Annotated in this window: 53 protein-coding genes (2 of these 53 cut by a window edge); 30 read left to right on the top strand and 23 right to left on the bottom strand. The window is 64.5% G+C overall.

Annotation, left to right across the window (positions count from 1 at the left end):
• Together RHIBR816_RS0106565 and RHIBR816_RS33750 are read left to right on the top strand one after the other, a co-directional pair.
• Positions 1 to 258, top strand: the end of a protein-coding gene (locus tag RHIBR816_RS0106565) for an SDR family oxidoreductase (RefSeq protein WP_018235741.1). 480 nt of this gene lie to the left of the window's left edge; only the last 258 of its 738 coding nucleotides appear in the window; its start codon lies off the left edge, out of view; the stop codon is at positions 256 to 258.
• 45 nt (positions 259 to 303) lie between these two features.
• Positions 304 to 714 (top strand): winged helix-turn-helix domain-containing protein, encoded by a 411-nt coding sequence (locus RHIBR816_RS33750; protein WP_052522721.1) that lies wholly within the window; start codon positions 304 to 306, stop codon positions 712 to 714.
• On the opposite strand, the gene modC is transcribed toward RHIBR816_RS33750, so the two are convergent.
• The 3 genes from modC to modA all read right to left on the bottom strand — a co-directional run bounded on the left by modC (position 711) and on the right by modA (position 3,378).
• Positions 711 to 1,778 (bottom strand): molybdenum ABC transporter ATP-binding protein, encoded by a 1,068-nt coding sequence (modC, locus tag RHIBR816_RS0106555; protein ID WP_018235739.1) that lies wholly within the window; start codon positions 1,776 to 1,778, stop codon positions 711 to 713. The genes RHIBR816_RS33750 and modC overlap by 4 nt on opposite strands.
• Positions 1,775 to 2,476 (bottom strand): molybdate ABC transporter permease subunit, encoded by a 702-nt coding sequence (modB, locus tag RHIBR816_RS0106550; protein WP_018235738.1) that lies wholly within the window; start codon positions 2,474 to 2,476, stop codon positions 1,775 to 1,777. Before modB ends, modC begins: the two co-directional genes overlap by 4 nt.
• Before the next feature lie 98 nt (positions 2,477 to 2,574).
• Positions 2,575 to 3,378: a molybdate ABC transporter substrate-binding protein gene (gene modA / locus RHIBR816_RS0106545; protein WP_018235737.1), complete on the bottom strand. Its 804-nt coding sequence runs from the start codon at positions 3,376 to 3,378 to the stop codon at positions 2,575 to 2,577.
• Between the two features lie 198 nt (positions 3,379 to 3,576).
• On the opposite strand from modA, the gene ung reads away from it, so the two are divergent.
• From ung to RHIBR816_RS0106515, 6 genes are all read left to right on the top strand, one after another.
• On the top strand, positions 3,577 to 4,302 hold the full coding sequence (gene ung / locus RHIBR816_RS0106540) for a uracil-DNA glycosylase (RefSeq protein ID WP_018235736.1): 726 nt from the start codon (positions 3,577 to 3,579) through the stop codon (positions 4,300 to 4,302).
• A 90-nt stretch (positions 4,303 to 4,392) separates the two neighbouring features.
• The gene (gene cobF / locus RHIBR816_RS0106535) at positions 4,393 to 5,163 is read left to right on the top strand and encodes a precorrin-6A synthase (deacetylating) (RefSeq protein WP_018235735.1); all 771 of its coding nucleotides are present in this window, start codon (positions 4,393 to 4,395) and stop codon (positions 5,161 to 5,163) included.
• Between the two features lie 130 nt (positions 5,164 to 5,293).
• Positions 5,294 to 6,658, top strand: coding sequence for a precorrin-3B synthase (cobG, locus tag RHIBR816_RS0106530; RefSeq protein WP_026186709.1), 1,365 nt, complete (start codon positions 5,294 to 5,296; stop codon positions 6,656 to 6,658).
• A gap of 2 nt (positions 6,659 to 6,660) precedes the next feature.
• Complete coding sequence (locus RHIBR816_RS0106525; RefSeq protein ID WP_018235733.1) at positions 6,661 to 7,293, top strand: precorrin-8X methylmutase; 633 nt, start codon at positions 6,661 to 6,663, stop codon at positions 7,291 to 7,293.
• Complete coding sequence (locus RHIBR816_RS0106520; RefSeq protein WP_018235732.1) at positions 7,290 to 8,057, top strand: precorrin-2 C(20)-methyltransferase; 768 nt, start codon at positions 7,290 to 7,292, stop codon at positions 8,055 to 8,057. Before RHIBR816_RS0106525 ends, RHIBR816_RS0106520 begins: the two co-directional genes overlap by 4 nt.
• Complete coding sequence (locus RHIBR816_RS0106515) at positions 8,054 to 8,818, top strand: precorrin-3B C(17)-methyltransferase (RefSeq protein ID WP_018235731.1); 765 nt, start codon at positions 8,054 to 8,056, stop codon at positions 8,816 to 8,818. The genes RHIBR816_RS0106520 and RHIBR816_RS0106515 overlap by 4 nt, the downstream gene beginning before the upstream one ends.
• On the opposite strand, the gene RHIBR816_RS0106510 is transcribed toward RHIBR816_RS0106515, so the two are convergent.
• Positions 8,782 to 9,582 carry a cobalt-precorrin-6A reductase gene (locus RHIBR816_RS0106510; RefSeq protein WP_026186708.1) on the bottom strand — a complete coding sequence of 267 codons (801 nt, stop codon included), beginning with the start codon at positions 9,580 to 9,582 and terminating at the stop codon, positions 8,782 to 8,784. The genes RHIBR816_RS0106515 and RHIBR816_RS0106510 overlap by 37 nt on opposite strands.
• Here RHIBR816_RS0106510 and RHIBR816_RS0106505 point away from each other — a divergent pair.
• Together RHIBR816_RS0106505 and cobM are read left to right on the top strand one after the other, a co-directional pair.
• A complete protein-coding gene (locus RHIBR816_RS0106505; protein WP_026186707.1) occupies positions 9,560 to 10,792 on the top strand; it encodes a bifunctional cobalt-precorrin-7 (C(5))-methyltransferase/cobalt-precorrin-6B (C(15))-methyltransferase in 1,233 nt (410 codons plus the stop codon). The two genes, RHIBR816_RS0106510 and RHIBR816_RS0106505, sit on opposite strands and share 23 nt — an antisense overlap.
• A gap of 19 nt (positions 10,793 to 10,811) precedes the next feature.
• Positions 10,812 to 11,570: a precorrin-4 C(11)-methyltransferase gene (cobM, locus tag RHIBR816_RS0106500; protein ID WP_018235728.1), complete on the top strand. Its 759-nt coding sequence runs from the start codon at positions 10,812 to 10,814 to the stop codon at positions 11,568 to 11,570.
• Positions 11,571 to 11,577: 7 nt separating this feature from the next.
• On the opposite strand, the gene mnhG is transcribed toward cobM, so the two are convergent.
• The 11 genes from mnhG to RHIBR816_RS0106445 form a co-directional block, all read right to left on the bottom strand.
• Positions 11,578 to 11,949 (bottom strand): monovalent cation/H(+) antiporter subunit G, encoded by a 372-nt coding sequence (gene mnhG, locus RHIBR816_RS0106495; protein ID WP_018235727.1) that lies wholly within the window; start codon positions 11,947 to 11,949, stop codon positions 11,578 to 11,580.
• Positions 11,946 to 12,227, bottom strand: coding sequence for a K+/H+ antiporter subunit F (locus RHIBR816_RS0106490; protein WP_018235726.1), 282 nt, complete (start codon positions 12,225 to 12,227; stop codon positions 11,946 to 11,948). Before RHIBR816_RS0106490 ends, mnhG begins: the two co-directional genes overlap by 4 nt.
• Positions 12,224 to 12,709, bottom strand: a complete 486-nt coding sequence (locus RHIBR816_RS0106485; RefSeq protein WP_018235725.1) for a Na+/H+ antiporter subunit E — start codon at positions 12,707 to 12,709, stop codon at positions 12,224 to 12,226. The genes RHIBR816_RS0106490 and RHIBR816_RS0106485 overlap by 4 nt, the downstream gene beginning before the upstream one ends.
• A 2-nt stretch (positions 12,710 to 12,711) precedes the next feature.
• Positions 12,712 to 14,358 carry a monovalent cation/H+ antiporter subunit D gene (locus tag RHIBR816_RS0106480; RefSeq protein WP_026186706.1) on the bottom strand — a complete coding sequence of 549 codons (1,647 nt, stop codon included), beginning with the start codon at positions 14,356 to 14,358 and terminating at the stop codon, positions 12,712 to 12,714.
• Positions 14,324 to 14,674 (bottom strand): Na+/H+ antiporter subunit C, encoded by a 351-nt coding sequence (locus tag RHIBR816_RS0106475; RefSeq protein WP_018235723.1) that lies wholly within the window; start codon positions 14,672 to 14,674, stop codon positions 14,324 to 14,326. Before RHIBR816_RS0106475 ends, RHIBR816_RS0106480 begins: the two co-directional genes overlap by 35 nt.
• Positions 14,674 to 17,586, bottom strand: a complete 2,913-nt coding sequence (locus tag RHIBR816_RS0106470) for a monovalent cation/H+ antiporter subunit A (protein WP_018235722.1) — start codon at positions 17,584 to 17,586, stop codon at positions 14,674 to 14,676. The genes RHIBR816_RS0106475 and RHIBR816_RS0106470 overlap by 1 nt, the downstream gene beginning before the upstream one ends.
• A gap of 260 nt (positions 17,587 to 17,846) precedes the next feature.
• Positions 17,847 to 20,513, bottom strand: coding sequence for an EAL domain-containing protein (locus RHIBR816_RS0106465; RefSeq protein ID WP_052522720.1), 2,667 nt, complete (start codon positions 20,511 to 20,513; stop codon positions 17,847 to 17,849).
• Between the two features lie 114 nt (positions 20,514 to 20,627).
• The gene (locus RHIBR816_RS0106460; protein WP_018235720.1) at positions 20,628 to 22,241 is read right to left on the bottom strand and encodes a cisplatin damage response ATP-dependent DNA ligase; all 1,614 of its coding nucleotides are present in this window, start codon (positions 22,239 to 22,241) and stop codon (positions 20,628 to 20,630) included.
• A gap of 3 nt (positions 22,242 to 22,244) precedes the next feature.
• The gene (locus RHIBR816_RS0106455) at positions 22,245 to 23,255 is read right to left on the bottom strand and encodes a ligase-associated DNA damage response exonuclease (RefSeq protein WP_026186704.1); all 1,011 of its coding nucleotides are present in this window, start codon (positions 23,253 to 23,255) and stop codon (positions 22,245 to 22,247) included.
• Between the two features lie 78 nt (positions 23,256 to 23,333).
• Complete coding sequence (locus RHIBR816_RS0106450) at positions 23,334 to 24,287, bottom strand: nucleoside hydrolase (RefSeq protein WP_018235718.1); 954 nt, start codon at positions 24,285 to 24,287, stop codon at positions 23,334 to 23,336.
• 79 nt (positions 24,288 to 24,366) lie between these two features.
• Positions 24,367 to 25,626, bottom strand: a complete 1,260-nt coding sequence (locus RHIBR816_RS0106445) for an FAD-binding oxidoreductase (RefSeq protein ID WP_018235717.1) — start codon at positions 25,624 to 25,626, stop codon at positions 24,367 to 24,369.
• Positions 25,627 to 25,791: 165 nt separating this feature from the next.
• Between RHIBR816_RS0106445 and RHIBR816_RS0106440 the strand changes: the two genes are divergently transcribed.
• Positions 25,792 to 26,454 carry a hypothetical protein gene (locus tag RHIBR816_RS0106440; protein WP_026186703.1) on the top strand — a complete coding sequence of 221 codons (663 nt, stop codon included), beginning with the start codon at positions 25,792 to 25,794 and terminating at the stop codon, positions 26,452 to 26,454.
• 83 nt (positions 26,455 to 26,537) lie between these two features.
• Here the strand turns inward: RHIBR816_RS0106440 and lysS are convergent, their stop codons facing one another.
• From lysS to RHIBR816_RS0106420, 4 genes are all read right to left on the bottom strand, one after another.
• Complete coding sequence (gene lysS, locus RHIBR816_RS0106435; RefSeq protein WP_018235715.1) at positions 26,538 to 28,034, bottom strand: lysine--tRNA ligase; 1,497 nt, start codon at positions 28,032 to 28,034, stop codon at positions 26,538 to 26,540.
• Between the two features lie 10 nt (positions 28,035 to 28,044).
• Entirely contained in the window at positions 28,045 to 29,502 is a 1,458-nt protein-coding gene (gltX, locus tag RHIBR816_RS0106430; RefSeq protein ID WP_018235714.1) for a glutamate--tRNA ligase, read from the bottom strand.
• 440 nt (positions 29,503 to 29,942) lie between these two features.
• Positions 29,943 to 30,698 carry a TerC family protein gene (locus tag RHIBR816_RS0106425; RefSeq protein WP_018235713.1) on the bottom strand — a complete coding sequence of 252 codons (756 nt, stop codon included), beginning with the start codon at positions 30,696 to 30,698 and terminating at the stop codon, positions 29,943 to 29,945.
• Between the two features lie 224 nt (positions 30,699 to 30,922).
• Positions 30,923 to 31,762 (bottom strand): AraC family transcriptional regulator, encoded by an 840-nt coding sequence (locus RHIBR816_RS0106420; protein ID WP_018235712.1) that lies wholly within the window; start codon positions 31,760 to 31,762, stop codon positions 30,923 to 30,925.
• A 168-nt stretch (positions 31,763 to 31,930) separates the two neighbouring features.
• On the opposite strand from RHIBR816_RS0106420, the gene RHIBR816_RS0106415 reads away from it, so the two are divergent.
• Positions 31,931 to 32,308: a VOC family protein gene (locus RHIBR816_RS0106415; protein WP_018235711.1), complete on the top strand. Its 378-nt coding sequence runs from the start codon at positions 31,931 to 31,933 to the stop codon at positions 32,306 to 32,308.
• A gap of 15 nt (positions 32,309 to 32,323) precedes the next feature.
• Here the strand turns inward: RHIBR816_RS0106415 and RHIBR816_RS0106410 are convergent, their stop codons facing one another.
• Positions 32,324 to 33,013 carry a TetR/AcrR family transcriptional regulator gene (locus RHIBR816_RS0106410; RefSeq protein WP_018235710.1) on the bottom strand — a complete coding sequence of 230 codons (690 nt, stop codon included), beginning with the start codon at positions 33,011 to 33,013 and terminating at the stop codon, positions 32,324 to 32,326.
• 246 nt (positions 33,014 to 33,259) lie between these two features.
• Between RHIBR816_RS0106410 and RHIBR816_RS0106405 the strand changes: the two genes are divergently transcribed.
• From RHIBR816_RS0106405 to RHIBR816_RS0106330, 15 genes are all read left to right on the top strand, one after another.
• Positions 33,260 to 34,474 (top strand): HlyD family secretion protein, encoded by a 1,215-nt coding sequence (locus RHIBR816_RS0106405; protein WP_018235709.1) that lies wholly within the window; start codon positions 33,260 to 33,262, stop codon positions 34,472 to 34,474.
• A 21-nt stretch (positions 34,475 to 34,495) separates the two neighbouring features.
• A complete protein-coding gene (locus tag RHIBR816_RS0106395) occupies positions 34,496 to 36,085 on the top strand; it encodes a DHA2 family efflux MFS transporter permease subunit (RefSeq protein WP_026186702.1) in 1,590 nt (529 codons plus the stop codon).
• Positions 36,086 to 36,252: 167 nt separating this feature from the next.
• A complete protein-coding gene (locus RHIBR816_RS0106390; protein WP_018235706.1) occupies positions 36,253 to 37,368 on the top strand; it encodes a metallophosphoesterase in 1,116 nt (371 codons plus the stop codon).
• 96 nt (positions 37,369 to 37,464) lie between these two features.
• Complete coding sequence (locus RHIBR816_RS0106385) at positions 37,465 to 38,502, top strand: LacI family DNA-binding transcriptional regulator (RefSeq protein WP_018235705.1); 1,038 nt, start codon at positions 37,465 to 37,467, stop codon at positions 38,500 to 38,502.
• Between the two features lie 10 nt (positions 38,503 to 38,512).
• Positions 38,513 to 39,967 carry a xylulokinase gene (gene xylB, locus RHIBR816_RS0106380; RefSeq protein ID WP_018235704.1) on the top strand — a complete coding sequence of 485 codons (1,455 nt, stop codon included), beginning with the start codon at positions 38,513 to 38,515 and terminating at the stop codon, positions 39,965 to 39,967.
• A 112-nt stretch (positions 39,968 to 40,079) separates the two neighbouring features.
• A complete protein-coding gene (gene xylA, locus RHIBR816_RS0106375) occupies positions 40,080 to 41,390 on the top strand; it encodes a xylose isomerase (RefSeq protein ID WP_018235703.1) in 1,311 nt (436 codons plus the stop codon).
• A 241-nt stretch (positions 41,391 to 41,631) separates the two neighbouring features.
• Positions 41,632 to 42,684 (top strand): sugar phosphate isomerase/epimerase, encoded by a 1,053-nt coding sequence (locus RHIBR816_RS0106370; protein ID WP_018235702.1) that lies wholly within the window; start codon positions 41,632 to 41,634, stop codon positions 42,682 to 42,684.
• Positions 42,685 to 42,898: 214 nt separating this feature from the next.
• Entirely contained in the window at positions 42,899 to 44,083 is a 1,185-nt protein-coding gene (locus tag RHIBR816_RS0106365; protein WP_018235701.1) for a Gfo/Idh/MocA family protein, read from the top strand.
• A gap of 235 nt (positions 44,084 to 44,318) precedes the next feature.
• A complete protein-coding gene (locus tag RHIBR816_RS0106360) occupies positions 44,319 to 45,692 on the top strand; it encodes a GH1 family beta-glucosidase (protein ID WP_018235700.1) in 1,374 nt (457 codons plus the stop codon).
• Between the two features lie 338 nt (positions 45,693 to 46,030).
• A complete protein-coding gene (locus RHIBR816_RS0106355; protein ID WP_018235699.1) occupies positions 46,031 to 47,110 on the top strand; it encodes a methionine ABC transporter ATP-binding protein in 1,080 nt (359 codons plus the stop codon).
• Positions 47,100 to 47,765, top strand: coding sequence for a methionine ABC transporter permease (locus RHIBR816_RS0106350; RefSeq protein WP_018235698.1), 666 nt, complete (start codon positions 47,100 to 47,102; stop codon positions 47,763 to 47,765). The genes RHIBR816_RS0106355 and RHIBR816_RS0106350 overlap by 11 nt, the downstream gene beginning before the upstream one ends.
• A gap of 39 nt (positions 47,766 to 47,804) precedes the next feature.
• Positions 47,805 to 48,581: a MetQ/NlpA family ABC transporter substrate-binding protein gene (locus RHIBR816_RS0106345; RefSeq protein WP_018235697.1), complete on the top strand. Its 777-nt coding sequence runs from the start codon at positions 47,805 to 47,807 to the stop codon at positions 48,579 to 48,581.
• Positions 48,582 to 48,682: 101 nt separating this feature from the next.
• Positions 48,683 to 49,081, top strand: a complete 399-nt coding sequence (locus RHIBR816_RS0106340) for a GFA family protein (RefSeq protein ID WP_018235696.1) — start codon at positions 48,683 to 48,685, stop codon at positions 49,079 to 49,081.
• Between the two features lie 50 nt (positions 49,082 to 49,131).
• Positions 49,132 to 50,376 carry an aconitase X catalytic domain-containing protein gene (locus tag RHIBR816_RS0106335; RefSeq protein ID WP_018235695.1) on the top strand — a complete coding sequence of 415 codons (1,245 nt, stop codon included), beginning with the start codon at positions 49,132 to 49,134 and terminating at the stop codon, positions 50,374 to 50,376.
• Positions 50,373 to 50,795: an aconitase X swivel domain-containing protein gene (locus RHIBR816_RS0106330; protein WP_018235694.1), complete on the top strand. Its 423-nt coding sequence runs from the start codon at positions 50,373 to 50,375 to the stop codon at positions 50,793 to 50,795. Before RHIBR816_RS0106335 ends, RHIBR816_RS0106330 begins: the two co-directional genes overlap by 4 nt.
• Positions 50,796 to 50,907: 112 nt before the next feature.
• Here RHIBR816_RS0106330 and RHIBR816_RS0106325 read toward each other — a convergent pair whose 3' ends face one another.
• The 3 genes from RHIBR816_RS0106325 to RHIBR816_RS0106315 form a co-directional block, all read right to left on the bottom strand.
• Complete coding sequence (locus RHIBR816_RS0106325; protein ID WP_018235693.1) at positions 50,908 to 51,852, bottom strand: rhodanese-related sulfurtransferase; 945 nt, start codon at positions 51,850 to 51,852, stop codon at positions 50,908 to 50,910.
• 74 nt (positions 51,853 to 51,926) lie between these two features.
• Entirely contained in the window at positions 51,927 to 52,835 is a 909-nt protein-coding gene (locus tag RHIBR816_RS0106320) for a CHAD domain-containing protein (RefSeq protein ID WP_018235692.1), read from the bottom strand.
• Positions 52,832 to 53,305 carry a CYTH domain-containing protein gene (locus tag RHIBR816_RS0106315; RefSeq protein ID WP_018235691.1) on the bottom strand — a complete coding sequence of 158 codons (474 nt, stop codon included), beginning with the start codon at positions 53,303 to 53,305 and terminating at the stop codon, positions 52,832 to 52,834. The genes RHIBR816_RS0106320 and RHIBR816_RS0106315 overlap by 4 nt, the downstream gene beginning before the upstream one ends.
• 205 nt (positions 53,306 to 53,510) lie before the next feature.
• Between RHIBR816_RS0106315 and RHIBR816_RS0106310 the strand changes: the two genes are divergently transcribed.
• From RHIBR816_RS0106310 to RHIBR816_RS0106300, 3 genes are all read left to right on the top strand, one after another.
• Complete coding sequence (locus RHIBR816_RS0106310) at positions 53,511 to 54,149, top strand: 2-dehydro-3-deoxy-phosphogluconate aldolase (protein ID WP_018235690.1); 639 nt, start codon at positions 53,511 to 53,513, stop codon at positions 54,147 to 54,149.
• 157 nt (positions 54,150 to 54,306) lie between these two features.
• On the top strand, positions 54,307 to 55,005 hold the full coding sequence (locus RHIBR816_RS0106305) for a tellurite resistance TerB family protein (RefSeq protein ID WP_018235689.1): 699 nt from the start codon (positions 54,307 to 54,309) through the stop codon (positions 55,003 to 55,005).
• 116 nt (positions 55,006 to 55,121) lie between these two features.
• Positions 55,122 to 55,424: the 5' end (the start) of a GNAT family N-acetyltransferase gene (locus tag RHIBR816_RS0106300; protein WP_018235688.1), read on the top strand. It continues 396 nt past the right edge of the window; only the first 303 of its 699 coding nucleotides appear in the window; its start codon is at positions 55,122 to 55,124; its stop codon lies off the right edge, out of view.

The raw sequence follows: 55,424 nt of genomic DNA, 5'->3' as shown, positions 1-55,424 counted from the left end.
GTGGCGATCGATTACATCGGCAAGGGCGTTCGCTGCAACGCGATTGCGCCGGGCACCGTGCAATCGCCGTCGCTCGAGGAGCGGATGCGGGCGCAGGGCAACTACGAGGAGGCACGCGCCGCCTTCATCGCCCGCCAGCCGATGGGCAGGCTCGGCACGCCCGAGGAAATCGCCGCGCTCGCCGTCTACCTCGCCAGCGACGTTTCGGCCTATACGACCGGCCATGTGCATGTCGTCGATGGCGGCATGAGCCTCTGAACGCGGGCCTTTTCGTCGCCTGCGGCAATGACTATGCTGCGGCGCATGCCTAAAGCCGACACCGAGCTTCGCCCCGTCCTGCGCATCGATTTCCCGCCCGAGGATCGCCTCGGGCGCGGCAAGATCATGCTTCTCGAACTGATCCGCGAAACCGGATCGATTTCCGCCGCCGGCCGCGCCATGGACATGTCCTACCGGCGCGCCTGGCTACTGGTCGATGCGCTCAATCGGATGTTCAAGGAGCCGGCGGTCGAGTCGCAGCGCGGCGGCAAACAGGGCGGAGGTGCGGCGCTCACCGCCTTCGGCGAGGCGCTGATCGAGCGCTTTCGGGCGATGGAAGCAAGGACCAGGAAGGCGATCGCGGAAGACCTCGATTGGCTCGAGGCGGCGCGGGCCGGCGAAGCATCGCACCGGACGGAAAGCTCATCCCAGAAACGACCTGCGCAATCGTCCTAATAGTCCAGCGCCACGGTCTTGATGATCGCGTGGACAGGCTTGCCGGGCTCAAGGCCGAGCGCCTCACGGGAGAGGCTGGTGATGCGAGCGATGATGATATTGCCGCCGCAATCGACGCGCACGTCGACGCTGCCCTCCCGGGCCGGCGAAAGATCGACGATCCTTCCTTGGAGGACGTTGAGGGCGCTGATCCCTTCCGGCTTCGTCGTGGCGAGCATCACGTCGCGCCCGGCGATATAGAGGCGGAGCCGACGGCCCGGCGCCGTGACGAGATGCGGTATGCGGATCAGGCATTCGCCGGCGCGCACTATCGTCAGGTTATGCGCGGCATCATGGCTGTCGACCGTGCTTTCGATCAAGGCGCCCGTCTCCCGCCGCTCAAGCGCGCCCGTCGGTCGGCTGAGAATGGCGGCGGCCGTGCCGGATGCCTTGACCCGGCCGTTCTCCACGACGACGACGCGTTCCGCCAGCCGTGCCACCTCCGCGACGGAATGGCTGACATAGACGATCGGTATCCGCGTCTCGTCGCGAAGCCGTTCCAGATAGGGCAGGATCTCCGCCTTTCGCGCCTCGTCGAGGGCGGCGAGCGGCTCGTCCATCAACAGGAGCCGCGGTGCGGCCAGCAGCGCCCGGCCGACGGCCACGCGCTGGCGCTCGCCGCCAGAGAGCGTCGAGGGGCGCCGGTCGAGCAGGTCGCCGATGCCAAGCATATCGATGATCTTGGCGAACTCGGAGCCGGATTTGCCGACGCCGGCGAACCAGCGCCCATAGGCGAGATTCCTGCGGACGCTCAGATGCGGAAACAGCCGAGCCTCCTGGAAGACGCAGCCGAAGCGCCGGCGGTGGATCGGCGTGAAGAGCCGCTTCTCGCTGTCGGCTATGACGTCGCCGTCGAGCACGATGCGGCCCTGGTCGGGTCTCAGAAGCCCGGCGATGATGTTGATCAGCGATGTCTTGCCGGAGCCGGAACGACCGAAGAGCGCCGTCACGCCGCCCTCCGACCGGAATGCGGCGTCGATTAAGAAGGAGCCGATGCGGTGACGCGCTTCGACCTCGAGGCTCATGCGGCGACCGTCCGTCGCGCCGCGGCGGCGGCAAGAACTTCGGACAGCATCAGCGCCGTCATCGAGATGACGATCGAGATGACGGCGAGGCGCATGGCGCCGGCGTCGCCGCCCGGAACCTGGGTGAAGCTGTAGATTGCGGCGGACAGCGTCTGGGTTTCGCCCGGAATGTTGGAGACGAAGGTAATCGTCGCGCCGAACTCGCCCATCGCCTTGGCGAAGGAAAGGATCATGCCGGCGACTATGCCGGGAAGGATCAGCGGCAGGGTCACGGTCAGGAACACCCAGATCGGATTGGCGCCGAGCGTTGAGGCGGCGTCTTCGAGCTTGCGGTCGACCGCTTCGATCGACAGCCGGATGCTGCGCACCATCAGCGGAAAGCCCATGACGGCGCAGGCGAGCGCCGCACCGGTCCAGCGGAAGGAAAAGACGAGGCCGAAATTCTCGGCGAGGAAGGCGCCGATCGGTCCGCGCCGCCCGAACAGCAGGAGCAGCACGAAGCCGGTGACGACCGGCGGCAGGATCAGGGGCATGTGGACCAGGCCGTTCAGGACGGACTTGCCCCAGAAACGCCCGCGCGCCAATGCCATGGCGACGAGGAGTGCGATCGGCAGGCTCGCAAGCATCGCGACCGTCGCCACCCGCAGGCTCAACCGGACGGCCGTCCATTCCGCGTCAGTGAGTGCCAGCCAGTCCAAGTTCGTGCTCCAGTCCTCCGTGACGTGCCGCGTCGCCCACGGATGACGTGAACGACGCGAACATGTTCTGCCCGCTCGACGGCAGGTGGCGCAAGGCCCTATTCGAGGACGATGAAGCCTTGTGCCTGGAAAAGTGCCGCAGCCTTGGGCGACTTGACGAATTCAAGATAGGCGGCCGCATCGGCATTCTTGCTCTGTGCGGTGATCGCGATCGGGTAGATGATCGCCGGATGGCTGTCCTCCGGGAAGGTGCCGACCACCTTCACGCCCGGGTCTGCGGCAGCGTCGGTCTGGTAGACGATGCCGTAGGGTGCTTCGCCGCGTGAAACGAGAAGCAGGGCGGCGCGCACACTTTCGGCACCCGCTACCTTTGCCTCGACCGTCGGCCATATGCCGAGCTTTTCGAGTGCTGCCTTGCCGTATTTGCCGGCGGGGACGGAATCGACGGCACCCATCGCCAGCCGGCCGTCGCCCAGGAGAGCGGCAATGTCCAGGCCCGGCTTGATCTCGACTGGACCGGCGTCCGGCTTGGCGGATACGAGGACGATGCGGTTGCCGAGCAGGTTGGAGCGGGTGTCGTCCTTGATCAGCTTCTTCTCGGCAAGGTAGTCCATCCAGGCGAGGTCTGCGGAGATGAAGATGTCGGCGGGGGCGCCCTGTTCGATCTGCTTGGCGAGCGCCGAGCTTGCCGCATAGGAGGCGGTGGTCTCCTTGCCGGTTTCCCCTTTCCATTTGGCATTCACCGCGTCGAGCGCGTTCTTCAGGCTCGCCGCAGCGAATACCGTTACCTTCTCTTCTGCCTGGGCGGGGGCGAATGCCGCGCCCGCCAAAGTCATCCCGAGCGCCAGCATCAAACCGGTCAGCCCGAAGCCCTTGATCCACTCTCTCCGTCCCTTGAGCATGCCTGTCTCCATCTCTTACGTGATATTTATGAGGATATAACGGTTCTCCGTCTTCGTTAGCGCTATATCCGAAGAAATACAATGTTCCGCGACAGGGGTAATCAAAGCGGTGAACGGAAGGGGCAAATGCCACGCGAGCGCTTGCGATGGACGCCCATCGGGCTAAATTCCGGAGCGGAACCACGCGAGGCAAGATCCATGGATGCTACGATCAGGCTGGAAGAGAGCTGGAAGGCCGTGCTGACGCCGGAATTCCGGCATGGCTACATGGCCGATCTCAAGCGCTTTCTCATGGATGAAAAGCAGCACGGCCGGCAGATCTTTCCGAAAGGCGGCGAATATTTCCGGGCGCTCGACCTGACGCCGCTCGACAAGGTCCGGGTCGTCATCCTCGGGCAGGATCCCTATCACGGCGACGGCCAGGCGCACGGGCTCTGCTTCAGCGTGCGGCCAGGCGTGCGCACCCCGCCGTCGCTCGTCAACATCTACAAGGAGCTTCGCGACGACCTCGGCATTCCACCGGCCCGCCACGGCTTCCTCGAAAGCTGGGCGCGCCAGGGGGTGCTGCTCTTGAACAGCGTCCTGACGGTCGAGCGGGGCCGGGCGGCCTCGCACCAGGGCAAGGGTTGGGAACGCTTTACCGACGCGGTCATCCGCGCCGTCAACGAGCAGGAACAGCCGGTCGTCTTCATGCTCTGGGGCTCCTACGCACAGAAGAAAGCGGCCTTCGTCGATCGCTCCCGGAACCTGGTGCTGACAGCGCCGCATCCGTCGCCGCTCTCGGCCCATTCCGGATTCCTGGGCTGCAGGCATTTCTCGAAAGCCAATGCCTTCCTCAAGTCGAAGGGGCTCGATCCGATCGATTGGCGGCTGCCGGAGGATCCTCCCCTCGCCGTCGACCGGCAGACTGCGGCGCTCTGTTGACGCCGTCGGCGCCTCTCCTGTCGTGCATGGGCCTTGCGCCGTCGGTCCCGATCCGCCAAAGACTGGCGAGGCACAGACGGGAGAGACGGCATGCGGCATATCCTGATCATCGGTATCGGGGCGGGCAATCCCGAACACATCACGGTTCAGGCGATCAATGCGCTGAACCGCGCCGACGTGCTCTTCATCCCGACCAAGGGGGCGAGGAAGACGGAGCTTGCCGAGGTGCGCCGCGATATCTGCGCCCGCTACGTGACGCGCAGCGACAGCCGCACCGTCGAGTTTGCCGTGCCGGTCCGCCGGACCGCGGAGCGCAGCTACGTTCAAAGCGTTGACGACTGGCATGCCGGCATCGCCGCGACTTACGAGGCTCTGCTCAATGGCGAGCTCTCCGATGGGCAGACCGGCGCCTTCCTCGTCTGGGGCGATCCGATGCTCTATGACAGCACGATCCGCATCGTCGAAAGGGTTCGCGCACAGGGCCGCGTGGCCTTCGACTTCGAGGTAGTGCCCGGGATCACCAGCCTGCAGGCGCTTTGCGCCAGCCACCGCATTCCGCTCAACCTGGTCGGCAAGCCCGTGGAGATCACCACCGGCCGCCGGCTTGCCGAGAGCTTTCCGCACAAAAGCGAGACGGCCGCCGTCATGCTCGACGGCGAACAGGCGTTTCAGAAGATCGACGATCCGGATGCGGAAATCTACTGGGGCGCCTATCTCGGTACGGCGGACGAGATCGTCATTTCCGGGCGTCTCGCCGACGTAAAGGAAGAAATCCTGAAGGCAAGGGCCGATGCGCGCGAGCGCATGGGCTGGATCATGGACATTTACCTGCTGCGCAAGGGCGCGGATTTCGACGAGTAGCCGCCAGGGAGCGGTTCGAAGGGTACGGCTCGCCGGGCTTTGATCTCTCTCAAGGGCGGTGGCTGTGATATAGGCTCTATCATCGACGCACCGTGTGAGGCTGCGATGGTGCCAGGGACAATGGAACGGGATGACGAGCTGCGCTGCGCCTAAATCACCGATGGAGCTCGGCACATCGATGCGTCGCGGTGCCTGTCCGTCGCTTGCGGCGCCGATGCAGACCGGAGATGGTCTGCTCGTGCGCCTGCGTCCGGCGACCGACGGCCTGACGCCCGCCGAGCTAACGGTACTGGCTGAGGCGGCCGCAGCCTTTGGCAGCGGCATTATCGAGGTAACCGCGCGGGGCAACCTGCAGATCCGCGGGCTGACCGCTCCAAGCGTTCCGGCCCTTGCCGCCGCGATCGGAGAGGCGGGAATTGCCGTTGCCGAGGGGGTCGCGATCGAGACGCCGCCGCTTGCCGGATTCGATCCGAACGAAATCGCCGATCCCCGGCCATTGGCCGCGACCCTGCGCGCCGCCATTGCCGAACGGCGTCCGGCGCTTGCGCTCGCACCGAAATTGTCGATCGTTATCGATGGGAATGGCGGCTTCCACCTGCGGGACGTCGCGGCCGATCTCCGCCTTGAGGCGCGGAACAGCGAGGATGGCCTTCGCTGGCTGCTTTCCCTCGGCGGCGCGGGACGTCCGGAGCGGCCGGTAGCGCTGCTGGAGGCGGAGCGGGTCGTCCCTGCGGTGATGGAAATTCTGGCGGAGCTCGATCACCTCGGCCCAGCCGCACGCGGTCGCGATCTGGATGCGGATGGCATCCGGCAGCGTCTATCCGCCGGCCTCGACCCCTTGCCGGCGACCGGCGGCGCCTTGCCGTTCCTGCCGGCGGGCATCCACGATTTCGGCAACGGCCGCACGGTGCTCGGTGTCGCTCTTGCTTTTGCGCAGACCGATAGCGCCAGCCTGATCGCCTTTCTGAGCCGCGTCGAGGAGCTCGGCGCGACGGAAATACGCCTGGCGCCGCGCCATGGCCTCCTCGTCCTCGGATTGTCGCGCGAAGCGGCGGCTGTCGGGCAGCGCCTCGCGTTTTCCCGCGGTTTCCTGGTCGCCGCCGATGATCCGCGCAATCACATTGCCACCTGCGCCGGCCTTGCCTGCGCCTCGGCGCTGATGGACACCAAGGTGGTGGCCGGGCTATTGCTCGAGGTCGGTGCCGACCTTCTCGACGGCTCGCTCGCAGTCCATCTCTCGGGCTGCGCCAAGGGATGCGCCAGGCCCAGGGCATCTCCGCTCACCCTTGTCGGTGCGCCATCAGGATATGCGCTCGTCGTAAATGGCACTGCTTCCGTCGCGCCAAGCGCCTACACGGATGAAAACGGAATAAGAAGTGCGCTGGCCGGGCTCAATGCGCTGGTTAGAAGAAACAAAGACGCTGGCGAATCGGCGCGCTCCTGTCTTACACGGCTCGGGACCGCGCGCATCGCCGCAGCGTTTGAACAGGGATAGAAATGCCTGACTACGATTATATCCGCGATGGCAATGCCATCTACGAGCGTTCCTTCGCGATCATCCGGGCGGAAGCCGATCTTTCCGGTTTCTCGGAAGCGGAGGCCGACCTTGCGGTGCGCATGGTGCATGCCTGCGGTTCCGTCGAGGCGGCGCGCCAGTTCGTGTTCTCTCCCGATTTCGTCTCGGCCGCGCGCTCGGCACTGAAGAACGGGGCTCCGATCTTCTGTGATGCGGAAATGGTCGCCCACGGCGTGACCCGGGCGCGGCTGCCGGCCGGCAACGAGGTGATCTGCACGCTTCGCGATCCGCGCACGGCGGAGATTGCCACTGAGATCGGCAATACGCGCTCGGCGGCGGCGCTGAAACTCTGGGGCGAGCGGATGGCCGGCTCGGTCGTCGCGATCGGCAATGCGCCGACGGCACTGTTCTATCTCCTGGAAATGCTGCGCGACGGCGCGCCGAAGCCGGCGGCGATCCTCGGCATGCCGGTCGGCTTCGTCGGCGCGGCGGAATCGAAGGACGCGCTTGCCGAGAATTCCTACGGCGTTCCCTTCGCGATCGTGCGCGGCCGTCTCGGCGGCAGCGCCATGACGGCGGCGGCGCTGAACTCGCTCGCGAGGCCGGGGCTGTGAGCGGGGCGGGTCGACTGATTGGCGTCGGGACCGGTCCCGGCGATCCTGAACTTCTGACCGTCAAGGCGGTGCGGGCGCTCAGCGAGGCGGATGTCGTCGCCTATTTCGCCAAGGCCGGGCGCAACGGCAACGGCCGCGCCGTCGTCGAGGGACTTTTGAAGCCCGATCTGGTGGAGCTGCCGCTCTACTATCCGGTGACGACCGAAATCGACAAGGACGACGAGGCCTACAAGCGGCAGATCACCGATTTCTACAATGCCTCCGCAGAAGCTGTTGCCGCACATCTGAACGCCGGTCGGACCGTCGCCGTGTTGAGCGAGGGCGACCCGCTTTTCTACGGCTCCTACATGCACCTGCATGTGCGGCTTTCGGGCCGTTTTCCGGTCGAGGTCATTCCCGGGATCACGGCGATGTCCGGCTGCTGGTCGGCGGCGGGACTGCCGCTGGTGCAGGGGGACGAGGTTCTCTCGGTTCTTCCCGGCACCATGGGCGAGGACGAGCTTCAGCGCCGCCTCGCCGATACCGAGGCGGCCGTAATCATGAAAGTCGGCCGCAATCTGCCGAAGATCCGCCGTGCCCTTGCGGCCGCGGGCAAGCTCGAAGCCGCAGTCTATGTCGAGCGGGGCACGATGAAGAATGCCGCGATGGTACCACTCGGTGAGAAGCCGGACGACGATGCGCCCTATTTCTCGCTGGTCCTCGTTCCCGGTTGGAAGGATCGGCCCGGCTGGAAGGATCGGCCCGGCGCGGAGGGCAGGTCATGACCGGAAAGCTTTTCATCGTCGGCACCGGCCCCGGCAATCCGGCGCAGATGACGCCGGAAGCGCAGGATGCGATCGCCGTTGCGACCGAATTCTTCGGCTATGGTCCCTATCTCGATCGCCTGCATCTCAGAGCCGACCAGCGCCGGATCGCCTCCGACAATCGCGAGGAGTTGGACCGGGCGAGAGCCGCGCTCACACGCGCGAGCGCCGGTGTCGATGTCTGCGTCGTCTCCGGCGGCGACCCGGGCATATTCGCGATGGCGGCCGCCGTCTGCGAGGCGGTCGACAAGGGACCTGAGGAGTGGCGGCAGGTCGACCTTACGATCACGCCCGGCGTCACGGCCATGCTCGCCGTGGCGGCACGCATCGGTGCGCCGCTCGGACACGATTTCTGCGCCATGTCGCTGTCGGACAACCTGAAACCCTGGGACGTGATCACCAGGCGGCTGCGGCTCGCGGCGGAAGCGGGGCTGGTTATCGCCCTCTACAATCCGATCAGCAAGGCGCGCCCCTGGCAGCTCGGCAAGGCCTTCGATGTTCTGCGCGAGGTGCTGCCGGCCCGCGTTCCGGTGATCTTCGGCCGTGCGGCCGGTCGACCGGACGAGCACATCGCCGTCATGCCGCTCGGCGAAGCCGATGCCGACCGCGCCGACATGGCGACCTGCGTGATCATCGGTTCGCCGGAGACGCGCATCGTTGCCCGCGACGGCAAGCCGGATCTCATCTACACGCCGCGGTCCTTTACCGGGGACAGCCATTGATGGATGCGTTCGAGCGCCGCATCGCACGTGCTGACCGACGCCACATCGGCCGGCTTGTGGCGCTCGACCATCACCACCTCGAGCCCGAGCATCCGGGCTGCGACGATTTTGCCGTAGGTGGCGGTGCCGCCGCTGTTCTTGGCGACGACAACATCGATCGCCTGTTGACGGAGCAGTTCGAGCTCGTCGGCTTCGGCGAACGGGCCGTGCGCGAGGACCGCGGTGGCATTGGGAAGATTGAGCGGCGGCGTCACGGGATCGACGCTGCGGACGATATAACTGTGTTGCGGAGCCTTCTCGAAGTGGAAGGCCTCCTGCCGGCCGATCGCCAGGAAGACGCGTCGGGGCGCGGCGCCAAGGGCGGAGACCGCCTCGGCGACGCTTGCGACGCGCGTCCAGTTATCTCCCGGTTGGACCTCCCAGGCGGCTCGGCGCAGCGCGAAGAGCGGCGTTCCTGTTGCCGCAGCCGCAATGGCGGCATTGTGGGAAATCCGCGCGGCAAAGGGATGGGTCGCATCAACGAGCAGGGAAATCTTCTCGAGCTCCAGGAAAACGGCAAGCCCTTCGGCGCCGCCGAAGCCGCCGATGCGCGTCGGCAATGGCTGCGGCCGCGGATCGGCGGTGCGGCCGGCCAGCGAGATCGCCGCGTCGTAGCGGCGATCGGCCGCGAGGCTTTCGGCAAGCTGCCGCGCCTCGGTCGTTCCGCCGAGGATCAGGATGCGAGGTTTGCCCATGGCTGACATGTCGAATAGCGGCTCGGCCACTGTCTTTCCCTGGTTGACCGTCATCGGTATCGGGGAGGATGGTGTAGCCGGTCTCGGCGCCGAGGCCAAGCGCCTCATTGCGGCAGCCCCGATCGTCTTTGGCGGCGTCCGACACATCGAGCTTGCGGCGTCCCTGATCCAGGGCGTGAGCGAGACCTGGCAGAGCCCATTCGAGAAATCGGTCGAGGCGATCATCGCGCGGCGCGGCAGCCCCGTCGTGGTGCTCGCCTCCGGCGATCCGTTCCTCTACGGCGTCGGCGCCACGCTGGCCCGGCGTATCGATGCCGGCGAGATTCGGACGATCCCTGCGCCCTCTGCCTTCAGCCTGGCCGCCTCACGGCTTGGATGGGCGCTGCAGGAGGCGGCAACCGTTTCGCTGCATGGCCGCCCGCTCGATCTCATTCGCCCGCACCTGCAGCCGGGCGCCCGTGTCCTTGCGCTGACGTCGGACGGGAACGGCCCCAAGGCGCTTGCCGAACTGCTCAGCGAAAGCGGCTTCGGTCAATCCCGGCTTACGGTTCTCGAAGCGCTTGGCGGGGAACGTGAGCGCCGTTCCCGGCACATCGCCGCGAGCTTCGCGCTGGAAACGGTCGACGCCTTGAACGTCTGCGCGGTCGAGGTCGTCGCGGATGCAACCGCACGCGTCCTGCCGCTTGCCGGCGGCCTTGACGATACGCTCTTCGAGCATGACGGCCAGATCACCAAGCGCGAGGTCCGGGCGCTGACGCTCTCGGCGCTGGCGCCGCGCAAGGGCGAGCTTCTCTGGGACATCGGCGCCGGCTCCGGCTCGATCGCCATCGAATGGATGCTGACGGATCCGGCGATGCGGGCGATCGCCATCGAAGCTTCGCCCGAGCGAGCTGCGCGGATCGGTCGGAATGCCGGTCGCTTCGGTGTGCCGGGCCTGACGGTCGTCGAAGGCCAGGCGCCTGAGGCGCTGCGCGGGCTTGTCCGGCCGGATGTGATCTTCGTCGGTGGCGGCGGCAGTGAAGCCGGCGTCATGGACGCTGCGATCGCGTCGCTTGCCTCAGGCGGCCGGCTGGTCGCCAATGCCGTGACGACGGAAATGGAGGCGGTGCTGCTGGCCCATCACGCCCGGCTCGGCGGCTCGTTGATCCGCATCGATATCGCCCGCGCCTCGCCGGTTGGCACGATGACGGGCTGGCGTCCGGCGATGCCGGTGACGCAATGGTCCTGGATCAAGAGCTGAGCAGAACAAGAGGTAGACTATGACGGTTCATTTCATCGGCGCAGGTCCGGGCGCGGCAGATCTCATCACGGTCAGGGGCAGGGACCTGATCGGCCGCTGCCCCGTCTGCCTCTATGCCGGCTCGATCGTCTCGCCGGAGCTCCTCCAATATTGCCCGCCCGGCGCCCGCATCGTCGATACGGCGCCGATGTCGCTCGACGAGATCGAGGCGGAATACGTGCGCGCGGCTGAAGCCGTGGAGGATGTGGCGCGGCTGCATTCCGGCGACCTTTCGGTCTGGAGCGCGGTTGCCGAGCAGATCCGGCGGCTGGAGAAGCACGGCATCGCCTATACCATGACGCCGGGCGTGCCGGCCTTCGCCGCGGCCGCGGCGACGCTTGGCCGCGAATTGACCATTCCGACGGTGGCGCAAAGCCTTGTGCTGACCCGCGTTTCCGGCCGCGCATCACCGATGCCGAACAGCGAGACGCTGGCGGCCTTCGGCGCCACCGGTTCGACGCTGGCGATCCACCTCGCGATCCATGCGCTCGACCATGTCGTCGAGGAACTGACGCCGCTCTATGGCGCTGATTGCCCGGTGGCAATCGTCGTCAAGGCGTCCTGGCCGGATGAGCGCGTCCTGCGCGGCAGGCTCGGCGACATTGCCGCCAAGGTCGCGGCCGATCCGATCGAGCGCACGGCGCTGATCTTTGTCGGACCGGGGCTGGAAGCGTCGGACTTCCGGGAGAGCTCACTCTACGACCCGGCCTACCAGCGCCGCTTCCGCGGACGCGAGTAGAGCCAGGTCATTCCGTATCCGGTTCCGCGACGGGCTTCGGCCTGCGCGGGACGTCCGCTCGATTCTCGACGCGGTCGCGGTAAAGAGCGGCCTGGCCGAGCAGCATCAGCGTCACCGGCGTCGTCACGATGACGAAGAAGATGATCAGTAGTTCGTGGAAGATCCATCGGCTCTGCAGCACCGCGAAGCAGAGCATCGAGGCGAGGCAGATGAGGATCGTGCCGCCGCTTGTCGCGATCGTCGGGGCGTGCAGGCGGTCGTAGAAGCTCGGAAGGCGCAGCAGGCCGAGCGAGCCGATGAGCGTCATCGCTGCTCCGAGAAGCAGCAATCCACAAACGGCGATCGCCGCCCAGGACGGCAGGTCGGTCAGATGGCTCATTCGATCACCTCGCCGCGCATGAGGAATTTCGCAAAGGCGATCGAGGAGGCGAAGCCGATCAGGGCGATGATCAGCGCCGTTTCGAAATAGATCGTGTTGGCCGTGCGGATGCCGAAGGCAAGCAGCATCAGCATTGCGTTGATGTAGAGGGTGTCGAGCCCGAGGATACGGTCCTGGGCGCGCGGTCCCTTGATCATCCGGTAGAGTGCGAAGGCCATCGCCAAAGCGAGCATGACCTGGGCGAGCAAGATCGACCAGACGATTGCAAGCGCGATCATTCAAGTATCTCCTTCAGTCCTGCTGCATAGCGCTTGACCGTTCGCCGCCACAGATCCTCGTTGTCGATATCGAGCACATGTATGAGCAGGCTCTTTCGGCGCCGGTCGTATTCGAGCCAGGCGGTGCCAGGCGTCGCCGTCAGGATGCAGGCGAGCAGCGCCAGCGCGTTCTCGTTTTCCAGATCGACGTCGACGCTCATGAAACCGGTATTCGCCGGCCTGCCCCGGGCCCGCAGGATGATCCCGGCAACGGCGACATTCGAGCGAATAATGTCGGCAGCGACCGTGAGCGCCAGGCCTCCCATGAGGCCTAAACGGTGCAGCCGCGATCGGGTCGGCTGCAGCTTCACCATGACCCAGCCGAGCAACGCGCTCAGGAAAACGCCGACGATGATCGAGCCCGGCGCCACCGACTGGTTGAGCAACAACCACATGAGGAAGAGGGCGATCGAGAACAGCGGATAAGGGAGCCAGGCACGCATCGCTACTGTCCTCCCGCCCTGGGCGCGGAAAGGACCCGCTCGCTGTGCGCGAGCGGGGCGAGCAGATCGTTGGCGGTCGCCTGCATGTAGCGCATCGCGGGCCCGGCCTGGAAGCTCAGGAAGACGCAGGCGGCGAGCAGAACGGCGACCGGCGTGATCTCGATGACGACGACGCGCGGTATCGTCCCTTCGATCGAGGCCCAGAAGGTCCGGATGCCGACCCGGTTCAAGGCGATCATGGCGGCGAGGCCCGAAAGGATGAGCAGTGCCACATAGGTCCAGTCGGCGGCGGAAATGGCGATCGCCTGGTTCGCCTCGGGCACGTCGAAGAGCCCGCGCAGCAGTGCGAATTTGGCGATGAAGCCCGAAAGGGGCGGCAGGCCCGACAGGAGAATGGCGCAGAGGCAGAAGCAGAGCCCGAGAATGGCCATCGTGCCCGGAATGGCAACGCCCACTTCCTCCTCTTCCTCATCCTCGTCGAAGTCGCCATAGGCTTCCATCGTCACCGCCAGAACGTCGGCGCCGGCGTCGCGGCCGCGTTCGACCAGCTCGATGAGCAGGAAGAAGGCGGCGATCGTCAACGTTGAGCTGACCAGATAGAGAAGCGCGCCCGCGAGCATTTCCGGTCTCCCGAGACCGATCGCCGCAAGCAGCGTCCCGGAAGAGACGAGCACCGAATAGCCAGCGAGTCGGCCCATGGCCTGCGAAGCCAGCACGCCGATGGTGCCGAAGGCGATCGTCAGCATGCCGCCGGTCAGAAGCCAGTCCTGGCCGAACCCCGCCGATGCGCCCGCCGCGGTCCCGAAGACGAGCATGTGCAGGCGGAGGATGACGTAAATGCCCACCTTCGTCAGAATGGCGAAGACGGCGGCGACCGGGGGCGTGGCCGCCGCATAGGCCGCCGGCAGCCAGAAGCTCAGCGGCCACATGCCGGCCTTGACGAGAAAGGCGACGCCGAGCACCGCGGCGCCGGTTTCGACGAGTTGCCGGGTTCCCGGTGCAAGCGTCGCGAGCTTGGCCGCGAGATCTGCCATATTGAGCGTGCCGGTGGCGCCGTAGATCAGGCTGACGCCGATCAGGAACAGCGACGAGGCGGCGAGATTGATGGCGACGTAGTGCAGCCCGGCCTTGACGCGCAACGGGCCCGAGCCGTGCAGCAGCAGTCCGTAGGACGCAGCAAGCATCATCTCGAAGAACACGAAGAGGTTGAACAGGTCGCCCGTCAGGAAGGCGCCGTTGAGACCGGCGACGAGCAACTGGAACAGCGAGTGGAAATGATGTCCGGCCGTGTGCCAGCGGGCCATCGAATAGACCTGGGCGGCGAGAGCCAGGCCGCTCGCAAGGCAGAGCATCAGCGCCGACAGCCGGTCGAGGACGAGGACGATGCCGAACGGCGCGGGCCAGTTGCCGAGCTGGTAGACGCCGCCTCCCGGCAGGCTGCCTTCGCCTGCCGCCGCAAGTCGCATCAGGATCATCGCGACGATGAAGACGACGAGCGTCGATGCGAAGCCGATGGCTCCCTTCAGCGTGCGGTCGCGTTCGTCGATCGGAATCAGCACCGCCGCGACGGCAAGCGGCAGCAGGATCGGCAGGATCAGAAGATGGTGCAGCCAATCAGTCACCGCGCGGCGGCTCCCTTCCGTCGACATGGTCGGTGCCGGTGAAGCCGCGCGAAGCAAGCAGCACGACGAGGAACAGCGCGGTCATGGCGAAACCGATGACGATTGCCGTCAGGACGAGGGCCTGCGGAACCGGGTCGGTGTAGCGCAGGAGATCCCCCACGCCGCCCGGCTCGAGCACCGGCGGGGCGTTCACCCTGAGCCTCCCCATGCTGAAGATGAAGAGATTGACCGCATAGGACAGCAGCGAAAGCCCGATGATCACCTGATAGGTTCGCGGCCTCAGGAGAAGGTAGATGCCCGACGCTGCCAGCGCGCCGATGCCGGCGGAGAGAATGAGCTCCATTACTGTGCCGCCTCCCTTTCGGGTCGCGCGGCCCGCGCATGGGCGCGCGCTGCGCGGCGAACCGACTGGTGTGCCAGCGCGATCAGCATCAGCACCGTGGCGCCGAGCACCAGCGAGAAGACGCCGAGGTCGAAGAGGATGGCGCTCGCGAGCGGCACCTTGCCGATCACCGGCAGGCTGGCATATTCAGATCGCGATGTCAGGAAAGGATAGCCGAAGAGCCAGGATCCGACCCCCGTGGCCAGGGCCACCAGGAGACCGAGGCTCATCCAGCGAAGCGGGTGGATGCGCAGCCGCTCCTCCACCCAGCGGGTGCCGCCCGACATATATTGCAGGATGAAGCCGATCGACATGGCGATACCTGCGGCAAAGCCGCCGCCCGGCAGGTCGTGGCCGCGCAGAAAAAGATAGGCGGCGAGCATGCCGGTGACGGGGAACATCCAGCGCATGATCACCGAAGGGATGTGAAGATATTCGGCGACGCTTTCGCCCTCCGCCCTCTCGGGATGATCGTCGTCATAGGCGTTTTGCACCCTTTGCTGCTCGGGTGATTCGAGGCTGTCCGGATGTGGACGGAAGCGCAGCAGGAGCGCAAAGACCGTGAGCGCGACGATACAGAGAACGGCGATTTCGCCGAGCGTGTCGAAGCCGCGGAAATCGACCAGGATGACGTTGACGACATTGGTGCCGCCGCCCTCGTGGTAGGCCTGTCCGAGGAAGTAGCTGGCGATCGTATCGGGCGTCAGCGGCCGGGTCATCACCGTGTAGGCGACCAGCGCCACGCCGCCGCCCGCCATGGCAGCGAGCAGGAAGTCGCGCAGGCGCCTGAAACGAACTTTTAGCGGAATATCCGCCGTCTCCGGCTCCTCGATGCGCTTCGGCAGCCAGCGCAGGCCAAGCAGGATGAGCACCGTGGTGACGATCTCGACGAGGAGCTGGGTGACGGCAAGGTCGGGAGCCGACAGCCAGACGAAGGTGATGCAGGTGACGAGCCCGGCGCCGCCGAGGAGCACCAGCGCCGCCAGGCGGTGGAACTTCGCCAGGAAGGCCGAGCCGACGGCGCAGGCAATGCCGATGGCCCACAGCAGCGCGAAGGCGGGATCGATGCCGCGAATAACGAGCTGCGGCAGCCGAAAGCCACCGACTGCAAGCGGCAGGGCTCCCGCGGCGAGAGCCAGGAAAACCAGGAGCCGCATCTGCGGCTGCAGATGGCGGGTGCCGAGGCGCTGCTCCAGCGAGCGGGCCCATTTCCACGAGAGCGTCACCAGGACGCGCTCAAAGATGCGTTGTCCCTGGAGCAGACGGAAGATCGGCGGACCCTCTATGCCCGTCTTGAGATAGGAGCGCATCAGGAAATAGAGGCCGACGCCGCCCGACAGTGCCACGAAGCTCATGATCAGCGGAATGTTCCAGCCGTGCCAGACGGCGAGGCTGTAGCTCGGTGTTTCCTCACGCAGGATTGAGACGACGGCTGTGTGCAGGAACGGCCCGATCGTCTGGGCGGGGATGATCCCGACGACCAGGCAGGCGAGCACCAGGAAGTCGACGGGAGCCCGCATCCAGCGCGGCGGCTCGTGCGGTTTCTTCGGCAGGTCGGACGGCAGCGGCCCGAAGAAGACGCTGTGAATGAAACGCAGCGAGTAGGTGACCGCAAACATGCTGGCAATCGTTGCGACATAGGGGGTCGCCGCGTCGAGTGCATTGACGAGATGCGTCTCGATCGCCTCGGCAAAGAACATTTCCTTCGACAGGAAGCCGTTGAGCAGCGGCACGCCGGCCATCGCAGCGCTCGCGACCATGGCGAGCGTCGCGGTGATCGGCATGTAGTGGAAAAGCCCGCTCAGCCGGCGCATGTCGCGGGTGCCCGTTTCATGGTCGATGATGCCGGCGGCCATGAACAGCGAGGCCTTGAAGGTCGCGTGGTTGACGATGTGGAAGACCGCGGCGACGGCGGCCAGCGGGCTGCCGAGGCTCAGGAGAACGGTGATCAGGCCGAGATGGCTGATCGTCGAATAGGCAAGCAGCCCCTTCAGGTCCTGCTGGAAGATCGCGAAATAGGCACCGAGCAACAGCGTCGTCAGGCCGGCCAGACCGACGATCCAGAACCAGGCATCGGTGCCGGCCATCACCGGCCAAAGCCGCGCCAGCAGGAAGACCCCGGCCTTCACCATCGTCGCCGAATGCAGGTAGGCGGAAACCGGCGTCGGTGCGGCCATGGCATGCGGCAGCCAGAAGTGAAAGGGGAACTGCGCGCTCTTTGTCAGGGCGCCCAGCAGGACGAGAATCAGGATTGCGTTGTAGAGCGGATCATTGCGGATCGCGTCGCCCGATGCGAGCACGGCGTCGAGATCGTAGCTGCCGACGACGCGCCCGATGAGCAGCATGCCGACGAGCATCGCAAGGCCGCCCATGCCGGTCATCGTCAGTGCGATGCGCGCGCCCTCGCGGGCATGGGCGTTGTGATGCCAGTAGCCGATCAAAAGGAACGAAACGATGCTCGTCAGTTCCCAGAAGACCGCGAGCAAGATAAGGTTGCCGGAAAGCACCACGCCGAGCATCGATCCCATGAAGGCGAGAAACAGCGCGAAGAAGCGCGGCACCGGGTCTTCCTCGGCCATGTAATAGCGGGCGTAGAGGACGACCAGAAATCCGATCGCCGTGATCAGCGCCGAAAACAGCCAGGCAAACCCGTCCATGCGCAGTGTGAAGTTCAACCCGAGTTCCGGGATCCAGTCGAGCTCGAAGCGGAGGACGCCACCGGTGGCGACAAAGGGGTAGAGGCCGGCGGTCACCAGGAAGCAGATGAGGGCGATCGCGCCTGCGAACCAGGCCGTGGCGCCGCGTTGATCGGACGGAAAGAAGATTGCGATGACGCTTCCCCCGAATGGGGCGAGAATGAAGACGGACAGCAATTTTTCCGCGTATTCGATCGTTCGGCCCCCTCGGTCTGGGTGTCTCGGAGATTGGAACTGATGGTTCCGGAGGGACCGCCGCCGAAGCAACCGTCGCCGACAATGCCCGCATCATCCGCGAAGCGGCAGAGGCATATGTTTTTATGACTTTTTTCCGTTGGGCTGCCAAGCCTTTCGGGAGAGAAAAACGCGCCGATCTGCCGGGCTGCGCTGTGTCAGGCAGTCTGGTCGCCGCAGGCCCCAGTGGCGGTCCGGCAATCTCAGGCGGCGCGCCACTTCCGCTCGAAGACGAAGGTCGCGAGGTCATTGGCGCTCATCGGCCGGGCGAAGGCATAGCCCTGTAGTCCATGGCAGCCGAGCTGCTTGAGGATGGCGGCGTGTTCGTGGGTTTCCACGCCCTCGGCGATCACTTCGATGCCGAGCGAGGTGCCGATGTCGATGATCGATTCGACGAGCCGGCGTTGCTGGGGCGACTCGAGAATCGGCAGGATCAGCTGCCGGTCGACCTTCAGGCGCCGCGGCGTCAGCTTCAGCAGGCTGAGGATCGAGGCGTAGCCGGTGCCGAAATCGTCGATTTCGATGTCGATGCCCAGTTCCTTGATGCGCCTGATGTTCGACAGCAGCGTCGTGTCGTTCTCGTCGAAGGAGATCGATTCGAGTAATTCGAAGGAAAGCCGCCCTTCGGGTATCCGCATCTGCTCCAGACGGTCGATCAGCCCCTCGTCGCGCAGGCGCGAGTAGGAGAGGTTGACCGAGACCTTGGGTATGTGGATGCCGTTCGCTTCCCAGCGGCAGATCTGAAACAGCGCCTGTTCCAGGATCGTCTGGTCGATGGCGGCAACAACGTTGATGTCTTCGGCGGTCTTCAGGAAGGCGTGCGGCCCGATCAGCCCTTTGGTCGGGTGATCCCACCGCGCCAGCGCTTCGACGCCGATGACCTCCAGCGATGACGGGCAGAACTGCGGCTGGAAATGAGCGACGAACTCGTTCAGCTCGAGGCCGCGAAGGATTTCGTCGGCCGTCTGCTTCGTCTGGAACACGGCGGTCTTGAGCGCGCCGGTAAAGGTCTCGTGCCGGTTGCGGCCACGCCTTTTCGCCTCGTAAAGGGCGATATCGGCATTGACCAGGATCTGCGAGAGTTCGTCGCTCGCCGCCGCCTGGGCGGCGATGCCGATGCTGACGCCGATGCGGCATTCCTGATCCTTGTAGCGCACCGGCGTGCTCATCGCCTCGATGATGCTCGAGGCCAGCGCCACGTCTTCCTCGGCGTTGCCGCCGGCACGAATGATGACAAATTCGTCGCCGCCGATCCGCGCGACGAAGTCGCTCTGCCGCGCGCTGGAGCGCAGCAGTCCGGCGGCGTGCCTGAGTATTTCGTCGCCGGCAGCATGGCCCATCGTGTCGTTGATCTGCTTGAAGCGGTCGAGGTCGATATGGAAGATGCTGACCCGGTCCCGGGCGTCGAAGTGCCGCGTGCGGTCGCCAAGGATCTGGTCGAGGAAGCGGCGGTTCGGGAGCCCGGTCAGGGGATCGTGCAGCGCGTTGAATTCCATCCGGTGCCGCGCCGTCTCCAGCTCGGCGCTGTGCGCCTCGGCCAGGCGCTTGGCTTCCGAAAGCCTTGCCCGCGTTTCGACGTCGGCGGTCACGTCCCAATTGACGCCGACGATCTTCCTGCTGCCGCCTACGCTGATGTGGATCGAGCCGATGGCACGGATGTGACGGATCTCGCCGCTGGGCAGCCGAATGCGGAACTCGGAATTGTAGGCGCCGCCGCTTGCGACTGTCGCGGCGTATTCCGCTTCGGCGCGCGCCAGATCGCCGGGATGCAGCGCCTCTTTCCAGTCGTCGTAATTTTCGCGTATGGATCGGCCGACGCCGTAAAGCTCCTTCATGCGGTTGTCCCACAGCAGCTTGCCGGTATCGATGTCGAGCTCCCAGATGCCGATCTTCGACGTGTCGAGCGCAATCTTCAGGCGATGCGAAAGTTCGAGCAGTTGATCCTTGCTTTGCCGTAGGGCGCGGATATTTTGCTGGCGTTCCGTCGTCAGGTACCCGGTGACGATCATCGGGACGACGATCATCAGGCCGCCGAGCATGATCAGCAGGCGGACCTGCAAGGCATTATCCGGTGTCGCCGGCCATCCGCCCTTCGGTATCGCCGCCATCCGCCAGGAGCCGCCCGGCAGCGTGACGTCCACCTCCACTGGCGCCTTCCCGAAGATCGCCGGATCGCCGAAGAAAATCGCGCCATCGCGTCCCTGCCCGTCACGCCCGGCAATGGCGATGTCGATACCGCGCGCCGAGGAGACAAGGCCACTGTCGCGGTAGAGCTGGTCGATGTCGATGACCGCCGACACAAGGCCCCAGAAGCGCTTGCTGCCGCCGGCATTGGCCGTCACCGGAAAGCGGCCGATCAATCCGCGCCCGCCCTGGACGAGATCGACCGGGCCGGCAAGCACCATCTTTCCGCTTGCGACCACACGCATGACGGAGTCGCGTTGCTTGTCGTTGTTGCGGTAGTTCAGGCCGATCGCCTTCTCGTTGCCCGCCACCGGGTAGACCATCGAGACGATCAGATTGGGTGCTGCGGCGAGGTTGCGAAGTTGCGAGCGCTCGCTGAAGATGCTCTGCGCAAGTTCGCTGAAGCGCTGCTGGTGCATGTCCGGCTCGGTCGCGATCGTGCCGATCAGTCCTCGGACGAGTTGGATATTGCCGTTGACGCTGCTCTCCAGGCGGGAGCGTATCGGATTGAGTTCGTCCGCCACTTCGGAGCGCAGGCGTGCTTCGAAAACGACCCGGTTCTGATTGTCGGCGAGAATCCCGGCAATCACCACGACGAAGGTCGCGATCAGCGCCGGGACATAATTGAGCGTCAGAATCCGCGAGAGCCGGTATTTCCCAAAATAGTGACCGTGTGGTTTTGGCACGAGACGACCCTGCGAATGCGGACGGCGAGACAGATAGCCCGAATATTCCAAACTCTCCTTAACAATTCTTCATTCGGAATCGCTGAAATAGCCGAGGGCGGGAAAGCGTGCGAACTAACCCTTCATCCCGATCATCGCCTGCAGGGTCTCCAGCCTGTCGGCCTCGCGCGGCAGCTTGTCCTGCCTCAACCGGGCGATGCGCGGGAAGCGCATGGCGACGCCCGATTTGTGGCGGGTCGAGCGGTTCAGGCCCTCGAACGCCACCTCCACGACAAAGCCGGCGTCCGGTTCGGCGCGGACGGCGCGCACCGGGCCGAAACGCTCGACCGTGTTGTCGCGCACGTATCGGTCGAGCACCTCGAGCTCGGCGTCGGTGAAGCCGAAATAGGCCTTGCCGACGGGAACCAGGGCGGTGCCGCCTTCTGACTCCGTCCAGACGCCGAAGGTGAAATCCGAATAGTAGCTCGAGCGCTTGCCGTGGCCGCGCTGGGCGTACATCAGCACCGCGTCGATGTTGAAGGGCGCGCGCTTCCACTTGAACCACGGGCCCTTCATCCGCCCGGCGAGATAGGGCGAGTCGAGACGCTTCAGCATGATCCCCTCGATGACCGGGTCCGGCGGGTCCGAACGCAGCCGGTCCAGCTCCTCCCAGGTCGAGAAAGGGACGAGCGGCGACAGGTCGAAATGCTGCGCCGAAGCGGCGTCGACAAGGATCGAGAGCGCCTCGCGGCGGGCGTGGAAGGGTTCGGGCCGCATGTCGCGCTCGCCCGAAAAGAGAATGTCGTAACCGCGAATGAAGGCCGGATAGTCCTCGAGCAGCTTGCGAGTGACGGTCTTTCGATTCAGCCGCTGCTGTAGGTCCCCGAATGTGGCAGTGGCACGGTTGGTGCGCATCGTTCCGCCGACCAGCAACTCCCCGTCGATCACGCCGGCGATGTCGGCAGCCTCGATGATTTCCGGAAAGGCGCCGGATATCTCGTCGCCGCTGCGCGAATAGAGCCGCCGCACGCCGCCGATATTGGCGAGCTGGACGCGGATGCCGTCCCATTTCCATTCGGCGGCGAAAGCGGCCGGATCCAGTCCCTCCAAATCGCCCTCGCCGATCGGGGTCGCGAGCATCACGGAATGAAAGACGGCCGGTGTGGTGAGAAGGGGCATCTCCGCTTCGCCGGAAAGCCACAGAAAGAGCGGCAGATAGGGTGGAGACAGCCCGTGCCACAGCGTTTCGATCTCGCCGATGTCCTTGCTGCCCATGTCGGCCAGCGCCTGTTTGGCAAGCCGTGCCGAGACGCCGATCCGCAAGCCGCCGGTGACGAGCTTCAGAAAGGCGAACCGGCCGGCGGTATCGAGCCGGTCGAGCATGTCGCGGACGAGTGAGCGCACCTCGGAACGCCCCGCCTTCTGCAGCCGCTCGACGACTTCACCGAGCGGAATGTCCTCAGGAACGACTCCCTCCCGCGGCTCCCAGGCCAGCGAAACCGTCTCGGCGAGATCGCCGACATAATCATAGGAGTAGTGGAAGAGCACCTCGTCCATGCGCTCGAGCAGCAGGTCGCGGATCAAGGCCGGTTTCACCGTGTTGAGGGAAAGCGTCCCGGCGATTGCGGCCAGTGCATAGCCGCGGCTCGGATCGGGGGCGCTGCGGAAATAGTCGGCGAGCAGCCGGATCTTGGCGTTGCGCTGGGGTGTGAGGACGAGGCGGCCGAGCAGTTCGGCGAAGGCTTTCATCCGTCACTCCCCCTCGTCGTCGTAGCCGACGAGATGCAGCGGGCGCGCCGGGATACCCTGCAACTCGCACCAGCGCACCAGGGCTTCCTCGCGGCCATGTGTCACCCAGACCTCGGCCGGGGCGATGTCGCGGATGGTGCCGGTCAGTTCGGCCCAGTCGCAATGGTCGGAAATGACCAGCGGCAGTTCGACGCCGCGCTGCTTGGCGCGCTGGCGAATGAGCATCCATCCGGAGGCGAAGACGGCGACGGGGTCGGCAAAGCGCCGCGCCCAGCGGTCAGCAAAGGCCGATGGCGGGCCGAGGACGATTGAGCCGGCGAAATCCTGTCGGGCTTCGCGTTCGAGCGTCGCCGGGCGGAGTTCACCGAGGTCGATCCCTTGGCTCTGGTAATATTCGCAGAGTTTGGCAAGCGCCCCGTGGATGTGGATCGGCTCGTCGTAGCCCTGCTGACGAAGCAGCGCGATGACGCGCTGTGCCTTGCCGAGGGCATAGGCCCCGACCACATGGGCCCGCTCGGGAAACTGCTTCAGCGACGCGAGAAGCCGGGCGATTTCCCCTTTGTCGTCCGGATGGTGAAAGACCGGCAGGCCGAATGTCGCTTCGGTGATGAAGACATCGCAGGCGACTGGTTCGAAGGCCATGCAAGTTGCGTCTGGCCGTCGCTTGTAGTCGCCCGAAACGACGATCCGCGTCCCACCCGCCTCGACCGAGATCTGGGCGGAGCCGAGCACATGACCGGCCGGGTGGAAGCAGACCCGGACGCCATTGATGGCGATCGTTTCGCCGAGCCGGGCGACGTTGCTTTCATCGCAAAAGCCGTCGCCGTAGCGGATGCGCATGATGTCCAGCGTTTCGCGCGTCGCGAGCACGCGGCCATGTCCGGCGCGGGCATGATCGGAATGGCCATGGGTGATCAGCGCCCTTTCGACCGGTTGAACCGGATCGATGTAGAAGTTTCCCTTCTCGCAATAGAGTCCCTTCGGAGCGGGATAGAGCAATGCTTGTGGCTTCATGCGCATAAAGATAGCCGGCAGGCGCGTGCCTGCCAGCTATCCGGGCAAGTTTTTCGTCGGCTGAGAAAGACCGAGAGCCTATCGACCGTTCGCCAGTGTATCGCCGATCAGCTTCAGCACCGCCTCGGCATCGATGCCGATGCACGCCTTTTGGCTCGGCAGATTGTCCCAGGCATTCGGCGGGAAAAGCCGCCCGTCCGGCTTCTGGACGGTCTGGCCGTCGGCGATGCCGCCGCACAGTACGCGAATCGCGCCGCTGCGGGTGCGGAAAAGCTCAGGTGCGACGACATAGGCGCAGGCGCAGCTGTCGTGCACGACCATGCCGTCGATGACATGCTGCTCGTAGAACATGATGTAGAACTGCGAGATGTCGGCCAGAAGCTGCGCCGCCTTGCCGCCGCGCTCGGCAATGTCGGCGAGCGCGGCGCGCGTCATCACCGTTTGCAAGGTGACGTCGAGGCCGATCACCGTCACCGGCCACTGCGCGGTCATCACCGCGTCGGCTGCCTCCGGGTCGCCATGGATGTTGGCCTCGGCCGCCGGCGTGATGTTGCCGGGAACGTCGAAGGCACCGCCCATGATCACCACGGCCTTTACAAGGCCGGCGATCTTCGGGTCTTCGTGCAAGGCGCGCGCCAGATTGGTCATGCGGCCGACTGCGACGAGCGTCACCTCTCCGGGGTTGGCACGTACCGTGTCGATGATGAAGCGATGGGCAGGGCGGCGATCGAGCGGCAGGTCGATCGCGTCCGGCACGTCGATGTTGCCGAGGCCGTCGTGGCCGTGGATGCCGGTCGGCCAATCGATATGCGGCCGGTCGGGATTGAACATTTCGCCGAGGCCCTTGGCGACCGGTGCGGCAATGCCCCAGGTCTGCTTCAGGAAGAGGGCGTTGCGCGTCGTCGTCTCAATGGAGGCGTTGCCGAACACCGAGGTGATGCCGATGAGGTCGATATCGGGGTGGCGGTGCAGGAAGAGAAGGGCCATGGCGTCGTCGACGCCGGGATCCGTATCGAAAATAACCTTGTGCATATCGTCCTCTTTCTCTGCGGGCTTTCAGTCTGAACTTGATCGTCTGTGCCGGCGGCAATGGGCAAGCTGCAGGCGAAAGTCAATCGGGGGACGTCGTTTGGCGCTGCTGGAAACGGCCGATGCTGAAGGGTTGAAGGTCGGTGCCGGCGCCCTTCGACAGGAGCGCGGCGATCTTTGCGCCGGTGATCGCCGAGAGCGTCAGGCCGAGATGTCCGTGGCCGAAGGCCATGGCGATACGGGAATCTCCCGGATGAAGGCTGATGACCGGGACCGAGTCCGGTGTCGAGGGGCGCCTGCCCATCCATTCCTTGCCGCCACTCTCCGGCAGAGCCGGCACATAACGGCGCATCTTCCGGCGCATGGCGGCGGCGCGCGCATAGTTCGGCGGCGCCTCCGGCCGGGCCAGTTCCACGGCGCCGCCGATGCGCAGGGCGTTGTCGAGCGGCGTTGCCACGAAGCCGTGCTCGGCGAAGAAGATCGGCATTTCAAGCTTTACGGGTGGATCGGCGAAGGTGGTGTTGTAACCGCGCTCCGTTTCCAACTGCACCTTCAGCCCAAGCTTGCGGACGAGGGTGCGCGACCAGACGCCGGCGGCGATCACCACCTTGTCGAACACGTGCCGTTCGCCGGTGTCGGCGACGACCGTGATCCCCTCGGCGCCGGGCTGGACGGCCTCGACGCCAGCTTCGACGAGCGTGCCGTATTGCCGGACGTGGTGCTGCAGGTCGCGGAGCAGTTTCAGGGGATCGATAAACGTCTGGTATCCGCTGCTGAAGATCCCGCCGGCGAGGGCGCCCTCGAGCGCGGGGACTCGGCCGCGAGCGGTGCTGGCGTCAAGCCGTTCGACGGTGAAGCCGAGAAGCCGGGCGGTTGCTTGATCGTGCCGGAACGCGGCGTCGAGGGCGGCCTCGCTGTCGAAGATCGTAAGCGCTCCGGTCGGCCGCATATGGCCCGAAATGCCGCAGAGCCTCGCCAGTGCCTGATGTGCGGCGAGAGCGTCGCGCATCAGGCCGAGCAGAGCCTGCCGGGAACGTTCCACCTGGGCGGGCCGAGCCGAAAGAAGCAAACGGAAGAGCCACGGCGTCAGGGCCGGCAGGTCCTGCCAGCGCAGCGTCAGCGGACCGAGCGGATCGACGAGCCATTTCGGCGCCGCGAAGAGCATTTCGGGGCGGGCCATCGGATCGATCTCCGGAACGGCGAGGATGCCGGCATTACCAACGGAGGCGGGCAGGCCGTCGACGTCCTTCTCGAACACAGTGACCGCGTGACCTTCGGCGATGAGATGCGCCGCCGAGGCGCAGCCGATGATACCCGCTCCGACGATTCCAATACGCGCCATGATCCCCCCGGGTCCAAATCGAGAAATGACGCTTCGTTTTTTAGTGATGACGGGCAGGAGAGCAAGTGTCTTGCGTCCGTCCGCTTAAACTTTCCGAAAGGGTGTTCGCCTATCTTCGAGACCGTTCTGTCTTTTCTTGTATTTGCGTCCACAGCGGAGCCGCCTGTGAAGGCTATCCTGAGTAAATTGCGTCCTTCGAAGCGGCTCGTTGTGATCCTCGCCACGGCCTTTGCCGTTTCGGCCGCCTCCGGCGGCGCTGCCGTCTATGTCGGGCGTGACAGGCTTGCAGCGCACCTTTCGGAGCCCTCCGCCTCGGGTCTCGAATGCACGACGCTGAGGACGCTGAAGCTCGACCACCGCGGGCAGCGCTGGATCCGCATGCATGTGAAGACCGACAGGGCCGGCGGACCGGATCGTGTCCGCACGGCACTGCGCGTCGTCGGCGCACTTGCCGGCAAGGAGCAAGCCGATCTCTATCAGGTCGTCGTGCTCGATGCGGCGGGTCCCGAGGATCGCGCTTCGGTGCGCGGTGCCGCGATCGGGGCCGAGGTGCTGTTCGCGCCCGGTCCGCAGAGCGTCAAGGGCATGGACGAACCGTTCCGGGCTTCCTACAACGACGGCGCGGCCAATCCGGACGGCATGTTCCATGGCAAGGTCGTGAGTCTCGGCCTCGACGAGGTTCAGACCATCATGGCCAAGATGGACGATCGGTCCCTCTGCATCGATCCGACTGCGGCCGAGGCCCAGGCAGAAGGTGCGGAGGCTCCAGTGGCTCCGAAATCCAGCGACCATCCGGCCGCGAGTGCCGAAGCGCACGGCGGACACTGACCCCTCCCGATTATTTCCACAAGACACAAAAAAGCCCATCGCTTGCGCAATGGGCTTGTCCTGTCGAGGCTTATTGCTCCGGCTCAATCGCCCTTATGACGACGGGCCGGGAACAGGATGATGTCGCGGATTGACGGCGAGTTGGTCAGCAACATGATCAGCCGGTCGACACCGATGCCGAGGCCACCGGCGGGCGGCATGCCCTGGTCCATGGCGTCGAGGAAGTCCTCGTCGAGCGTCTTTTCCTTTTCGCCGCGGGCGTGCGCCTGCTCCATCTGCTCGACCATGCGGGCGCGCTGCTCGACCGGGTCGTTGAGCTCGGAGAAGGCGTTGCCGATCTCCCAGCCGTTGCAATAGGTCTCGAAGCGCTCGACGAGCCGCGGCTCGCCCGGCACCTCCTTGGCGAAGGGCGAGATGTCCTTCGGGAAATGGATGACGTGGGCCGGCTGGATCAGCGTGGCTTCGACCTTCTCCTCGAAGATGAAGGCGAGGACCTCGCCCCAGGTCGCATCCTTCTCGATCTCAAAGCCGGCATTGCGCGCCGCCTGCCGGGCTTCCTCGTCGGACCGGATGGCAAGGAAGTCGATGCCGGTCGCGTCCTTGACGGCCGCCGGCATCGAGACGCGCTGGAATGGGCCCTTGAACGAGAGCTGTTTGTCGCCGAACTCGAATTCGGTCGTGCCATGAACCGCCAGCGCCAACTTCTCGAACAGGCGTTCGACGAGGCCCATCATGTCCTCGTAATCGGCATAGGCCCAGTAGCACTCCATCATCGTGAATTCCGGGTTGTGCCGGGTGGAGACGCCTTCGTTGCGGAAGTTGCGGTTGATCTCGAAAACCTTGTCGGTGAGGCCGGAAACCAGCACGCGCTTCAGGTAAAGCTCGGGCGCGATGCGCAGATACATGTCGAGCTTCAGCGTGTTGTGATGCGTCTTGAACGGCTCGGCCGTGGCGCCGCCGTAGATCGGCTGCAGCATCGGCGTCTCGACTTCCATGAAGCCTTCGTCCTCGAGGAAGCGGCGAATACCGGAAACGATGCGGCTTCGCTGCTGGAAGCGCAGCTTCGATTCCTCGTTGACCATGATGTCGAGATAGCGCTTGCGGTAGCGCGTCTCGATGTCGGCTAGCCCGTGATACTTCTCCGGCATCGGCAGCAGCGACTTGCAGAGCATGGTGATTGCCTTGGCATTCACCGTCAGCTCGCCGCGCTTGGTGCGGCGCACCTCGCCGGTGACGCCGATGATGTCGCCGAGGTCGATCATCGGCAGCAGCGCGCGCGCTTCCTCCGGCGCCGTGTCCTTGTGCGAGAAGATCTGGATCTTGCCGGAGGCGTCATGGATATCCATGAACATGCCAGAATTGCGCGAGGAGAAGACGCGGCCGGCAACCGTCACCATATCGCCGCTTTCCGTGTCCGGCTCGAGCCCGGCATATTTTTCCGCGAGTTCCGCATTGGTCAGCGTGCGGTGGAAATGCGCCGGGTAGACGTCGCCGATCTGCTCGCGCAGCAGGTCGAGCTTCTGGGCGCGCACTTCCGTGGCGTCGGAGGAAAGGCCGGCGGTTTCAGTCTTCTCGTTCATGGTATCGTCCTTACTTCCCGCTGCCCACCATGGAGGCGACCACTTGTGCCGCCACCTTGAGACGCTGGCGCACCACGGCGCGGCCGAGCAGTTCCATCGAATCGAAGAGCGGCAGCGAGCGCTGCGACCCCGAGACGGCGACGAACAGGGGAGCGACGACGGCTTTCAGCTTCTTGCCCATCCGCTCGGCGCTGGCGCGCAGTTCGGTCTCGATCGATTCCTTGTTCCATTCGAGGATCTTTTCGAGGTCCGGCTGAACGGTGTTCAGCACTTCCAGCATTTCTTCGGGCGAGGCCTTCACACCGGCGAAGGCGGTCGGCTGCAGTCCGAGATCCGACTTGACGAGGAAGGCGGCGAGGTCCGGCAGTTCGCCGAGCTTCGAGATGCGCGACTGCGAGAGCTTCAGGCCCTCCTTGAGACGGTCGTTCTCCGACGCCCAGGCGAGGACACGGGCGGCAAACTCGTCTTCCGAGAGCTTCTCGCGGATCCAGCGGGCGTTCAGCCAGTCGAGCTTCTGGATATCGAAGATCGCGCCGGCCTTCGACAGGTTTTCCGGATCGAACTTTTCTGCCAGTTCGTCGACGGTCAGCAGTTCTTCACCCTCGGCGATCTGGATGAAGAACAGGCCAAGGAAGTTCATCAGCGCTTCCGGCAGGTAGCCGAGCGCCGTGTAATAGGAGATCGACGTCGGGTTCTTGCGCTTCGACAGCTTCGACTTGTCGGCATTGCGCATCAGCGACAGGTGCATGAACTTCGGCGGTTCGAGGCCGAGATATTGGTAGATCAGGATGTGCTTCGGCACCGAGGCGAGCCATTCCTCGCCACGCGCGACATGGGTGATCTTCATCAGGTGGTCGTCGACAACGTTCGCCATGTGATAGGTCGGCATGCCGTCGGCCTTGAGCAGCACCTGCATGTCGACCGCATCCCACGGGATCTCGACATCGCCATAGACGCCGTCGTGGAACTTGCAGGATCCTTCCGTCGGGATCTTCATTCGCACCACATGCGGCTCGCCGGCGCTAACGCGCGAGGTTACCTCCTCGGCGGAGAGGCTGAGGCACAGGCCGTCATATTTCGGCGGCTTGCCGGCGGCGCGCTGCGCTTCGCGCATCTGCTCCAGCCGCTCGGGCGTGCAGAAGCAGCGGAAGCCGTGGCCGTTTTCGACGATCTTCTCGACAAAGGGCTTGTAGATGTCCTTGCGGTCGCTCTGCCGATAGGGCCCATAGGGGCCGCCGATATCCGGGCCTTCCGACCACTCCAGGCCGCACCACTTCAGCGCATCCAGCACCTTCTTCTCGAACTCCGGCGTCGAGCGCGTCGCGTCGGTGTCCTCGATGCGCAGGATGAATTCGCCGCCGTGCTTCTTCGCAAACAGATAGTTGAACAGCGCGATATAGGCGGTGCCGACATGCGGTTCACCGGTGGGGGAGGGTGCAATGCGTACCCGGACTGCAGAATCTGCCATGGTCTATGCCCGTCTTGAGGTGCTCTTGAGCCCTTGCCGGAGTGCCCACCAGCTTCCGGGCGCTTTTTTATGGGAAGGAAGGCCCGCAAGGGTGCCGCTTGAGCGGTATCGGCGGGCAATTCCAGTCGGCAGGGGTGAGACCATAGAAAGTCCCGTATGTCAACGGAAAGAGGAAGGCGCACGCTTCGTCGCCGCTGAGCCGAACAAGTATTGGAACGCTAGCGGCGCGACTGCGTTATCACCTGCGAGGAGGCGGACTGTGACAACCGGACGCGACGGACCTGGAGAACACGGGAATTTTGCCGGTTTCTTCCCGTGGCCAACGAAATGGCAGGCGAGCTCCTGACCCGTCCAGCCCGTATCCTCACCTACCTCCCGCAGCACGAGGCCCGCATTCCATGTGAATGCGGGCCTTTTCGCGGTGTGCCCAAAGGCAACCGTCAATGCAGCTTCTTGGACCGCTGCTTTCTCAGGCGCGCGTTGCGAGCGATCATGTTGAGGATTTCGACCAGTGCCGAGAAGGCCATGGCGGCATAGACGTAGCCCTTCGGTACGTGGAAGCCCATGCCCTCGGCGATCAGCGTCGTGCCGATCATCAGCAGGAAGGCGAGCGCCAGCATGACGATCGTCGGGTTCCTTTCGATGAAGTTGGCAAGCGGATTGGCTGCAACAAGCATCACCGTGACGGCGACGACGACGGCGATAACCATGATCGGCAGATGCGGCGTCATGCCGACGGCGGTGATGATGCTGTCGACGGAGAAGACCAGGTCGAGCAGCAGGATCTGGCCGATCGCCGCCGTGAAGCCATTGATCGCCGAGCTCGCGATGAAGTCCTCGTCGTGATCGCTCGGATCGACATTGTGGTGAATTTCCTTCGTCGCCTTCCAGACGAGGAAAAGGCCGCCGGCGATCAGGATCATGTCCTTCCAGGAAAAGCCGTGGCCGAAGGCTTCGAAGACCGGCTGGGTCAGTTGCACGATCCAGGCGATCGTGCCGAGCAGTGCCAGGCGCATGACGAGCGCGAGGCCGATGCCGATGCGCCGGGCGCTGACGCGGTTCTCGGCAGGCAGCTTGTTGGTCAGGATCGAAATGAAGATCAGGTTGTCGATGCCGAGGACGACTTCCATCACTATGAGCGTAATGAGAGCGATCCAAGCCTCCGGGCTTTGGGCGAGCGTGAGGATTTCCTGCATCGGGCGAACTGTTCCTTTCTAACTGACGCTCACGGATGTCGTGTCGAAGCGACCCCAACATCAGTGGACGTGATCGGTTCCAACAAACCGGAGCGGAATGCGGGCGGAAACCGCGCACACCTTTCCCCTCCAGGGCGCGTCGCCGCGCCAGGCTCGCCGCAGTATTTAAGGAGTAGCGCCGATGTGGCAAGCGCTGCCGCGGTTTTGCGGCAGCGTTTTACCGTTTACTGTTTTATCGGAACCCACATTTCGACGACGCCCGTGCCGGAATCCGGGTCGAACCGCTCGTCGTAACGTTCCATGAGATCGGGCGTTTCGCCGTGCTCGAGCCCGGACTGCGGAAACCAGGTTGTGAAGATGTGATGGGCCGTGGCCGAGATCGCCGAGATGTGGCCGCGATGCAGGAACACCGCATAGCGTTGCTTCGGCAGCTTCAGGGTCGAAAACCCGTTCGGCAATGCGTCCACATCTGCGACTTCGACGGCCGCCATGTAGCGGAAGCTTCCGGCTTCGGCATCCGAATGGGTGCAGACGCCGTAGGCGACATTGCCGCGCTGGCCCGGAATATGACCGAAGTGGGCATTGAAGCGCTGCCAGAGCGAGGGAATGCCTTCGGTGCGACTGTAGGCATAGGTTTCTTCAAGGCCGGCGAGGAGCAGGGCAGGGCCCTCCTCGAAGCGCGGCGGTTCGATCTTCGGATTGCGCGTATCGTCCATCCTGATGGGCTCCACAAGTTCGATATTGCAGACATGCCTCTGCTTGCGGATCGACTCGGGCGTGACCCCGAATTGTTCGCGAAAGGCACGGGTGAATGCCTCGTGCGAGCCGTAGCCCGCATCGAGGGCCGCCTCGAGAATGGTGGAGTTGCCGTCGGCAAGGCGAAGCGCCGCCGAACTCAGGCGGCGCCCGCGGATATAGGCGCTGATCGAATGGCCGGTCGCAAGACCGAAGACGCGCGACAGATGATAGCGCGACAGGCCGGCGGCGTCGGCAATCCGCTCCAGCGAAATATCCTTGGCGAAGTGGCTCTCGATGAACCAGATCGCCCGTCCGATGGCACTCATGTTCACTCCCGTGGCAAGCGACCTAGCTTTTACGGATTTATCGGAGGACGCGTTTGATCGCGGTTGCTGGATTTTAATCGGCGAAGCTTGCCGACGGCAAATTCGGTCCTCTGGCCTTCCCGATCGTCCAGGCTGGACGAACGGAGTCCGCGTCCTACATCGGAGGTCATGGCATTCACCGGCCCTCTCTTTCGCGGCATCAATGTGGTCTCGATTTCGGTGACCGACCTTGATCGTGCCCGCGAGTTCTATGGGAAGGTGCTCGGATTCGGGCCGCCGCTCTACGACCTGCCAGAAGCGGGCTGGATCGAATTCTCCGCCGGCGGCGTCGACGGCAACATTTCGGTGACTTTGGCGGAGAGCGGCTGGACGCCCTCGACGGGGACGACGCTCGTCTTGAATGTCGAGGACTGCCATGCGGCGGTCGAGGACCTGCGCCGCCGCGGCGTCCGGTGCGAGGATGCTGAGGTCTTTCCCGGCTTCGTCACCTTCGCGAGCTTCTACGATCCCTTCGGCAATCGGCTGCAGATGTGCAGCCCGGCTTAGCCCCTTCGGTTTCGTCTAAGCCTCGTTCCGCCGGCCATAGGCGGCCATGAAAACACGGATGGCCGAGGCGACGTTCTTTTCGATCTGTTCTGGCGGAACCGCTTCGCACATCCCGAAGAGACGGCCCTTGAACAGGCCGGCCATGCAGAGTTCGATGAACTGTTTGGCGGCCAATTCCGTATCGTCGATCGACAGCCTGGCTGCCGATTTCTGCTGCTCGAGATAGGCCTTCAGCACCGTATAGCCGTTTTCGGGCGTTGCGGTGAAGAAACGTTGCGCCAGCCGCGGCATCCGGTCGATTACGCCAATCACGGTCCTCATGGCGCGGATCGTGTAGTCTGAGGTTATGCTGGTTACGAGTGTGACGGCGAAATCGTGAAGTGCTTCTTCGATCGGCTCAATGTCGTTTAGCGACTGCTTGATGGTGCTGACGATTCGGCCGCGCTCCTGGGCAATGAGCGCTTCGAACAGGTCCTCCTTGTTCTCGAAATAGACGTAAAGCGTGCCCTTGGAAACGCCCGCCTCGCGGCTGATGTCGTTCATGCTGGCGGCATCGAAATTGCTGCGCATGAAGACGCGCTTGGCACCTTCGAGAATCTGCTCGCGTTTGACCGGATCCTCGCCCGCGACGCGACGGCCGCCGCTCGAAATATGCTGTTCCTGTTGCAGGGATTTCTCCTGCGGTGCGCTTTTCGCTGACGTCATGATCGCCGGACGTGTCCACTCCTCTAGATCACCAAGGCTCTGAATTCCCTCCGGAACCATAAACGTGATCGATGCCGATGAAAGCAAGTGGCGCGGCGAAGGTTCCGCCGATTTTTTACCTTGCCCATCATTTCGAACCGAGCGGTTCGATTTGCTCTTGATATGCGACGCGAAAGGCATTATGTCAAGGTCGATCGAACCGAACGGTTCAGTTTAATTTAGCTAATTTAGCCAGAACGGTGTCTCATGTCCCCCTCCAGCACGTCTAGCGTTGCGCGCGTCCGTCCTGTCGGCGACGATTTCGAAGTCGCCGATGTCCCGAGCACGGAGGCCAAGACCCCGACCGGCGAGGCTCCTGCGGTGGCGGAGCGTCCCGCCACTGAAGCTGCGACGCCTCAGAAGAAACGCCGCAAGCCGATCCTTCCGGCCATCGGGCTGGCGTTGCTCGCCGCCGGGGCTTGGTACGGTTACGACTGGTGGACCAACGGCCGCTTCATGGTCTCGACCGATGACGCCTATGTCGAGGGCGATATTGCGACGATCTCACCGAAGGTCTCCGGCTATGTGGCCAAGGTCGACGTCGTCGCCAACCAGCACGTCAAGGCCGGTGATCCGCTCGTCACGCTCGAGGACGGCGACTACCGGATCGCGGCCGAACAGGCCGAGGCGCAGATCGCGACGCAGAAGCTGGCGCTCAGCCGTTTCGACGCGCAGATCGCCGGCGCCAAGGCAAGCCTGAACCAGGCCGAGGCGCAGAAGACGGCCTTCGAAGCATCAGTACGCGGTGCGGAACTGACCCAGAAGCGCGCCAGCGACCTCCAGTCCAAGGCGTTCGGAACGGACGCGTCGCGCGACAACGCTCAGGTCGCGCTCGACCAGGCACGGGCGAATCTCGTCGGCGCCGACGCCAACATCGCGGCCGCCAAGTCGAACATCACCGTGCTCGAGGCGCAGCGCGCGGAATCGGAAAGCACGATCCGGTCGCTCGAGCTCGCGCGTGACAAGGCGAACCGCGACCTCGGCTTCACCGTGCTCAAGGCGCCCTATGACGGCGTCATCGGCAATGTCGCCGTCCAGGTGGGCGACCTCGTCTCGGCCGGCCAGCGGCTGGCTGCGCTCGTGCCTGTGGACCAGCTCTATGTGGATGCGAATTTCAAGGAAACGCAGATCGCCCACCTAGTACCCGGATCGAAGGTCCAGGTGCATGTCGACGCCTATGACGAGCACCCGATCGAGGGCACCGTCGCATCGATTGCGCCGGCCTCCGGCTCTGTCTTCTCGCTGCTGCCGGCGGAGAACGCCACCGGCAACTTCACCAAGATCATCCAGCGCGTGCCGGTTCGGATCACGCTTCCGGCCGATGCGCTCGCCAAGGGCAACCTCCGGGCGGGCCTGAGTGTCGTGGTCGACGTCGATACCCGCACCGCGCCCGACGCGACGAAGGTCGCCGAGGCGAAGTAGGCGCGCGAAGGAGTGGCGGACATGGCTGCGACGGCAACAGCAGGCCCGGTGGCGACAGGCGGCGCCGGGGCCGAGGAGCGCATGGATCCGCGGCGGCTCATCGCTTTTTTCGCGATGGTGGTCGGCATGTTCATGGCGATCCTCGACATCCAGATCGTCTCGGCCTCGCTTGCCGAAATCCAGGCCGGCCTGTCCGCCGGATCGGACGAGATCGGCTGGGTCCAGACGTCCTACCTGATCGCCGAAGTTATCATGATCCCGCTATCGGGCACGCTCGCCCGCATCGTCTCGACGCGCGTGCTCTTTTCCGTCGCCGCCGCCGGCTTCACGGCCTCCAGCGCGCTCGCCGCAACCGCTACCAATATCGATCAGATGATCGTCTACCGGGTGATACAGGGCTTCATCGGCGGCGGCATGATCCCCTCCGTCTTCGCCGCCGCCTTCACGATCTTCCCGCCGTCGAAGCGCAACATCGTCTCTCCGATCATCGGCCTCATTGCGACGCTCGCGCCGACCATCGGCCCGACCGTTGGCGGCTATCTGAGCCATGCCTTTTCCTGGCATTGGCTGTTCCTCGTCAACGTCATTCCCGGCATCGTCGTCGCAACCCTGACCTGGATTTTCATCGACTTCGACGAGCCGGAACTCGGCCTCATCAAGAAGTTCGACTGGTGGGGGCTGTTCTCGATGGCGGTCTTCCTCGGTTCGCTCGAATACGTGCTGGAGGAGGGCAATGCTAACGACTGGTTCAATGACGACCATATCGTCATTGGAGCGGTTGCCGCGACCATTGCCGCCGTCATATTCTTCTATCGGGCGTTCAAGGTCGAGTTTCCGGTGGTCGACCTCCGGGCCTTCGCCAATCGAAATTTCACGTTCGGCTCGCTGTTCTCCTTCGTGATGGGCATAGGACTCTATGGCCTTACCTATCTCTATCCGCTCTATCTCGGACGCATCCGCGGCTATGATTCGCTGATGATCGGCGAGACCATGTTCGTCTCGGGCCTCGCCATGTTCCTGACGGCCCCGGTTGCGGGCTTCCTGGCTGGCCGCCTCGACCCGCGGGCGATGATGACGATCGGCTTCGCGGGTTTTGCGGCGGGCACCTGGACGATGAGTCAGTTGACCGCCGACTGGGACTTCTGGGAGCTGCTCGTGCCGCAGATCCTGCGCGGCTGCTCGCTGATGCTCTGCATGGTGCCGATCAACAATATCGCGCTCGGCACGTTGCCGCCGGCCCGCATCCGCAATGCCTCCGGCCTCTTCAACCTGACGCGCAATCTCGGCGGCGCCGTCGGTCTCGCGATCATCAACACGATCCTGACGCAGCGCCAGGATTTCCACTACGCCCGGCTCGCCGAGCACGTCCAATGGGGCAATCTCGAGGCGGTCGATCGGCTGAACAACATGGCGTCGAACTTCGACGCCTACGGTCTCGACGGCGCAACGGCCGCCGTCAAGCAACTGGCCGCAATGGTCCAGCAACAGGCGGTGATCATGTCCTTCATCGACGTGTTCCTGCTGCTGACTGCCCTGTTTGCGGCGATGATCATCGGTGTCGTGATGATCAAGAGGCCGGAGGGCGCCGGTCCCGGAGGCGGCGGGCACTGAAGCGGGAGTTTCCCCCTCATCCCGCTGCGCGACCTTCTCCCGCGGGCGGGGAGAAGGTCGCGCAGCGAGCGCATTCGGCACGAATGGCATGCTTTACGGTCCAAACACCTTGCGGCACTATCCCGCCAACCTTGAGACGTCGCGTTGACCAAGGTGCAGGACAGGCGATGATCGACAAACTATTCCTCAAGCCATCCAGGCGGACATTTCTTGCCAGTGCGGCGGGCTTCGGTCTTTCCCTGATGGGAGGCGGCGGCCGTGCCGCAGTGGCCCGAGTCGATGCCACATTTCTCTTTTCCTGCGACATCCATGCCTGCCTCGTTTCGACGGAGGGCCTTGCGCCGAATTGCGAACAGGAGGGCAAGACCGACGCCAACCTGCTGCGCCACATTGCGGCTCTCAACGCCGTTCCCGGACAGCATTGGCCGGAAACGATCAACGGAAAGCCCAGCGGTCTTGCGAGCGCCGGAACGAAGATCGTCCGGCCCTTTGGCCTGGTGCTGGGCGGCGATATCACCGACGACGGCGGCGGCCAGGTTCGCGAGCCGCGCGAAGGCCGGCAGCTACAGCAGTTCCAGAGCCGCTACGAACATGGGCTCGGCCCGCACCACATTCACTATCCCGTCTATGTCGGCCTCGGAAACCATGATCTCGACCAGGATGGCGCGCCTCCGAACACCGACTGGTATCGCCGGGAATTGCGAGACTATGTCGAACTCACCCATCGCCAGTCGGTGTTCTACCGGCCGCCGGTGCCGGTCGCCAACTACGATCCGCTATCGGACAATTACGCCTGGGACTGGGGAGGCCTTCATCTCGTGCAATTGCAACGTTTCGGCGGCGACGAGCGCAAGGGAGCTGTGAGCGGCCTGCCCTGGCTGAAGCGCGATCTTGCTGCCTACGCCGCGGACGGCCGACCCGTCGTGCTGTTCCAGCACTATGGATGGGATGCGTTCTCGACCGAGGTCTGGGACGCTGCGGCAAAAACCTTCGACGACCAGGGCGATGGCGAGCCGCATTGGTGGAAGCCGGCTGAGCGCGATGCCTTGCTCGCGGTGCTCAAGGGCTACAATGTCGTCGGGCTCTTCCATGGCCACGAGCATGACCGGGTGATGGCCTATCGCGCCGGCGAACTCGACATCTTCAAGCCCAAAGCGGCCTATCTCGGCGGTTTCGCACTGGTGCGGGTGACCGAGAAATTCCTCGATGTCGTCTTTGCTGAGGCGCGTGGCGAGACCGGCCATGTCGCATTCACGCACGCCTTCAGCAAGCGCTTCGTCTGAGACGTAGGCGCGCAAGATTGCAGGCTTCTCAGTTATCTCGAAATTTTTGATTTACGTACATCAAAACTTCCTCTAAGGGGTCTGCAGGAGGAAGAGATGCGACCGACCGTTCACGATATTGCAGCAGAAGCGGGCGTCAGCCTGGCGACCGTCGACCGCGTTCTGAACAACCGTCCGGGTGTCCGGTCGGTGACGCGCGACAAGGTCGAGAGGGCGATCGCGACGCTCGGTTATGTGCGTGACGTGGCCGCGGCCAATCTTGCCAAGGGCCGCAGCTATCCGCTGATTTTCATCCTTCCCGCCGGTGAAAACGCCTTCATGCGCGGCCTCGAGGCGGAGGTGCGGGCGGCGATGGCGCGCTCGCCGGCCGAGAGGACGGAAATAGCGCTCCTCTGCGTCCCTGCCTTCGACGCGCGCGCCTTGGCTGATGCCTTGGCGGAGGCGCATCGACGGCGGCCCGCCGGCGTTGCCGTCGTTGCGATCGACGCCCCGGAGGTGACGCGAGCGGTCAAGCGTCTGCGCGATGACGGCATTGTCGTCGTCACCCTCGTCTCGGACCTGCCGGGATCGGCACGCGATCATTTCGCCGGCGTTGACAATATCGCGGCCGGGCGCACTGCCGGGAATCTGATGGGCCGCTTCCTCGGCGGCCGCGAGGGGCCGGTCGCGGTCGTGGCCGGCTCGATGCTGGTGCGCGACCATAGGGAGCGGCTGGAAGGCTTCGAAGCGGTCTTGGGCGAATGCTTCAGCGCCCGTCAGGTGCTGCCGGTGGTCGAGGGACAGGACGACGCGACCCTCGTCGAGAAACTCGTCGCCGCACTCCTCGAACGCCACCCGGACCTTGCCGGCATCTACAGTCTTGGCGCTGGCAATCGCGGCCTGGTCGCGGCGCTCGAACGAGCGGGCAGGGCCAAGACTGTCTGCGCGATCGCCCACGAACTCACGCCCCATAGCCGGGCCGCTCTTCTGTCGGGAACCATCGACGTGCTGCTCAACCAGGATGCGGGGCACGAGATTCGCAGTGCGATCCGGGTGCTGAAGGCCAAGGCGGACGGATTGCCGGTGATCGAGGCGCAGGAACGCATCCGCATCGACATTTTTCTGAAGGACAACCTGCCGAACGGGCAGGCATAGGAGGACACCCATGTACCTCGGACTGGATCTCGGCACGTCCGGCGTCAAGGCCATGCTGATCGATGGCGGGCAACGGATCGTCGGCTCCGCCTCGGCAGCGCTCGACGTCGCGCGGCCGCATCCCGGCTGGTCGGAACAGAACCCGGCCGACTGGTCTCGCGCCGCCGAAGAAGCGATCAACGGTCTCAAGCAGGCGCATCCGCAGGCGCTTGCGGCGGTGCGCGGTATCGGTCTTTCCGGCCAGATGCACGGCGCGACGCTGCTGGACGAGAACGATACGGTGCTGCGTCCCTGCATTCTCTGGAACGACACGCGCAGCTACCGCCAGGCCGCCGACCTCGACAGCGATCCGCAGTTCCGGGCGCTGACTGGCAATATCGTCTTCCCCGGCTTTACCGCGCCGAAGCTCGCCTGGGTGCGCGAGAACGAGCCGGAAACCTTTGCCAAGGTGCGCTGGGTGCTCCTGCCCAAGGACTATCTCCGCCTGTGGCTGACCGGCGAGCACATGTCGGAAATGTCGGATTCAGCCGGCACCGCCTGGCTCGACACCGGCAAGCGCCAATGGTCGGAGAGCCTGCTTGCCGCGACCAATCTCGAAGAGCGGCAGATGCCGACGCTTGTTGAGGGGACCGACAGCGCCGGCATGCTCAGGCCGGAGCTTGCCAGCGGCTGGGGGATGGGTCCGGGCGTCGTTATCGCCGGCGGCGCCGGTGACAATGCGGCGTCTGCCTGCGGCATGGGCACGGTCGGCGAGGGGCAGGCCTTCGTCTCGCTCGGCACTTCGGGCGTGCTGTTTGCCGCCAATGCCAGCTATCTTCCCAATCCGGAGAGCGCCGTTCACGCCTTCTGCCATGCGCTGCCCAACACCTGGCACCAGATGGGGGTGATCCTCTCGGCGACCGATGCGCTGAACTGGCATTCCGGGATCACCGGCAGAAGCGCCGCCGACCTGACCGGCGAACTGGGCGACACGCTCAAGGCGCCGGGTTCCGTGACTTTCCTGCCTTACCTCTCCGGCGAGCGGACGCCGCACAATGATGCAGCGATCCGCGGCGCCTTTGCCGGGCTAGGTCATGAAAGTTCCCGCGCCGCGCTGACGCAGGCGGTGCTCGAAGGCGTGTCCTTCGCGATCCGCGACAGCCTGGAAGCGCTGCGCACGGCCGGCACGCGGCTCACGCGCGTCACCGCGATCGGCGGCGGGTCGCGGTCGCGCTACTGGCTGAAGTCGATCGCGACCGCGCTCGACCTGCCGGTGGACCTGCCGGCCGACGGCGATTTCGGTGCTGCTTTCGGCGCGGCGCGGCTCGGTCTGGTCGCCGCGACCGGCGCCGACCCGGTCGCCACCTGCTTTGCGCCGAAAACGGCGGAGACGATTGCGCCGGATGCGTCGCTGGTGGCTGCCTATGAGGACGCCTACCAGCGCTACCGCCGGCTCTATCCTGCGATCAGGGGAGCGACGATGTAACCAGGCTCCCGGCCTGCCCCGGGTCGCCCGAATGCAAGAATGAAATCGATTACTTTCCACCAAATGGCCGGTTCCGCAGCGAAAGGCGCCGGCTTTCACCAAGGAGACAGCCGTGAGCACGGGATTTTTCGGCGACATCGCCAAGATCAAATACGAGGGGCCGGAGAGCACCAACCCGCTCGCCTTCCGCCACTACAATCCGGACGAGATCGTCCTCGGCAAGCGCATGGAGGATCATCTGCGCTTTGCCGTCGCCTATTGGCACAGCTTCGTCTGGCCGGGCGGCGATCCCTTCGGCGGGCAGACCTTCGAGCGTCCCTGGTTCAAGGATACGATGGATGCGGCCAAGCTGAAGGCCGATGTTGCCTTCGAGTTCTTCCAGCTTCTCGGCGTGCCCTTCTATTGCTTCCATGATGCCGACGTGCGTCCGGAGGGTCGGAGTTTTGCCGAAAACACCAGCAATCTCAACGAGATCGTCGATCATTTCGCCAAGAAGCAGGCGGAAACCGGCGTCAAGCTGCTGTGGGGCACCGCGAACCTGTTCTCCAACCGCCGCTATATGGGCGGTGCCGCGACCAATCCCGATCCGGACGTTTTTGCCTTCGCGGCCGCGACGGTGAAGACCTGCATTGACGCGACACAGAAGCTCGGCGGCGAAAATTACGTACTCTGGGGCGGGCGCGAGGGCTATGAAACGCTGCTCAACACCGACCTGAAACGCGAGCTCGACCAGCTCGGCCGCTTCGTCAACCTCGTCGTCGAGTACAAGCACAAGATCGGCTTCAAGGGCGCCATCCTCATCGAGCCGAAGCCGCAGGAGCCGACCAAGCACCAGTACGATTTCGACGTTGCGACCGTCTACGGCTTTCTGAAGAAATACGGGCTCGAGAACGAGGTGAAGGTCAATATCGAGCAGGGCCACGCGATCCTGGCCGGCCACTCCTTCGAGCACGAACTGGCGCTCGCCAACGCGCTCGGCATCTTCGGTTCGATCGACATGAACCGCAACGACTACCAGTCCGGCTGGGATACGGACCAGTTCCCCAACAACGTCCCGGAAATGGCGCTCGCCTATTACCACGTGCTCTCGGGCGGCGGTTTCAAGTCCGGCGGCACCAATTTCGACGCGAAGCTCCGCCGCCAGTCGATCGATCCGGAAGACCTCTTGATCGGCCATATCGGCGGCATGGACTGCTGCGCCCGCGGTCTCAAGGCGGCGGCGAAGATGATCGAGGACAAGGCGCTCTCCGCACCGCTCGAAAAGCGTTACGCCGGCTGGAGCGTACCGGAGGCGAACAAGATGCTCGAAGGCGGCTTCTCGCTCGAGGAAATCGAGGCCTGGGTGCGGAAGGCCGACCTCAACCCGCAGCCGAAATCCGGCAAGCAGGAATACCTGGAAAACGTCGTCAACCGCTACGTCTGACCTGGCGATTGGATTTCCAGCTGCACTCGCGGACGAATTCTGGCGCCCGCGAGTGCCATTCGAAGGCTCTTCGCGACAAGGCAGAAGCCCATTGCCCCTCGCGACGAATCTGCTAGTTTCTCGCTCCTGCAACGTTGCAGGTATTTAAGATATCGCGAAAATTGCGGGGCGAAGCGCTCGAATACCACTCGACCGGCAGACCGGTATTTCAGAGAACCGATCCACTAGGGAGGAAAATTGCATGAAGACCATCAAGGGACCGGGGCTTTTTCTTGCGCAGTTCGCCGGTGACGCGGCGCCTTTCAATTCCTGGGATGCGATTACCAAATGGGCCGCCGATTGCGGTTATAAGGGCGTGCAGGTTCCGAGCTGGGACGGCCGGCTCTTTGACCTGAAGAAGGCGGCGGAATCGAAGGCCTATTGCGACGAGATCGCCGGCAAGGCGCGCGATAACGGCGTCGAGATCACCGAGCTTTCGACGCATCTGCAGGGCCAACTCGTCGCCGTGCATCCCGCCTATGACGAGGCCTTCGACGGTTTCGCCGCACCGGAAGTGCGCGGCAATCCGAAGGCGCGCCAGCAATGGGCGGTCGAACAGGTGAAGCTGGCGTTGACCGCCTCCAGGAACCTCGGCCTCAATGCCATGGCAAGCTTCTCCGGCGCGCTCGCCTGGCCCTTCGTCTACCCGTGGCCGCAGCGTCCGGCGGGGCTGGTGGAGACTGCCTTCGACGAACTCGCCCGTCGCTGGAGACCGATCCTCGACCATGCGGAGGATTGCGGCGTCGATGTCTGCTACGAGATCCACCCGGGCGAGGATCTGCATGACGGCATCACCTACGAGATGTTCCTGGAGCGCACCGGCAACCATCCCCGTGCCTGCATGCTCTACGACCCGTCGCACTACGTGCTGCAGTGCCTCGACTATCTCGACAATATCGACATCTACAAGGACCGCATCCGGATGTTCCACGTCAAGGATGCGGAGTTCAACCCGACCGGCCGGCAGGGCGTCTATGGCGGCTACCAGGGCTGGGTGAACCGCGCCGGCCGCTTCCGCTCGCTCGGCGACGGCCAGGTCGATTTCGGCGCAGTCTTCTCGAAGATGGCTGCGAACGATTTCGCCGGCTGGGCGGTGGTCGAGTGGGAATGCGCGCTGAAACATCCGGAAGACGGCGCCCGCGAGGGGGCCGAGTTCGTCAAGGCGCACATCATCCGCGTCACCGAAAAAGCCTTCGACGATTTTGCCGACAGCGGCACGGACGAGGCGGCGAATAGGCGGATGTTGGGTATTTAAAGGATCGAGACCCCTCCCCAACCCCTCCCCACAAGGGGGAGGGGCTTTCCGAGCTGCTCCCTCCGTCCCCACCCGCGATATCTCTACTTGCGAACCTGTCGAGTTGGGAATGGAGCGGAGGCGGCAGTTCAAGCCCCTCCCCCTTGTGGGGAGGGGTTGGGGAGGGGGCAGGCGCGTAATTGGCCAAACAGCTAGTTTCAGGAGAAAAACCACGATGGCAATTGAGGGAAGCAATACGGAAACGCGGCAAAGGAGAATCCGGCTCGGCATGGTCGGCGGCGGCTCGGGCGCCTTCATCGGCGCGGTGCACCGGATCGCGGCGCGGCTCGACGACCACTATGAGCTGGTCGCCGGCGCTCTGTCGTCGACGCCCGAGAAGGCGCAGGCCTCGGGTCGTGAGCTCGGCCTCGATTCGTCGCGCGTCTATTCGGATTTCAAGGAAATGGCGATCCGCGAGGCGAAGCTCAAGAACGGCATCGAAGCGGTGGCAATCGTCACGCCGAACCATGTGCACTATGCCGCGGCCAAGGAGTTCCTGAAGCGCGGCATCCACGTGATCTGCGACAAGCCGCTGACCTCGACGCTTGCCGATGCCAAGAAACTGAAGAAGGCGGCCGAGGAAAGCGACGCGCTCTTCGTGCTGACGCATAATTACACCGGCTACCCGATGGTGCGCCAGGCGCGCGAGATGATCGCCAATGGCGAGATCGGCACCGTCCGGCTGGTGCAGATGGAATATCCGCAGGACTGGCTGACCGAGAACATCGAACAGTCCGGTCAGAAGCAGGCGGCATGGCGGACGGACCCGGCCCGCTCCGGCGCCGGCGGCTCGACCGGCGATATCGGCACGCATGCCTATAACCTCGGCTGCTTCGTCTCCGGACTCGAGCTCGACGAGCTCTCGGCCGATCTCGACAGCTTCGTCGCCGGCCGCCAGCTCGACGACAACGCCCATGTGATGCTGCGCTTCAAGGAAAAGGACGGGGCGCGGGCCAAGGGCATGCTCTGGTGCAGCCAGGTGGCGCCCGGCCACGAGAACGGCCTGATGGTGCGTGTCTATGGCACCAAGGGCGGCCTTGAATGGGTCCAGAAGGATCCGAACTATCTCTGGCACACGCCCTTCGGCGAACCGAAGCGGCTGCTGACCCGCGCCGGCGCCGGCGCCTCAGCGGCGGGGACCCGCGTTTCGCGCGTTCCCTCTGGTCACCCGGAAGGCTATCTCGAAGGCTTCGGCAATATCTACACGGAGGCGGCCCGCGCCATCTACGCCAGGCGGAAAGGCGAGGCGGTGGACCCGGCTGTCACATATCCGACGATAGACGATGGCATGAAGGGCATGGTCTTCGTCGATGCCTGCGTACGCTCGTCGCAGCGCAACGGCGCCTGGATCAAGGTCTGAAGCACCCCCGATAGACGGGCGAGGTAGCTCGCCCGCTCCTGCATGTCTCCTTAAATCGACCTCGATTTAAGGACAAAGACATGCAGCGATTCAAAGTGCTACAGCGACCTTTGCGCGTCTGATAGGACGCGCGGCGCTGTAGTTGGTTGACATTTGCCTTCGCCGTATTAGGCCACGGCCAAACACGAACAATGCAGCGGCGTCCGGCGCAGCCGCGCAGACGACGGATTGAATTATGATCGAAGCCAAGAAACTCGCAGAACGCTTTCCCGGTGACTTCGTCTTCGGCGTGGCCACCGCCTCCTTCCAGATCGAGGGCGCCAGCAAGGCGGATGGGCGCAAGCCGTCCATCTGGGACGCTTTCTCCAACATGCCGGGCCGCGTCTTCGAGCGCCACAATGGCGACGTCGCCTGCGATCACTACAATCGGCTCGACCAGGACCTCGATCTGATCAAGAGCCTCGGGGTCGAGGCCTATCGCTTCTCGATCGCCTGGCCGCGCATCATTCCGGAGGGTACCGGGCCGATCAACGAAAAGGGGCTCGACTTCTACGATCGCCTCGTCGACGGCCTGAAGGCCCGCGGCATCAAGGCCTTTGCGACGCTCTACCATTGGGATCTCCCACTGGCGCTAATGGGCGATGGCGGCTGGACGGCGCGGACGACCGCCTATGCCTACCAGCGCTATGCGAAGACCGTGATCGCCCGGCTCGGCGACCGGCTCGATGCGGTGGCGACCTTCAACGAGCCCTGGTGCTCGGTCTGGCTCAGCCATCTCTACGGCATCCATGCGCCGGGCGAGCGCAACATGGATGCGGCGCTCGCCGCACTGCATTTCACCAATCTCGCCCACGGCCTCGGCGTCGCTGCGATCCGTTCAGAACGATCGGACCTGCCGGTCGGCATCGTCATCAATGCCCACCCGGTCTATCCCGGCAGCGACAGCGTCGAGGACAAGGCTGCGGCCGAGCGCGCCTTCGATTTCCACAACGGCGTCTTCTTCGGCCCGATCTTCAAGGGCGAGTACCCGGAGGGCTTCCTCTCGGCGCTCGGGTCCCGCATGCCGCTGATCGAGGACGGCGACATGGCGACGATCGCCCAGCCGCTCGACTGGTGGGGCCTCAACTATTACACGCCGATGCGCGTTTCGCATGATCCGGCGGTCGGCACCGAATTTCCGGCAACGGTCAATGCGAAGCCGGTCAGCGACGTGAAGACGGACATCGGCTGGGAGGTTTATGCGCCGGCGCTCGGGGCCTTGGTGGAAACGCTCAACGCCCGCTACACGCTCCCGGATTGCTACATCACCGAGAATGGCGCCTGCTACAATATGGGCGTCGAGAACGGCGTGGTCAACGACCAGCCGCGGCTCGACTATATCGCCGACCACCTGTCGGTGACCGCGGACCTGATTGCCAAGGGCTATCCGATGCGCGGTTATTTCGCGTGGAGCCTGATGGACAATTTCGAATGGGCGGAAGGCTACCGCATGCGCTTCGGCATCGTCCACGTGGACTATGAGACGCAGATCCGCACGATCAAGAAGAGCGGCCACTGGTACAAGGAACTGGCGGAACAGTTTCCGAAGGGCAACCACAAGCCGGCCTGAGGGCGCAGCCATCGGTATGGCCCGGCCTGTTCTACATAAAAAGAGTAGGCTTTTGCGCCGAGCCGCGGTGCTGGGAAAAATCGTGCCTGTCAAACGGGAGGGTCGGGGAGCATAACAACCCTGGACTTTGCGGCATGGCAGCCATGCCGTACACGACATTGAACCGACCGGTTGCACGATGATAGAGAATTGCTCCCCGTTCCGAATGCGTTGTCGAACGTCCGTGTGACCCGACACGACCCCTGTCCGGGAATGTGACAGGGACGAGAGTTTCGAACATCCGAGAGCATCATGTATCCTGACATCGCTGTGATCCCTCCTGCGGGGGCGACCGGACAATGACCATTCCTGCATCGACAATCGGGACGGACCAAGCCGCCGTCGTCTTCGACGGCGTTTCCAAGCGCTTCGCGGCATCCGGCCAAAGCGCGGCCTTCACCGCGCTCAACAATGTCAGCCTGACGGTCGGCCGCGGCTCGATCACCGGCATTATCGGCCGCTCCGGCGCCGGCAAGTCGACGCTGATCCGGCTGGTCAACGGTCTTGAAAAACCGTCAGCCGGCAAGGTGCTCGTCGACGGCGTCGATGTCGGCGCGCTCGACGAGGCGGGGCTGCGCGAGCTTCGACGCTCCGTCGGGATGATCTTCCAGCACTTCAACCTGCTCTCGTCGCGGACCGTCTTCGGCAATGTGGCGCTGCCGCTCGAAATTGCCGGCATGGACCGTCGGGCGATCGACGGGCGCGTGCGGCCGCTGCTCGACCTGGTCGGCCTCGCCGACAAGCACGGCCGCTATCCGGCCGAGCTTTCCGGCGGCCAGAAGCAGCGCATCGGCATCGCCCGGGCGCTGGCGACCGAGCCGAAGCTGCTGCTCTCGGACGAGGCGACCTCCGCGCTCGACCCGGAAACGACGCAATCGATCCTCGAGCTCCTGAAGCGCATCAATGCCGATCTTGGGCTGACGGTGCTGCTGATCACCCATGAGATGGAGGTGGTGAAGGCCGTCACCTCCGACGTGGCGGTGATCGACAAGGGTGAAATCGTCGAGCGCGGTCACACCTTCGACGTCTTCACCCATCCGAAACACGAAACGACGCGGGCCCTTTTGTCCGGCCTGCCTGGGTCGAAGCTGCCCGAGGCCATCGCAAGGGGGCTCAAGCCCGCTGCGGCCGCTGGCGACCGTCTTGTCGTGCGTCTCACCTTCTTCGGCGCGGCCGCCGAGCGGCCGCTGATCTCGCAGCTCATCCAGTCGATCGGTGCAGAGGTCAACATCATCGCCGGCACGATCGACGATATCGGCGGCAAGCCCTACGGCTCGCTGGTCGTCGCCTACGGCGCGGATCCGGAAACATCGGGTAAGGCGGATCGATTCTTCGCCGAAAACGGACTGGTCACGGAGGTGCTCGGCTATGTCGCCTGATCTTCTCTTGCTCATCGGCAAGGCCACGCTCGACACGCTGCGCATGGTGGCGATCGCCGGATTCATCGGCGCGCTGATCGGCCTGCCGATCGGCATCTTCCTCGCGACCAGCGGCAAGGGCGAGCTGTTTCCGGCGCCAAATGTCAACCGCGCCGTCGGTCTTGTCGTCAACGCCACGCGTTCGACCCCCTTCATCATTCTCGTCGTGGCAATCATTCCGTTCACGCGGCTCGTCACCGGCACCTCGATCGGCACCAAGGCGGCGATCGTGCCGCTGACGATCGCGACCATCCCGTTCTTCGCCCGCCTCGTCGAGGCGGCGATCCGCGACGTCGACCGGGGTCTGATCGAGGCGGCCCGCGCCATGGGCGCCACGCCGATGCAGATCGTCTTCAAGGTGCTGCTCGCCGAGGCCCGGCCGGCGCTGACGCTCGCGCTCACCATGACCATCGTCAGCCTCATCGGCTATTCGGCAATGGTCGGCGCCGTCGGCGGCGGCGGCCTCGGCGATCTCGGAATCCGCTACGGCTACCAGCGCTTCAGGCCCGACGTGATGCTGATCGTCGTCATCGTGCTGATCGTGCTGGTGCAGATCGTCCAGAGTGCCGGCGATCGCCTGGCGCGCGGCTTCGACAAGCGCGGCCGCAAGACCTGATCCTCTCCCAAGACACCAAACTGCAACAAGGAGAACTCCATGAAAAAGCTCATTATCGCGGCTGCCTTCGCCGTCCTCGCTGCCGGGACGGCGCTGGCCGAGACCATCAAGGTCGGCGTAACTCCGGGCGAGCATGCCCAGATCATGGAGAAGGTGAAGGAAGTCGCTGCTCCCAGAGGTCTCGACATCGAAATCCTCGAATTCTCCGACTATGTCGTGCCGAACCAGGCACTCGCCGATGGCGAACTCAATGCCAATTCCTTCCAGCACCAGCCCTATCTCGACAACCAGATCGCCGACCGCGGCTTCGATATCGTCAGCGTCGGCCTGACCATCACCACGCCTATGGGTGTCTATTCGAACAAGGTGAAGAGCCTCGATGAGCTGAGCAACGGCGCGACGATCGGCATTCCGAACGATCCGACCAATGGCGGCCGCGCACTCCTGGTTCTCGCGTCGAAGGGCCTTATCAAGGTCAATCCGGATGTCGGGTTGAAGGCCACGCCGGCCGATGTGACGGAAAATCCGAAGAACATCCAGTTCGCCGAACTTGATGCGGCCCAGCTTCCGCGCTCGCTTGCCGATGTCGACGCGGCCGTGATCAACACCAACTACGCGCTCGAGGCCGATCTTCACCCCAAGAAAGACGCCATCGCCATCGAAAGCGAGAAGTCTCCCTATGCCAACGTCATTGCGGTGCGCGCCGCGGACAAGAATGCACCCTGGGTGAAGACCCTGGTCGAATCCTACCATGATGATTCGGTGAAGGCCTTCATCAACGATACGTTCAAGGGTGCACTCATCCCAAGCTGGTGAGCATCGCCGAGAAACAGCCGCGCGTCTCGACCTGACGCGCGGATTTGTTTGATTGACCGGCAACCGGCGCTATTTCTTCTTCTTTCCAGGGAGGAAGGCACATGAAGGGTGGATGTCTGTGCGGTGCCGTGCGCTACGAAGCGAAGGGGGCACCGATCTATTCCGGGTTTTGCCATTGCCGCGATTGCCAGCGGGCGACCGGAACCGGTCACAGCTGCTACATGATTTTTTCGCGCGCCGACGTCCACGTCGCCGGCGAGCTTCGCTCGTTCCAGACGTTGGCCGAAAGCGGCAACGTGTCGATCCGCTATTTCTGCGACACCTGCGGCAGCCAGATCTTCTCTTCTGGCCCGCCCGGTGACAACCAATGGACGGTTTTCGCGGGGACGCTCGACGATACCGCTCTGTTCGAACCGACAAATGCGGTCTTCGCGCGCAGCCGCCCGCATTGGGATCGGTCCGCTCTCCGCGTGGACGAATACGAGACGCTTCCGGCCTGAGAGCGACGCGGCGAATTGACTTGCGCTCGGCAAAGACTTTAATCGGCCGCATGCCCGTTGCGCTTTCATCCTTCGATCAATCGCTGCTGTCCGGCGAACAAGGCGAGGCTGCCGCCTTCGCCATGCGGCTGCTCGTCCGCTTCGCCGAGGCCGTCGGCGCGGAGCGCTTCGTTGATATCGAGGCGGCGCATATCGACGGCTGTCTCTATCTTGGCCAGGTGAGCCTCGATTTCGCCGAGCATCTGGTGCGCCTCGGCGGCCGCGTCCGCGTGGCGACGACGCTGAACGTCGGCTCGGTCGACCTTATCCATCCGGAGCTTTTTCATGGCAGCGAGGAGATCGGCCGCGGCGGGGCGCGGCTGATGAGGGCGCATGAGGAACTCGGCTGCGTGCCGACCTTCACCTGCGCACCCTATCAGACGATGTTCCGGCCGCGTTTCGGTGCCCAGATCGCCTGGGCCGAATCGAACGCCATCGTCTTTGCCAATTCCGTGCTTGGCGCCCGCACCAACCGCTACGGCGATTTCATCGATCTCTGTTGCGCGTTGACGGGCCGCGCGCCCTATTATGGCCTGCATACCGGCGAGAACCGCCGCGCGCGCGTGCTCGTGGAGATCGAGAGTGTGCCCGAGGAATGGGCGGAAGCGGGGCTTGCCTGCGTCGCCGTCGGACACGCGATCGGCAGGCGCTGCAGCGACCGGGTGCCGGCGATTACCGCCCTGCCGGCCTCGACGGGCGAGGACGATCTGAAGGCGCTCGGCGCGGTCGCGGCTTCCGCGGGCGCCGTTGCGCTTTTCCATGCGGTCGGGCTGACGCCGGAGGCGCCGACGATCGAAGCGGCCTTCCAGGGCAGGGCGCCGGAAGAGGTGATCCGGCTGAGCGCGGAAGACCTTCGCGATACGATAGGCAGGCTTTCGACCGTTCCGGACGGAACGCCATTGACGGCCGTCAGCTTGGGCACGCCGCATTTCTCGCTTGCCGAGTTCGAGCGGTTGATGCCGCTGATCGACGGTGCGCCGCCGGCGATCGATGTCTATGTCAACACCCACCGGGCGGTGCTCGAGGAACTGCAACGGCGCGGCTGGGATGAGCGCCTGAGGGCAGCCGGCGTGACCTTGGTGATCGACACCTGCACCTATGTGACGGCGGTGATGCGCGACATGTCCGGCGCCGTCATGACCAATTCCGGCAAATGGGCCTATTACGCGCCGGGAAATATCGGCGTCGACGTCGCCTTCGGATCGCTTGCGGACTGCGTCGCATCGGCCTGGGCCGGAAAGGTGGTGCGGTTGTGACGGTGCGGCTCAAGGCGACGACGCTGGTGGCGGGATCGGCGGCGGCGGAAACGCTGGTGCTTTTGGAGCCTCTGAGCTTCTGGGGTGGCCTCGACTCGGAGTCCGGCCGGATCATCGACCAGTGGCATCCGCAGAAGAACGCGGTGATGAGCGGTCGCGTCCTGGTGATGCGGGCAGGGCGCGGCTCGAGCTCCGGCAGCTCGGTGCTGGCCGAAGCGCTTCGCCGCGGAACCGGGCCGGCCGGCATCGTGCTGCTGGCGCGCGACGCGATTGTCACGGTCGGGGCGATGGTCGCGGCCGAGCTCTATGGCAAATCCTGTCCGGTGGTCCTCGCCAGCGAGGCGGACTGGACGGCGATCACCGCAGCCGGCTCATTGGCGATCGACGCGCAAGAGGAAGCGGCGACGATCGAGATCTGATGCTGGCTCGAGTCGCGCTTTAGGACGGTGACAGTGCCGCGAGTCTCCTTCGCCCCGCTGGCGGGGAGAAGGTGGCCGGCAGGCCGGATGAGGCGCCAACCGGCGCTTTCCCTTAGCTTCCCAGATGCCGCTCGCCGCGTTTCTTCGCCAAGGCGATCTGTCGCTGCCGCTCCCGGTAGCGCTCCCGGTCCTCGGCGGTGCGGATCTCGTGGCAGTGAACGCAGGAGACGCCCTCTTCGTGAAGCGGCGACTGCAGGTCGGCCAGCGACAGGGGCTGGCGGCAGGCGTGGCAGAGCGTGTGCTCGCCTTCGGCGAGGCCATGGGTAACGGAGACGCGTTCGTCGAAGACGAAACAGGCGCCGTCCCAGAGGCTTTCCGCCGCCGGGACTTGCTCGAGATATTTCAGGATGCCGCCCTTGAGGTGGTAGACCTCCTCGAAGCCCTGTTCCTTCATGAAGGCGGTGGCCTTCTCGCAGCGGATGCCGCCGGTGCAGTACATGGCGATCTTCGGCTTGTTGTGCAGGCCGGTGTTGTTGCGCACCCAATCGGGAAACTCGCGGAAGGTCTTGGTCTGCGGATCGACGGCGCCGCGGAACAGGCCGATCGCCGTCTCGTAGTCGTTGCGGGTGTCGATGACCAATGTGTCCGGGTCGGAGATCAGCGCATTCCAGTCCTTCGGCTCCACATAGGTGCCGACCACCTGGTTGGGGTCGATATCCGCGACGCCCATGGTGACGATCTCTTTCTTCAACCGCACCTTCATGCGCAGGAAGGGCATGGCCGAGGCCCGGCTCTCCTTGTGCTCGAGGCGGGCGAATTCGGGCTGGGCGCGCAGAAAGTCGAGCACTGCGGCGATGCCTGCATCGGTCCCGGCGATCGTGCCGTTGATCCCTTCATGCGCAAGCAACAGCGTCCCCTTCACGCCGTTGGCGTCGCAGATGGCCTGCAGCGGCTCGCGGAAGTCGGCAAAGCGCGGGAAGGAGACGAAATGGTAGAGCGCGGCCACCGGAAACTGGCCTTGCGTCTCCGGGCGCGGTGTCGTGGACATGTCGGTCATGGGCACGCAAATACAGCTTTCGCCCGCCGAGCGCAATTGCAGTGGCCGCGCCCGATCGCCCCACCTGCGGGGCCTCAGCGCCCGGCCTCGAGCCAGAGCAGTTCGACGGTGCGGCTTTCCCACTGCGGATCGTCAAGAAACACGCCCTCGGCCCGCTCGAGCGCTTCCCGCCTCAGTTCCTCTTGCCGGGCGATGACGGCGGAAAGCAAATGCGCCTGGTTCTGGCTGTCGCCGCCGAGCTCCGGCTGTTCGTTGATGAGTGACGTCAACGTGGTGAGGTCGTTCAAATGGCCCAGCACGTCGACCAGCTCTTTCGTCTCCGTCCGTTTCGCCTGCATCGCCGAAGGCCAGGCCTCGCGTAAAAGCGCCAGCTGCATTCTGTAGTCCTGGGCACGCTTGCGCAGGTCATGGAGGCGGGCGGTCTCCGTGCTCGTTTCGCAGGCGGCCCGGGCGCGGGCGGCGCGCTTCAATGTTCGCCGCCAGCCCTTCGCCATTCGACCCGCGGACTTCCGCTTGCCGTCGTCGAAGGAAACATGAGCGAGCGCCGCGAGCGTCTGCTCGCAATTGACGATCGTCGCCTCAATCTTTCCGTCGAGATCGGTCTCGCCCTCGGCGATCCGGTCGCGGCGGGCGGCGAGGATCGAGCAGACCTTGTCGAGTGCCAGCTGCTGCTCCTCGCCTGCCGCGTGCTGACGCAGGTAGCTGGCATTCTCGACGAGGGCGGCCGCGTCGCGGACGGTCGACAGATTGTGCGCCATGCCGCGGATGCGGGCGTTTTCCTGCTTCTGGAAAAGGGGGGCATCGGAGGCGACGAGCCGATAGAGCGAACGCAGGCGCTTGAAGTTCTTGCGCGCATCGTGGATGGCCTCGTGAACGCCGGCCGGCTGCTCCTTGAGCACCGCCATCGCACGCTCGATCTGCTCGGCGCCGACGGCACGAAAGTCCTCGGTGAATGGGCGGTCCGGATTGAAGGCGTAGGTCATGGTTGCGCCACGAGAAGCCCCTCGGTGGCCAGTGATTGGTTGGAATACTGGCGGTCGCCGGTAATTTCTCGCCCCACCCAGGAAGGCAGGGCAGGCAGGTCCGTCTCCCGCTTCATCTCCACTTCGGCGACGACGAGGCCCTGAAGCGCTCCTTCGTAGACGTCGACTTCCCAGGTGAAGCCCCTGTGCGGCACGCGGTAACGGCGTTTCTCGATAACGATGCCGACCGCTTGGGTGAGCAGTTCGCGAGCATCTTCCATCGGCAGGTCGTACTCGTACTCGTTTCGGACCAGGGCCGACTTGCCGATCTTGATGGTCAGACGCGCCCATTTGTTGCCATGGATCCGGACGCGCACCGAACGATCGTCCATGGTGACGATATAGGCCTGGCGCAGCCTTGTGCCTCCGTCGGCGCGCTCCTTCCAGGTGTCGGAAGCGACCAGGAATTTGCGCTCTATCTCCTTCGCCATGGATGTCCTGCCATTTCGAGAGGTCGACTGTCATCAAACTATCGTATTGTAGCTCAGTCTCAAGCCATGTCTTTGCGGTAGATCATCTTTTCATCATACGTCTTATAAGGCGCGGGAGCGAATGCACCTTTTTCGGTCTCGACAATGACGGGCCCCCGGAGTATGCGGGGTGCAGATTCAATCGTTTTAAAAAAGGACGGCGAGCATGAGCGCGAAGACCGACAATCTTCTTTCCATCCTCAAGCTTCAACCGGTGGTGCCGGTGCTGGTGATCGACGACGCGGCGACGGCAGTCCCGCTCGCCAGGGCGCTCGTTGCCGGAGGCTTGAAGGCGATCGAGATCACGCTCCGCACGCCGGCGGCGCTCGCAGCGATCCGCGCCGTGGCCGACGAAGTCGAAGGCGCGGTTGCCGGTGCCGGCACGATCCTCAACGCCGCTCAGTTCGAAGAGGCCGTCAAGGCTGGCTCCGAGTTCATCGTTAGCCCCGGCACGACGCAAGAACTGATCGACGTCGCCAACGACCATGTGGTACCGCTCCTGCCGGGAGCGGCAACGGCGAGCGAGGTGATGGGGCTGCGCGAGGAAGGCTACGACGTGATGAAGTTCTTCCCGGCCGAGCAGGCAGGCGGGGCCGCCTATCTGAAGTCGCTTTCCTCGCCGCTCGCGGGCACGCTGTTCTGCCCGACGGGCGGCATTTCGCTTGCCAATGCGCGCGACTATCTTTCGCTGCCGAATGTCGTCTGCGTCGGCGGTTCCTGGGTGGCGCCGAAGGACCTGGTTGCCAAGGGCGACTGGGCCGGCATCACCAAGCTTGCCGCCGAGGCCTTCGCGCTGAAAGGCTGACAAAGCCAACCAGGGAAGCCACAAGAAGCCGGGCTCCCGTCCGGCTTTTTCGTGTCCGGCGCGTATTTGTATTTTCGCCTCGCGGTTCCTATGTCTCACTCCGCAACGACGCGGCAAGGCGACAGCCTGCCTGCGTCAAACCTAAGGAGCGAGGCCGATGTTCGACGCGAAGAAATTGCTGGATCAGTTCTTGGGTTCGCAGGTTCCCGGCGCCGGCGGGACCATTGGCGGCCGCGCCGATCAGGTGACCAAGCTTGCCAAGGACAACCCGCTGGCGACCGGCGCGATCGCGGCCGTCCTGCTCGGCAGCAAATCAGGCCGCAAGCTGGCCGGCAATGCAGCGGTGCTCGGCGGTCTGGCGGCGATTGCCGGGCTCGGCTACCAGGCCTACAAGAACTACCAGGCCGGCCAGGCGCCGCAACCGGCGTCTCCTGCGCCCGCCCAGCTTCCCGCACCGCCGGCGGATTCCGGCTTTACGGCGCCGGAAGCGGTCAGCAATGATTTCGCGCTCGTGCTCGTTCGCGCCATGATCGCCGCCGCCCGGGCCGATGGTCATATCGACGAAACCGAACGCGGCCGGATCATCGACAAGCTCTCCGTTTCGGGGCTCTCCGCGGATGCTGCGACTTTTCTCGAAGCCGAGCTCGCCAATCCGATCGACATCGATGCCATCGTTGCCGCCGGCAAGACCGAGGAAGAGCGGGTCGAGATCTACACGGCGTCGCGGCTGGCGATCGAGCCGGATGGCCGGGCGGAGCGCGGCTACCTCGACCTTCTCGCCGGCCGGCTTGGGCTTGCCGACGGGCTTGTCGACCATATCGAGGCGACGGTTTCGGCGGCGAAGGTCTCGGTCTGAGATCCAATCCATCGGAATGCGCCTATCTGTGCCGCGCATGTTTCGATCACGAGTTTGAATTTGAAACGGGTGGGCGTCTGTCCTATTGCGGAGGCAATAGAAGCAGGGAGTGGTCGATGCGCGATCTTGCCAACTGGAAGGGATGCCCGGCGCCGCAGCCGGTCTCGATCGAGGGCCGATATGTCCGGCTGGAACCCTATGACCGCGCGGCGCATCTCGAGCCGCTCTGGCACGACGCCTTCGGCGGAATGGCGATCAATCCGCTGCTGAAATATTTTACACAGGACGATTTTTCGGGAATCGAAGCCTTCGACGCCTGGCTCTCGGCGGTTCAGGCAAAATCCGGCTGGATCACCGAGGTGTTTCGCGACAAGGCAAGCGGCAAGGTCGTGGGCATGGCGAACTACATGCGGGCAGAC

The organism is Ensifer sp. BR816 (assembly GCF_000378985.1).
Lineage (GTDB): Bacteria > Pseudomonadota > Alphaproteobacteria > Rhizobiales > Rhizobiaceae > Sinorhizobium.
This window is presented reverse-complemented; position numbering and strand designations above follow the sequence as displayed.

What these genes read in the sequence shown, in the direction of transcription:
- RHIBR816_RS33750 (WP_052522721.1), top strand. Translation starts at nt 304, where the DNA reads ATGCCTAAAGCCGACACCGAGCTTCGCCCCGTCCTGCGCATCGATTTC.
- modC (WP_018235739.1), bottom strand. Translation starts at nt 1,778, where the DNA reads ATGAGCCTCGAGGTCGAAGCGCGTCACCGCATCGGCTCCTTCTTAATC.
- modA (WP_018235737.1), bottom strand. Translation starts at nt 3,378, where the DNA reads ATGCTCAAGGGACGGAGAGAGTGGATCAAGGGCTTCGGGCTGACCGGT.
- ung (WP_018235736.1), top strand. Translation starts at nt 3,577, where the DNA reads ATGGATGCTACGATCAGGCTGGAAGAGAGCTGGAAGGCCGTGCTGACG.
- cobF (WP_018235735.1), top strand. Translation starts at nt 4,393, where the DNA reads ATGCGGCATATCCTGATCATCGGTATCGGGGCGGGCAATCCCGAACAC.
- cobG (WP_026186709.1), top strand. Translation starts at nt 5,294, where the DNA reads ATGACGAGCTGCGCTGCGCCTAAATCACCGATGGAGCTCGGCACATCG.
- RHIBR816_RS0106525 (WP_018235733.1), top strand. Translation starts at nt 6,661, where the DNA reads ATGCCTGACTACGATTATATCCGCGATGGCAATGCCATCTACGAGCGT.
- RHIBR816_RS0106515 (WP_018235731.1), top strand. Translation starts at nt 8,054, where the DNA reads ATGACCGGAAAGCTTTTCATCGTCGGCACCGGCCCCGGCAATCCGGCG.
- RHIBR816_RS0106505 (WP_026186707.1), top strand. Translation starts at nt 9,560, where the DNA reads ATGTCGAATAGCGGCTCGGCCACTGTCTTTCCCTGGTTGACCGTCATC.
- cobM (WP_018235728.1), top strand. Translation starts at nt 10,812, where the DNA reads ATGACGGTTCATTTCATCGGCGCAGGTCCGGGCGCGGCAGATCTCATC.
- mnhG (WP_018235727.1), bottom strand. Translation starts at nt 11,949, where the DNA reads ATGAGCCATCTGACCGACCTGCCGTCCTGGGCGGCGATCGCCGTTTGT.
- RHIBR816_RS0106490 (WP_018235726.1), bottom strand. Translation starts at nt 12,227, where the DNA reads ATGATCGCGCTTGCAATCGTCTGGTCGATCTTGCTCGCCCAGGTCATG.
- RHIBR816_RS0106485 (WP_018235725.1), bottom strand. Translation starts at nt 12,709, where the DNA reads ATGCGTGCCTGGCTCCCTTATCCGCTGTTCTCGATCGCCCTCTTCCTC.
- RHIBR816_RS0106480 (WP_026186706.1), bottom strand. Translation starts at nt 14,358, where the DNA reads ATGTCGACGGAAGGGAGCCGCCGCGCGGTGACTGATTGGCTGCACCAT.
- RHIBR816_RS0106475 (WP_018235723.1), bottom strand. Translation starts at nt 14,674, where the DNA reads ATGGAGCTCATTCTCTCCGCCGGCATCGGCGCGCTGGCAGCGTCGGGC.
- RHIBR816_RS0106460 (WP_018235720.1), bottom strand. Translation starts at nt 22,241, where the DNA reads ATGAAAGCCTTCGCCGAACTGCTCGGCCGCCTCGTCCTCACACCCCAG.
- RHIBR816_RS0106455 (WP_026186704.1), bottom strand. Translation starts at nt 23,255, where the DNA reads ATGAAGCCACAAGCATTGCTCTATCCCGCTCCGAAGGGACTCTATTGC.
- RHIBR816_RS0106450 (WP_018235718.1), bottom strand. Translation starts at nt 24,287, where the DNA reads ATGCACAAGGTTATTTTCGATACGGATCCCGGCGTCGACGACGCCATG.
- RHIBR816_RS0106445 (WP_018235717.1), bottom strand. Translation starts at nt 25,626, where the DNA reads ATGGCGCGTATTGGAATCGTCGGAGCGGGTATCATCGGCTGCGCCTCG.
- lysS (WP_018235715.1), bottom strand. Translation starts at nt 28,034, where the DNA reads ATGAACGAGAAGACTGAAACCGCCGGCCTTTCCTCCGACGCCACGGAA.
- gltX (WP_018235714.1), bottom strand. Translation starts at nt 29,502, where the DNA reads ATGGCAGATTCTGCAGTCCGGGTACGCATTGCACCCTCCCCCACCGGT.
- RHIBR816_RS0106425 (WP_018235713.1), bottom strand. Translation starts at nt 30,698, where the DNA reads ATGCAGGAAATCCTCACGCTCGCCCAAAGCCCGGAGGCTTGGATCGCT.
- RHIBR816_RS0106420 (WP_018235712.1), bottom strand. Translation starts at nt 31,762, where the DNA reads ATGAGTGCCATCGGACGGGCGATCTGGTTCATCGAGAGCCACTTCGCC.
- RHIBR816_RS0106415 (WP_018235711.1), top strand. Translation starts at nt 31,931, where the DNA reads ATGGCATTCACCGGCCCTCTCTTTCGCGGCATCAATGTGGTCTCGATT.
- RHIBR816_RS0106410 (WP_018235710.1), bottom strand. Translation starts at nt 33,013, where the DNA reads ATGACGTCAGCGAAAAGCGCACCGCAGGAGAAATCCCTGCAACAGGAA.
- RHIBR816_RS0106405 (WP_018235709.1), top strand. Translation starts at nt 33,260, where the DNA reads ATGTCCCCCTCCAGCACGTCTAGCGTTGCGCGCGTCCGTCCTGTCGGC.
- RHIBR816_RS0106395 (WP_026186702.1), top strand. Translation starts at nt 34,496, where the DNA reads ATGGCTGCGACGGCAACAGCAGGCCCGGTGGCGACAGGCGGCGCCGGG.
- RHIBR816_RS0106390 (WP_018235706.1), top strand. Translation starts at nt 36,253, where the DNA reads ATGATCGACAAACTATTCCTCAAGCCATCCAGGCGGACATTTCTTGCC.
- RHIBR816_RS0106385 (WP_018235705.1), top strand. Translation starts at nt 37,465, where the DNA reads ATGCGACCGACCGTTCACGATATTGCAGCAGAAGCGGGCGTCAGCCTG.
- xylB (WP_018235704.1), top strand. Translation starts at nt 38,513, where the DNA reads ATGTACCTCGGACTGGATCTCGGCACGTCCGGCGTCAAGGCCATGCTG.
- RHIBR816_RS0106370 (WP_018235702.1), top strand. Translation starts at nt 41,632, where the DNA reads ATGAAGACCATCAAGGGACCGGGGCTTTTTCTTGCGCAGTTCGCCGGT.
- RHIBR816_RS0106365 (WP_018235701.1), top strand. Translation starts at nt 42,899, where the DNA reads ATGGCAATTGAGGGAAGCAATACGGAAACGCGGCAAAGGAGAATCCGG.
- RHIBR816_RS0106360 (WP_018235700.1), top strand. Translation starts at nt 44,319, where the DNA reads ATGATCGAAGCCAAGAAACTCGCAGAACGCTTTCCCGGTGACTTCGTC.
- RHIBR816_RS0106355 (WP_018235699.1), top strand. Translation starts at nt 46,031, where the DNA reads ATGACCATTCCTGCATCGACAATCGGGACGGACCAAGCCGCCGTCGTC.
- RHIBR816_RS0106350 (WP_018235698.1), top strand. Translation starts at nt 47,100, where the DNA reads ATGTCGCCTGATCTTCTCTTGCTCATCGGCAAGGCCACGCTCGACACG.
- RHIBR816_RS0106345 (WP_018235697.1), top strand. Translation starts at nt 47,805, where the DNA reads ATGAAAAAGCTCATTATCGCGGCTGCCTTCGCCGTCCTCGCTGCCGGG.
- RHIBR816_RS0106340 (WP_018235696.1), top strand. Translation starts at nt 48,683, where the DNA reads ATGAAGGGTGGATGTCTGTGCGGTGCCGTGCGCTACGAAGCGAAGGGG.
- RHIBR816_RS0106335 (WP_018235695.1), top strand. Translation starts at nt 49,132, where the DNA reads ATGCCCGTTGCGCTTTCATCCTTCGATCAATCGCTGCTGTCCGGCGAA.
- RHIBR816_RS0106325 (WP_018235693.1), bottom strand. Translation starts at nt 51,852, where the DNA reads ATGACCGACATGTCCACGACACCGCGCCCGGAGACGCAAGGCCAGTTT.
- RHIBR816_RS0106320 (WP_018235692.1), bottom strand. Translation starts at nt 52,835, where the DNA reads ATGACCTACGCCTTCAATCCGGACCGCCCATTCACCGAGGACTTTCGT.
- RHIBR816_RS0106315 (WP_018235691.1), bottom strand. Translation starts at nt 53,305, where the DNA reads ATGGCGAAGGAGATAGAGCGCAAATTCCTGGTCGCTTCCGACACCTGG.
- RHIBR816_RS0106310 (WP_018235690.1), top strand. Translation starts at nt 53,511, where the DNA reads ATGAGCGCGAAGACCGACAATCTTCTTTCCATCCTCAAGCTTCAACCG.
- RHIBR816_RS0106305 (WP_018235689.1), top strand. Translation starts at nt 54,307, where the DNA reads ATGTTCGACGCGAAGAAATTGCTGGATCAGTTCTTGGGTTCGCAGGTT.